Raw genomic sequence first — 48014 nt, forward strand, 5'->3', positions numbered from 1 at the left:
GTCCTACTCTCACAGGGACTTTCGTCCCAACTACCATCGGCGCTGAGAAGCTTAACTTCCGTGTTCGGTATGGGAACGGGTGTGACCTTCTCGCCATTATTACCAGACTAATATTTATTTGATGTTCATATCAATGTCAATATTATGTTACATTTTGTTTCCCGTCTGAAGGGAACTTTTATATAATAACACCACTCACACTTCTAGTTCAATAGAAATATTATCCAAATAAAAGAGCTGTTGCCTTAGCAACAACCCCAGATATTTATATTATTGTCCTTGCCCGCCATTTGGTGTTACTCTGCGTGTGTGATCATCTTCAAAATTGTTTTTTCGAGCATTTTCTACTTTATCATTAAGTAATTGCTTTTGATCCACATCTGATGAAGGGGTATACTTTTTCTTAGACATTTGAAAATCCTCCTCTACAACTAATATCTACCCCTTTTATTTTGTATTCTTTTATAAAAATTAATCATCCATATATTTTTAATTTACGTATATTTTAAATATTATTTATTGTAGATTTTCGTGTAAGGCCGAGAATTCATAAACGGATAATTTCCGGCTATTGTATAAAGATGAGCTTAAGAAGCAGAAATAAGCGGAGATATTCCGGTTAACTGCTTTAAATAAGACAAATTCCATGGATTTCGATACAATAAGCGGAAAAACTCCGTTAATTTTTAAGGAAATATGGGTAATTACCAATTTAAACGGAAATTCTCCGCTTACTTTCCAAACACAGTTAAATCAACATTCAGTTTTAAAAGAGCCTAAATAATAAAACCTATAGCAGCCATTACAACACTTACGATTACTGAACACATCACATATAGCCATGCTAAAAATTTTTTATTGGATTGTAATAAGGTAATCGTTTCATAACCAAACGTCGAGAAAGTGGTATAGGCTCCACAAAAACCAATACCAACAAAAAACCACATTACATCACTTATTTCATTCGTCAAATGAAGCTTATAGACAATCCCTAATAGAAAGGATCCTGTAATATTTATTACCCAAGTTCCCACTGGAAAATGCCCAGGCTTCCTTTTTTTATTAATAAAGTTGGCCAACAAATACCTGCTTGCCGCTCCAAAGGATCCCCCTATACCGATTAACCAAATCAAAGCGATTCCCCTTTCTTCCTATTAAACATCGCGACTTTTAAGCCAACGTACGAAAGTAGTATCCCGAAAATAATACTGCTTAAAATATAAAGGACAGCATAAAAAGTCTGTCCAGCATGAAATAAAAGAATGGTTTCCAGAGAGAAAGTTGAAAATGTGGTAAATGAACCGATAAAACCAGTTCCAATTAATAATGTTATTTCCGATTTTATATATTTCCTAATCGTGATGAATGTAAGAAACCATCCAAGGGAAAAACATCCTGCCAGGTTTATTAAAAAGGTTCCTAGGGGAAATCCAGTATCTGTTTGAAGCCATTCACCTATCCCATATCTACTTACCGCTCCGAAAAAACCTCCGAGCATAACACAAATTAATTTCAATACGTTCACCCTTCTTTCACTTGAGAACAATGCTTTTTCGCCAGACATTTAAAACTAGATAATACCCAAAATTATACCATATTTTTCATTTTCCCCTTTTTTTGTAAACTTTTGGACAATAAGTTTAGGAATATCAGTTGCCACATGCATATCCTGTTAATGGAAAACTATTAAGGGAGCGATTAGTGGTGAGTGATTCAAATCAAAACCCATTACTGACAGGAAAAATTATTGATTTACTTGTTAGTGATATTTTTAAAAAAAATGGGATTAATTTAGATAAAGGGAAGGCAAATTTATCTCCAGAACAAAAACAATTAATAAAGGATTTAGTGAATGACCTATCCCAGCAGGTCGATGCTTTCGTTAAGAAAGAGAATCCTACAAAGAAAGCCGAAGAAACGGAGTAAATAATCTAAAGGACGCTAGATTAGGCGTTCTTTTCATTTTTTATAAAACAACCAAAATCAGCTCATACACACAAACACATTATTGGACAACTCCATATATTATATTGAAAACAAACTACAACAAAGGAGTGTAAAAAACAATGCCATCCAACAATAAAAAGGAAAAAAAGGATAAAAAATATCAGAAGGATGAATCTTCAGATATGTTTTATGAGGACAAGCCAGTTGCAGAAAAAACTTACGAGGAAGCACCGCAATTTGCTTACGTTTATCATGATCCAGCCGTTTTTCAAGATGCACCAGAGCATCATACTACTCATGATTCTCATGATGCAGATGTATTCCAAGATGCAGATCAAGTTTCATTAATGGAACAAGACTCAGAGGAATTAATCTTCATTAAAGATTCTTGCAATATCTGTGTTCATACTACTAATACGCAAGCAGCTGTTTCCCTGCAAATTGCTTTACAGCTTGCTATCGCATTAGTCCTACGTGTGACTATTCTAGATTCTGATCAAGGTAATAGTGTAGCAGAAGATCTTCTTCAATATTTTGATTCCGAACAAAATAACTTCCAAAAAATCAGCATCGAAAATTCCAAAGATATTAACATCACAACAACTGATACAGACGTTGCTGCAAACATCCAAGCTTTATTACAAGTCCTTCTCACATTAGTTGCAAAAGTAGATATTGCTTAAAAAAATATAACAAATAAGAGGTGAAATTAAAATGACAGAAAAGAAATGGAAAGCATTAGACTCTTGTGAAACGAAAGATAACGGCGCAGATGTAATGCAAGAAGCTGATCAATTTGTTTCTAACAAACAGCAATCTTTTGAGTGGATCATCATTAAGGATTCTGAAGGAATTGATGTACAAACTACTGATACTCAAATCGCCCTATCTTTACAAGCAGCAATCCAAGTAGCCATCGCAATTGTGATTAGCATTACAATTGGTGATACAGAAAAAGGTAAAGCTGTTGTTCAGGACCTTAAACAATTGTTTAAAAACAAACAAAGGAACTCTCAAAAAACAGTCATTCACGGTTCTAAACATATTAAAGTTACTACAACTGACACACAAGTTTCTGTAAATATCCAAGCGCTTCTACAAATCCTTGTCACAATTGTTGCTAAATTAGACGTTCTATAATAACAAACACTATATTTCGTGAAAAAGGACAACCTGAGGGCTGTCCTTTTTAGGTTTAAAAAAATAGCAGTTGTAGTTGGAATAGTATGATGATCACTTGGAGTCTATTGTTTTTAGAAAGTTTCCAACTACATGTAAAAACTCTTCTTTCTCTTCAAAATAAGCCATATGAGCGCTATTTTCGTAAACGTGAAATTTCCCATTAGGAACGAGACTGCTAAAATATTCAGTGGATTCAGGTGTTGCTTCATCATACCGTCCACATGTAAATAAGGTTGGACAACTGATTTCGTTCAAACGAGATGTACAATCAAAATATTTTAAATTCCCTTTTACACTGAATTCAGATGGCCCCCACATAATGTTATAAATTTCGGGATTTCGATAGCCGGATCCCTTTTTAACCCACTCTGGATCTGGTGCTTCCTGTACTCTGCAAACGAATACTTTGTTAAATTCCTGAATGGCAGCCTTGAATTCCTCGGAATCCGTCGTTCCCTCTTCTTCACACCGTGTTATTGTTTCCTGAATTTCAACCGGCAGCTTTTTAAGGTTCTCTATCTGGTCCTGTTCCCAACGTGGCGCACTTAGACATGGACTTGAAAAGATAACACTCTTAATTCCATCTGGTTTTGTTAAACAATAGGCCGCACCAAGTGTTGTACCCCATGAATGACCTAATATATGTACTTCCTTCAAGTTTAAAGCTTCTCTTATCTGTGCTAATTCTTCGACAAATCGATCCAGCTGCCAAAGTGAAGTGTCACTAGGACGGTCTGACCTGCCGCAGCCTAATTGGTCGTACAAAATTACCGGTCTATCTTTTTCCAGCGCTCGCAATCCCTCTAGTGAATAACTTGAAGACCCTGGACCGCCGTGTAAAATGATGACGGGAGTAGCTTTGGAATTTTTATTGAAAATTTGATACCAAACTTTCCCGCCTGTTACCTCTATGTATCTCTCTTCATGCATAACGCTTCCCCCTTAATAACACAACAAATAAAATACTCTTTAATAGTAACTTATTTTAAAGTAATTGAAAATTTTAATTTGGCTGTGTTAAAGGAAACTGTTGATTTTAGAACCTGTTGATTGGAGCGGAAGGCGCTCGACTCCTGCGGGATGAACGAGCTGAGTGAGACCCCGCAGGTCGGAACGACCAAGGAGGCTCATGGGCGAGCCCGCGGAAAGCGTAGCTCCTGGAGCGGAAATCAACAGCCCTGTTTAACACAGCCTTTAATTTAATCAAAAAAAGACCAAAAGGATGGTCTCAAAGAATTTATTTTGTTATTGGTTTTGCTTTTAAAAAATGTATTAGGAAAGTTCCTAAGAAGATTCCAATTAATAAACTAAAGAAGATCACTTCGTGCATTTGTAAGCCAAACGCTGCACCTATCATTCTAAATCCAATCATGCCAATTAAAACGAATGCAGTAGTTTCAAATTCAGGTATTCTTTCAATGAGTGCTAAGAATAATTGGGCCACACCGCGCATCATCAAAATTCCAAGGATTCCACCTAAGAACAAGACCCAGACCTGATTCGATACACCAAACGCGGCGATAACACTATCGATACTAAACGCAATATCCATCAGTTCTACAGTTAAGACGGTGCTCCAAAATCCCACTCGTTTGGTTTGAATCTCTTCCTCTCCCTCTTTTTTGTTCACAAAGTGCTGGAGGACCAGCCACAGCAGATAGTGACCGCCAACGATCTTGATCCAGCCAATATTAATTAACGTAACACCTATTCCAATCGCAATTACCCGAAATAGATAAGCGCCTATAATTCCATAGAAAAGTGCTTTCTTTCGTTGTTCTTCGGGCAGGTGTTTGACCAAAACAGCAAGTACTAATGCATTATCAGCAGATAGTAATCCTTCTAAAATGACCAAGGTGCCAATGATACCCCAACTAGCAGGATCTGTTAATACCTCTCCCAAGGCTTCTAATGATAAAAATGAACCATAATTTGTAATGATTTCTTGTAAGAACTCCATCCCCTTGCACTTATCTCCTTTGCATGGATTTTTCTTAACGCAACCGCTTGTCTACTTATTGTATATGTATGTTAGGCAAATAATTATATGAACGTTAAATAGAAAGAGACCATGACTAGGAAATCAAAAGAAGATCAATTGGTTTGTTAAATGTATTTAATGAAAGAATCAAGTGATGGGACTTTTCTTACTAATTGTATTAAAATGAGCTGAAGGAGGAATGTACTATGCGTAAAGTAGTTATCTATACACAAGAAAGCTGTGGACCATGTACAGCTGAAAAGCTATGGTTAAAAGACAACGGAATTGAGTTTGAAGAAAGAAACATTAGAGAAAATCCTAAATATCTTGATGAAATTGTTGAACTGGGTGCGTCTGCCACACCAGCTACAGTAGTCGAGGATGAAAATGGTTCAGAGGTTGTTCTTGGCTTTAACCAAGAGAGGTTAGCTGAACTTTTAGGAATATAAGTCGTATCGGTCACTTCAAATCAGAAGTGGCCTTTTTTTCTTTTCATTTGGGCCACTCCTGTTAAATGTTCTTACATACTTAAATAATAAATAAATCATAATTGAATTTTATCTTTCATACATAAAAGAGTGTGATTTATCTTAAATATTCAGGAGGGGTTCCTCAAATGGTACTAAAGACCATTCAACTTAAAAGAAAAGCTGGTTTAGACAGTCGGGCAATCAACCAATTGGTTCAGGTGACATCTCAATTCGAGTCAGATATCTACTTAACGTATAATGGGCATAAAGTTAATTGTAAATCGATTATGGGTGTTTTATCATTAGCCATTCCAAACAATGCAGAAATTTGTTTAGAAGCCTCAGGTTCGGATGATCAGGAAGCACTTAAGCAATTAATACAAACCATAGAAACATTAGCTTAAACCAGGTATCACACGAAGAAGTGAGAGTGTGCAAATGGTCACTCTTCCTTCTTTTTTTTTCTGATAGACTAAGCACCTGTCGAATCATCATCAGGTGTTTTTATAATCTTACTTCCATATTCTTCATGTTTCTTCCAGTTTACAATGGGTTATATATGATAATATAAGTACAAAGATTATCTTCCAGGAGGGATTTTTATGTTTTTATCCTGTCCGATATTAGCCGCTTTTTTGGGCATGTTTATTGCACAGTTCGTCAAAATACCGATTCATTTTTTAGCTTCAAAGGAATTGAATTGGAAATTGATGTTTAGCACGGGCGGTATGCCTAGTTCGCATACTGCGATGATTGTTTCGTTAACTACAGCAATTGGATTAATGACCGGGTTACAATCAAATGCGTTTGCTATTTGCGTTGTAGTATCTGTGATCGTTATGCATGATGCGATGGGTGTTCGAAGGCATGCAGGGTACCACGCGGTAATACTAAATACGCTTTTAGCCGATTTTAACATTCTGATAGAAACTCTAAAAGACCCCAATTTAAAGAAACGGGAGTCTAGAGAAAAATTAAAAGAATTATTAGGTCATCAGCCAACAGAAGTATTTTTTGGAGCGGTAACAGGAATTATTGTTGGCGGTCTCACATTTTATTTTTATCCATTTTAACAGTTCATGAAACATTAGTTTTAAGTTTTCGATTTGGGTCATTTGAATGCCAATAAGCCATACCGGTGGCTGCTAGAAGTAAGATACCTGTCACAACAAACACCGTTTGTACAGGGAAAATACCGCCAAGAATTCCTCCAATAATAGGCCCAATCATTCCGCCAATTTGATTAGAAGTTTGGTGTAATCCAAATGCTCTCCCTCGGAAATCGCTTTCGGTGGACCTTACGACTAGTCCATTTAGTGCTGGGAATACGGCGCAGAAAAAAATACCGAATATAAATCGAGTTATCGAGAATCCCCAAATATTACTAAAAACAATTTGGGCGATGGTTCCGATTCCTCCACCCATTAGTCCGATAAATAAAACCCTTTGAAAACCAACTTTGTCCGCCCATTTCCCCCACATCGGGGCAAAAATCACACTTGCGATACCAGGAAGAGAAAAGACGATACCAGCAAGTAACGACGCATGCTGGGAAGAACCGCCAAGTTCCACTATATATAATGGAAGTACCGGCTCAATCGTCATAATAGAAGCAGATGTAAGACTAGTTAATCCAAGGACCATCATCAATGAACGATTTGAGAGTGCCAATTTAAAATCATTCCTAATCGACCCTTTTTCTTTACTCGGGATGAAATTTTCCTCTATAACAAAAAATATGACGAGTAATGTTGAAATCAACGAGAAGATCCCAGCACTTCCAAATGCCACACGATTACCGACTAACGATGCAATCCCCCCTCCTAAAAGCGGTCCAACAATACCACCAGACGCCGAAGCAGAGGATATCATCGATAGAGCGTATCCGACTTTATTACTTGGTGTATTGGTGCCGACTAAGGCGATTGCGCCAGGAATGAAGCCACTTAACAATCCCTGCATAATGCGTAAGCCTAATAACTGATAAGGATTTGTAACAAAAGCTGTTAATGTATAGACAGCAAAAAGTGCAAAGCCTGCTCGGATTAACAACGGCTTTCTTCCATATTTATCTGCAACCCTCCCCCAAAATGGTGAAGCAATCGCACCTGCAAAAAATGCAGCACTAAATAATAAACCAGCCCACACTTCCGTGTGATCATGTACACCTATTTGAAGTAGAAAAATAGGCAAAAATGGGATCACCATGGAAAAACTAGCTGATACGAAGAAAACTCCTATCCATAGTACCCATAAATTACGTTTCCAAATAAGCACGTAAATCCATCTCCAATAATATTGATAACTTTAATGCTGTTATAGTAGCATAATTGGCATTTATTTTCATTTCCGAAATATTAGATTATAGAAATATTTTTAACTTACTACCTTTTTCATGCAAAATATTCCTCTATACCGTAAAAATGGTTTGATTATGACAGAATCATGGGCATAATGTCATATTTACATCGTTGCTGTAATGTTGTTCATCAAACCATAAAGAAATGTAACGTTATCGTTCTGTATAACGTGTGTATATCCATGTTAGTGTTATATATATCATACAAGACATCAGGAGGTAGCACACATGAAAAACACTTATTTTAAAAAAGTTGCGGTAGCTTGTGTAGCTACATTTGCATTTATCGGTTTACACAATTCAACAGTTGAAGCGATTACGCAATATCAATTTGTAAATGTAGACAGCATGGCTGAAATTGGACAAGCTTATGGTCCTATTATGTATGAAATGAAACAAGAAAATAAACAATCTAATGACGAAAAGGAATTCGTTCTTAATAAACCAGATTTAATGGAAGATCAAAATGCCAAAACGGAGGCTGCAGCACCAGTTATTTCTGAGTCTCAAGCAGCTGAACCCGAAACGGTCAATCCAGCACCAGCGGTAGAAGAACCTGCTGCAGCACCAGCGGCCCCTTCTGTTTCGATTTCAGCTGAAGAAAAAGACTTATTTGCGAGATTAGTAGAAGCAGAAGCAAAAGGCGAATCATACGAAGGAAAAGTAGCAGTTGCAACGGTTGTATTAAACCGCGTCGATTCACCTGAATTTCCCAATACGGTGACAGAAGTTATTAATGAGGTTGTCGGTGACGCATATGCCTTTTCACCGGTACAAAATGGCGAGATCAATAAACCTGCCTCAGATGAAGCTATCCAAGCAGTGGAAGAGGCTTTAAAACGACAAGATCGTTTAAATGATTGTATATATTTTTATAATCCAGACATTGCAACCGACTCTTGGATTAGAACTCGTGAAACAGTAAAGACAATAGGAAATCATGTATTTGCAAAATAAAGTGAAGAGCCGGTTAAATCGGCTCTTTTTTCTTTTTTATTCGTCTTTTTCGTAAGCAATCACTACAACTTCTTTATTGGCTTGTTCGCTTAATTTCGCTTCTAGTGATTTGATTTCACTAACCAAGTTTGATGACAGGTCAGCAGCAACATAATCCTTTTCATTTTCCATACGTATCTCTCCTTTTATTTTTAGTATTCAACATTAAGGAGAAAGTATTACATACCTTTTTTCCATCTGTAATGAATAAAACTAACTTTTTAATCTTTAGACTTTAATTCTTCTAAACGCTTTCAACTTAAATAAAGCTTTTGCCTCTTTCTGTCAACAAGTTATTTTTCCTTCTCGCTAGTCAGTATCGTACTCTCCCAACCAACTATCCTTTCTCCGTTCAAGTAATTTTTAATTAAGTTTCTAATCGGATAAGGCTCCAAATTACTTTCATCAAATTCGCTTTCACTGCACCAGAAAAATTCAAGGTGAGATTCAGCTGAAACTAGATTTGCATGAGGGTTCAAATCTAAACTCGTCACTTCAAAAACTTGATTAATTTCAAAATGTAAATTTCCTTGATGCTCCCAACTGTGTTCAATCAATCCTAAAAAGGAACCTACCTGTGAATCAATACCTAATTCTTCCTCAATTTCTCTGATTAATGCCTCTTTGGCACTTTCACCGATTTCAACGTGACCACCTGGCAGAAAGGTATTTGGGTAACCTTTGGCTTTTGCAAGAAGTACTTTATTGTTCTGGATAAAAATTCCTCTTGCTAAATGATGAAACTTTTTTTGCATAATCTTCCACTCCCAAAGCTAACATAAATTTTGTTTACACTACTCTGATTTGTAATACGGTAATGTTCTTCCGGTTTCCAGGAGAATATTCCTATTTGTTGTCTATTACGGGCAAACCCTACTCAGGACTTTTCTGGCTAATTTACTAGTACTTCATATTTAATTCTTTACTCTTTCCACTAATCCTTCATTATTTTACCTAATCGGTTCATATACTAATATGGATAAACAGCAAAAATACCTGAAACGAGTGGTGGATATGAGAGATTTAACCTTTAAAGCTTTTGCGATAACCAATGAAATTGACCTGAACAAAATCGCCGTTCATTGTGGAATACCAAAGAAATTTACCTGGGAGGAGCCATTAATTCTCAAAGGTGAAATATTAAAATCAATCCTCTATAAAAATGTGGATGAATCACAAATGGTTCTAGTATTTTCCTTCGGCAGCATTGTCTTCATTAATCACTCAACTCCGAACGAGGTTACCGCTTTATTGAACTACCTCCACTCCTTTGAGCCAGACATTGATGTGAAAACTGCAGACCGATACAGTGATGATTACAGCCTGCATATAAAAGAAAAAGAAAGTATTGAGTTAACCGACGAATATGTGGTCGTTCCTGAATATGAAAGCTACTATCCTGAGTTAATTTCTACCGTTTTGGCAAAGTCCGTTGCATTAGAAAAGACTGAGGAACAGCTGGGGAAAATTAATGATAAATTAGAAACGATGATTGACCGACTAGAAAAAGGCAAATTACGGATCGGAAATAAAGAACTGGCTAGAACAACAGCAAAAATCGTTCGTCACGAGTACAATACTCTCGCTTATATCATGATTTTAGATAAGCCTGATATTACGTGGACAAGCAGTACAGCTGGCGAATTTTACGATAGAATGCTTGAGTTTTTCGAATTAAATGATCGCTATAAAATCTTGAAAAGTAAAACAGAAATACTCTATAACATCATGAATGGCTTTTCGACCATCAGTCACTCGATTCGTGGACTATTTGTTGAATGGATCATTGTGATCCTGATCCTTTTCGAAATAGTTTTATCCTTATTAGGAATAGCAGGATTGCTTCCATAACAAAATAAAAACAGAGTCCCTTATTCACAATCAATTTGATTGACAATTAGGGACTCGCTAGTATTACTTTGCTGGATACTTTTCTCTCAAAAAAGAGACGGATTCATTAATTAATGCTTTCAAAACCTCTACATCAATATCTGCTACTTTATTTATGTACACACAAGCTTTCCCTGTAGTGTGCTTTCCAAATTTATTTAATAATTCTTCTCTTTTTGTTTCACCTGGTGCAAAATACAAGCTGATTTTTGCTTTTCTCGGAGAAAAGCCAACGAGTGGTGCGTCCCCTTCGTGACCAGATTCATATTTGTAATGGTAAGATCCAAAACCAATAATACTCGGCCCCCACATCTTTGCTTCAAAACCTGTGGTCTCTATGAAGATATTTAATAATCGGTATGCATCTTCACGCTTTTTGGGGCTGTCGACCTGTTCGATAAATTCAATCACGCTATTGTCTGTTTCCTTCGTTTTTAATTCATACATCCATATCCCTCCCTTAACTTTTTCATTTATACTATAGCAATTTCTTATTCATGTTATACCACATGACTCCACCATGTTCTGATTTCGAAACCCCTCTATTTTGGTACCCTAAGTTTTCGTAAAATGGTATTAAGTCTTCTTTACAGGTAAGTGTTATAGTCTCCCGATTTTTTAATCGTGCTTCTTTTTCAAGATGTGATAGTAACGCTGTTGCGACACCTCGGGTTTGAAAATGCGGCGTGACCGCTACTCCTAAAACCGTTTGATGCCCCCCTGATGGTGGATTTGGCTTAATCTTCTCGAATAAATCATCAGTAATAAATTCCTTTTCAATCACCGGACCATTGACTAGACCAATAATGACACCGCACTCTTCCGCCACAAAAAAACTATCTGGTATTAATTGAATACGCTGTTTAAAAGCCTCTTCCGTAGCTGCTTCTTCAATTGGAAAGCAAATGTGTTCAATGATTACAAGGTCACGTAAATCATTCATCGTCACGTTACGTATGGTTAACAATACAAACACTCCATTTTTTCTATATTCTTATTATATAAAATTATACAAAACTATTGAATGGGATATAAGGGGAAATAACTACTTCTTCAAAATAACGATAAGAAAAAGCTAGGCTATTGACCTAGCTTTTCAAATAGTATTAGTAGTCTGATTATTTCATAGGCACTATTTCTGCGAAAGAGTGAAGAGCAAAAAGCCATTCGCCGCTGTTCTTATCACATAACCATTACAAGTGGAAGAAGGTTCATAGTATATTTAATAAAAAGCTTTGGTTTAGGCCATTCTTTCTACCGTATCTAATTGGATCCCTCTTCGATCAATTTCTTCTTCTAACAATTTAATAAAGTCTTCGTCTAACTCTAGCTTTACTGCATTAAAATATGTGTCTACTAAAACTTTGTTGCTCAAGCTTGAAAACATATCCTACTCCTCAAAGCGAATGGCTTTCTGTCCCTTCACCTACTTTCATTATATTTTTATTCTGAGTAACAAACCATGCTAATTATTTCCAATGAAAAGGGGTATGATAGGGTTAAAGACCTATTCAGGAAAAGGAGTTCGTGAAAATGGAGTCACCAATTTATAAACAAACGGCTGAGTTAAGCAGCTATATTAGTAAGATACTACGTGATTCTTTTGGTAAAGGTCCGGAATCCGTACATGTTTCCTTAGGTAAAACCTTTATGATCGTTTATATTCGAAATTTCCTTACGCCAACTGAAAAGGTACTTTTAAATCAAAAACAAGACGAAAATGTCCAACAAGTCAGAGATTTAGTAATGCATACGCTAATACCCGAAATAAAAGCCTATATAAAGATTGTGACTGGAATGGAAATAAGAGAATTCTATTATGACTGGGGTCTTCATAATAAATCCGCGATGTTCACTGGAATATGCAGTGATTCAACCGGTATCGATGTTCCGATTAATGAAGAATTTACAGGGAAAGCGGAACTTATCGATGAGATTAATAAGTTAAGCTCAGAATCAGAAAAGAAGCCGGAAGAGATTTATGCATGCCAAATAAATCACCGGTCCATCATGGTCATTCGAAATGGAATTTTGGTGAGAATAGAAAAACAATTGATTAGACAAGGCATGCAGGAACAACTAAAGTTAGCCAAGCGAACACTAGAAAAAGGACTGCTTCATAACAATAACCATTTTGAAGGGATATTGAAAACTCAAATTATTGATATTTTTGTCGACTGGGATTTTGATTTAGATAAGAGTGTCATCGTTTTGGTCACCAATCCAACAAAATAATTAAAAGGAAATAAAAAAATCAGAGGCAATGTGCACTCTGATTCCTAGCATTATATTTTCACGGTATTTTTGAACTTTTCCTTGAGTTGGCTTTCATGAAGAGTTCGGTCAAACTTCGTATTATCAATTTTATGTTTGATCATATTAAGTGAGTTGATAATAACGGTTTCTAATTGATATCTTGCTTCTAAGACTGCAATGGTTCCATCGATTCCTTGAGCGTCATTCATTTTGCCGTATCCTTGGTTATTATAGTAATCCATAAAGCCAGCAGACCATTCTTTTGGTCGTACTTGAACAGCCTTTTTAAAAGAACGTGACAAATCTTTTTGCTCTACATAAAGTAAAACGGGGTTTAAAGGCTCGATAATATCAGCTAATTGCTTTACATAATTTTTGACCACTTCCTGAGAGGCACCATATTTGATCATTCCGATGGTTACAGGATTTTGGATGAAGCAGCATTCAAAAATATACGTGTGATTTTCTGCTAACGCATGCACAACAAACCTTTTCCATTTATCCGTTATCAATTCAATGTTCTTCTCTAACGGGAGTTCATAAATGTCGTGATTCCATATGTCGCCCCAAAAGGAATCAGGAACCGGCGTTTCATCCAAGTCTTGTTTCAGCTTATATTGCGGCAATACAAATCCATCACACCGTTTGAAAGCATGTTTTAATAAAATGGGTTTTACTTCACTATACTGTTCTATAAGCTGGGAAAATTCAGTTTCTGAGAAATAAGAGCCTCCCTCATAATCTGCTGGATGTTCAACATTGCCCTCAAGAAACAACTTTGTATCGACATTCCATTCTTTTAAAATATCATTTGTCATATCAGCTGTTGTCGACTTCCCCGAACCAGGCAAACCCTCTACTAAAATTAATTTTGTGTTAACCATGTTATCATCTCCTCGGGTTATATTCTCAAATAAAAAATCGCAGATTTCTCTGCGACTTGTGAATTTAGATTTATATGCATGTTAAACAGAACGAAACAAACTACTCTATGTTTGGACTATGAAAAAAAGTCCACTAACAAGAAGTCAGCCTAATTCGGATATCTGTAAAAATGACATAGTAATCCCTTTCACTCATCAGCAGTGAGCGTAAATGGTTCGTATTCAAAACGGCCATTCATGGGATTAGTTCAACATGTCTACAGATAACCTCCTTATCATAACTATCAATAGTATAAAGTCCACTGGAATTTCATGTCAATGTTTTTTTTTAGAAAAATCTGGCTATTGAAAGCGCCAATAACCATTCAAGATTTCAAAAAAACCGCTTTGGTTCGTTTGTGTAAGGTTTACGAGAAAAGGTGTTTCTCCTCTTTCATGTAAGACCTTTTCTGCTGGTCCATCTCCAATTGGTGTGCAGAACAATAGGTTGGTTCCGGGTAATTCTAATCGTTGGCAGCGTGCATGTAAGACGTCATCTCTGAACTCTTCACTCGGGGATATATCTAAAAACCTTCCCCAAGTTTTTATCGTTTCTTCTAAATCCCTTACAACAAAACCGACAGATTCAAAATTGGAATTTTCGCCGCTATGCCTGCCTAACATTCCTTGTTCCTGAAACGCAGATAATCTTTCCTTATCACTTTTTTTCCATTGGATGAAAAAAGGAAGTGATAGCTGATTAGGTTGATCCTCGATAAATAGAAGTGACCAACTGATCACGTCACCATCAGCTGTAACACGTTGACCCGGAAGCGGACCAAATACAGTAAATCCGTCTTGCTTTAGCCTGATCGCTAAGTCGTTTATCCGGTCAGTTCGAATGGCGATTTTAGCAGGACCTTCTCGATTCTCTTTTTCGAGCTGTTGAACAATTTGGGTAATTAATTTATTTTCTTCATGTTGTTCAGCAATTTCTAATCGCTCAATTCCCAAAAATTCTATATAGCTTAAACCAAAATAACTGAGTGTATTGTAGGTTCCCCAAGATTCATGACGTCCTCCCTGAACAACATGGATACCTTGTTCTGAAAGAGGTTGAATCGCATTTTCAGGTTTGTGTTGAAACCACACTAAATGATCAAACGAAAACTTCATATTTACTCCCCTTTCCAAAATACATAAAAAAATGGCTTGATATGGTTCCAAGCCATTTTCTATCATGAGATTCCTTATGTTGATTGCTTTGTTTTCTTACCCGATAGGAACCATCCGCCTATAGCGATAAGAAGCATAACAGACCAAAAGATGGTATTCCAAATAGGTCCTTCTACAAAATCATGTGAAATAATGTGTAATGCTGGGTGTGCAAGAGTATGCATTAATAGCTTAACCCCGACCCAGCCAACCAGTAACATCGCTGCTGTTTCAAGAGCAGGACGTTGTGTCAGGACTTTAACAAAGAATCCTGCTGCAAAACGAATGACGATTAATCCAGCAATTGCACCGATTAAGATAACGATAAATTGTGCCCCATCCATTCCACCGATTTCACCCATCGGTGTACCTGGTAATGCAATAACAAGAGCAACTGCGGCTAAAATCGAATCTACAGCAAAAGCGATATCAGCTAAGGCGATTTGAGCTACAGTAGCCCGGTAGCTTTTTCCTGCTTTGTCCTTACCGCCATGGTCCTTTTTAAGTAAGTGTTTTAAGGCGATGAAAATTAAATACGCTGCCCCGATTGCTTGAATCCACCAAACATGAAACAAAAACGAAATAATAAAGATAGCACCAATCCGAAAGATGAAAGCTAGCATCAAGCCAATATTTATTGCCTTTTTTTGCTGTTCTGCAGGCAAATGCTTCGCCATGATCGCTAACACCAAAGCATTATCTGCGGATAATAAGCCCTCTAACAAAATCAAAATAAGTAAAACCCAGCCATACTCTAATAACAAAGATAGTTCCATTTTATCCCCCTAGGCGTGATTACATCATAAGAATAGTATAATTATGTTTATACCCGTTTAACACTATTTTACACTAGTTGATTAATAATTATTTCCAGTTTTAATTTAAAGTTACTATTGGAAAAGAGTTTTAACAATTTGTAAACAAGTAAAAGTTACTAAAAAAAGAGTTGCTGCTGCAACTCTTTAGTGAATGAATTATTAAGTACAATTATATTATCATTTATTTATGGAAACAATAACCATAAAACAGCAAAGAGGATAAATCATGTACTTGTTTATAGTCATCGGTGTTTATATTATTGTCGCAAAGAAATTTGTAGACTGGAAAAGGTGGAAGGAATTTTATCCGACCATTCAATTCTATATCATTTGTAATTTACTTTATAATTTTGTCTTTTATCAACACACTCTATGGAAATATAAAGCCGTCACAGTATCTTGGCTAAATCATACACTAATCGATTTAGCATTTTCTTTCTTTATTATTCCGGTTGTATTAATGGTTTATCTACAGTATTTTCCCCAGGGGAATAAGAAGTTTATTTATTTAGGTGTTTGGGTTGGATATTTCACATTCATTGAGTTCCTTTTTGAAAAAAAGGGATTATTTATCTATGAAAATGATTGGGATTTATGGTGGTCCACATTATTTAATTTCATTACATTTTTTATTATTCGAGTGCATTATAAGAATCACTTGGCTGCCTTATTAATTTCTCTTCCTATAATCTTGATACTCCTGTTGTTCTTCCATCCAACCTTACAGGAATTAAAATAGCGGGTGATACCATGGATTCTTTATCTACTCCAATATTCTTCACGCTTCTATTTGGTACCTATATCTCAATGGCTCTTTATTTAATTAGTTTGAGTAAAAAGAAAAAGTAATACATCTATTTAGGATTAATTGATCGCAAAACGGTAATGAAACCATCCAATATATCATGACTCACAGAAAACCCTTTTCGCTGATAGAATTCTAATGCATTATCATTTCCATTCGAGACAAAGATGAAATGATCTTCTACATCATCAAATTGCTTCAGCCAATCCATTGACATATTAAAAAGTTTAGATCCAATACCACACTGTCTATATTCATATTTTATATAGAATTGCGATAGACAACCTACATTCTTTTTCCGAACAGACGTTAAGTCAAAGAAGGTCGTGAAACTATTGGAATAGACTTCTTTAGGAGAGACATTGGAATAGACGTAGGCGATAATTTTCTCACCATCTTTTACAATTACGATGTAATTGTGTATGGCATTCTTTACAGAAGGAACCATCCGAGTGTCAAAATTCATATGATCAAATAACTCTGGGGTTATATGAGCTTTAGATTTTTGAAAAGCCATAAGTTCATTGCATAAATCTCTACAGTTTTCAATTTCTTCATCGGTAATGATTTCATAGTTTAACTCCATATTCCCCACTCCTTCAAATCAGCAAATTATCAGGCACCTATCCTATCTTTTACACTTACTATTTGTTTCAATTCTTCAAGCTTGTGGATTTGAAAATTTGGACTACTATCAGAATCGTTCTGTTTCATTTTGGGGTTAAACCAGCAAGTGTCCATTCCTGCCAGCTGTCCGCCCTTAATATCAGCACTCAACGAATCACCGATAATTAATGCGTCGTTCACATTAAATTGAGGAATTCTTTCAAAAACATAATCGAAAAATTCCTTCATTGGCTTTTGGAACCCTGTATCCTCGGAAACGAAGATATCTTTAAAAAATGGAAATAAACCTGAAGACCGTAATCGTTTATCCTGTGTCCTCGATACTCCGTTTGTAACAATATATAAGTCATACTGGGAATGAAGTTCTCTAATAAGATCAAATGCACCATCCACTAATTGATGTCCTTCCTCTAAGAAAGATCGATACTTTTTTTCGAGTAATTTCCCATCAACTTCTTTTCCGTATACATGTAATAAGCTTGAAAAACGAGTGTTGACAACCTCATCCCGGCTCATTTCTCCTTCTTCAAACCTCCTCCATAGACCTTGATTTATTCTTTTATACTCTTCCTCTATTTCTGGAGTATGCAGAATATTCTGTTCCTCAAAAAGGAGTTGTAACGCTAATTTTTCTGCTGCACCAAAGTCTAATAACGTATCATCTACATCAAAAAATAAAGTTTTATATTTTTTCAACGGTATCACTCCATCATCTGTTTACTTTTCTGCGTGTAAACTTTTTATACTATTTGGCATTTTTTTAATCGACTTAGGCTTTCCGTTCATTTTAAAAATAAGAATGCCAGCCACTATTATAAGTACACCTGAACCTTGTTGAAGGGTAAAAGGTACCTTTTCCAATCCCATCCAGCCAAATGAATCCCACATTAATGCAAATCCAAGCTGTGAAGTGAGCATAATTGACATCGCATAGGTAGGGCCAAGTAACTTTATGCCTTGGACGACACAGGTTACGATTCCAATTCCTATTAAACCACTGAACCAGTACCATGTCTTCATATTTTGTAATTGAAATAGTTGCTTCCCTTCAAACAGGAATCCTATAGTAAATGAGGCGACAAATCCTAAACCTAGCACTAATGTAGTTGTCGTCCATGAACCGGCGTGTTCACCGACTTTACTATTGAATATATTTTGCAGACTGACTAAAAATCCAGCCAGTATGGCAAATAATAGTCCTAGAATCATATCTTAAACACTCCAATGTGTAATATTTTAATAGAGTCCATGAATGGTGGCAAGGTGTCACTGTATGGACAGAAACGTTCCGATTGCTTGTTCTCGGGACCACTATCGATTTTACTCGTAAATATTTCCTCCAGATAAAGTTGTTAAGGCTTCTCTGTCCTTAATAAGAATGAATCCTTTCTTACGCTCAACTAGTCCGTCGGAACAAAACTGCCGAATCACCCGATTTAGGTGGCGATAGCTGGTCCCGATAAGATTTGCCGTATCCGCCAAACTAGACGTACTTAGCTGCCCAGACAATATGGATTCATTTTCATCATGGATCACCGACAATAAATAACTGGCCAAACGAACTTCAACTGGATGCATTAAATTGAAGCTCATCGAATTATTTTTCAAATAAAACTTTTCGGTAATAATAGTTAACATAAATTGCAAAAATGGAGAATAATCATTTGTTAATTTTTTCAGCAGTGTGTGTTGTACTCCGATCATATAGACCGATGAAACGGCCTCTACCGTATTGATGGTATCAATCTCCTGCACATATTCAATATCTCCTATCACTTCAATTGGTGTTTTAAAAGATAATATAAGTGTTTTCCCTTGTGCTGAAGTGGTGTAGATTTTTATTTTACCTTGTACCAAGACATATAAATACTTGGATGGCTCACCTTGTGATAAGATCAGTTCCCCTTGTTCGAAATGGTATAAAGACAAATATGGCATGATATCATCATTAAAAATGGATTCTAGTTGGTGAGCCTGCAAATAGGACTGCACTAACTGACGATTTTTTATTTCTTTCACGTTTCCACCTCCTGGATGGCAAATTCTTTACATCAAAAACGTAATATGACAACACCCATTATCATCAGCGCAATTCCGATGAACTGAGGTAACCTCATCTTTTGCTTCGGAATACCAAACCAGCCTTTGCCATCAATTATAAAGGTCAACCCTAATTGGGCAATCAATAGGACGGAAATGGAAAGGGTAACCCCTACGTATTCAATGGATGCTACATTACTAAAAATAATAATTGCTGCAAAAGCACCACTAGTCAAGTATAGGGGTTTTACATTCTTTAACTGTTTCCATTTCTTATCTCTTACAAACATTATGACCAGCAAACTTACGAGAAGTCCCGTGAATTGTGTAATGGTTGCCGTCTGCCACGTGCCAATATCTTGACTAATCCGGGTATTTGCAACACCCTGAAGTGTAATAAAAGCCCCACCTAAAAAAGCAAATAAACTCCCTTTCATTCTCTTCTCTCCAATTTATCTATATTTATAATCTAATTAAATGATAAATCAAGAGTTCTTCGATAGGACATATGTCCTCGATTCTAAAAATGAAGCTTTTTTTACAAAAAAATATCCCTTTTATAAATTTAAAGGGAAAACATATCTACATTTCATTTTAAAAAACCTGTATATTTAGCCGCTAATTATTCTTCGTCTTTTTAACATGTTATGTTACCTATTCCAACCACTTAAGACATACATTATGAATGACTGCATTTTTAAGGGAGGAAATGATGGTACCAAAACATCCTGATGTAAAACCTTATTTAATAACACGTAAATTGGACCCTGAGAATCAGGAAACACCTATACACTTTATTGAGCAAGAATTAATCCAAACTCCTTTATTTTATCGGCGTAACCACTTCTCTTATCCAAAGCTAACCTATTCAAATTATTTTCTTTCAATAAACGGGTTGGTATCTACTCCCTTATTGCTTTCCATGCAAACTATCCAACAGTTGCCCTCGAAAACGGTGGAAATGGTTCTTGAATGTTCCGGAAATAAACGCAGTTTATTTGAACCTAAAGTATTTGGAGAACAATGGGAAAAGGGTGCGATTAGCCAAGGTGTTTGGACGGGGGTTTCATTAAGTACTCTCCTCGGATTATCAGGTATTTCGCAAGATGCAAAAGAAGTCGTTGTGGAAGGATATGACCAAGGAAAAAGAACAGACTCCGATGAGAGTTTCTATTATTCTAGGAGTTTACCAGTAGAAAAGGCCCTACATCCTGATACGATTATCGCGTATGAATATAATAAAAAACCATTATCATTTAAACATGGATTTCCTTTCAGATTAATCGTTCCACAATGGTATGGTATGGCGTCTGTTAAATGGATTAAGCAAATAAGTGTCATCGGTTCTTATTTTACCGGTCCTTTTCAAAGGATAGACTATTTGTATTATCCAAATCAAGAAAATGACGATGGTGCTCAGCCGGTCACCACCATGAATGTAAATTCAACAATCCATAAACCGTTAGATATGGCTATATTAAACACAGGTAAACATGAAATAAAGGGGATCGCTTGGACTGGTAATGGCTCCATAACCAAGGTAGAAATCAGTATGGATAATGGAGATACTTGGACCAATGCGAATATAATAAATCAGAAATCGAGCTACAAATGGGTTTCTTGGTCTCATGAATGGAAGGCAACAGAAAATGGTATCTATACCATCAAGTCAAAAGCAACAGATTCTCATGGTCAAACACAGCCCAGCAAACCTTATTGGAATAGAAAGGGTTATGGATATAATGCTATTGATCAAATTAGGGTAAGGGTTGAATAATAGTAAAGAGCAGGATATGAAATTCCTGCTCTTCCTTTCAGTCATCACTTTCTGGATAATTGTGGTAAAATAATGGTAAATAAAATAAAAATAATGCCATAACTTAGGTGAACCGATGAAAAAAGCAAATAAAAAAATGGCTCTTTTTTTTACTACATACTTTTTGCTAATGGTCTCTATGATTCTAGCTGTTACATTAGTTGATTTTAAGCCTAGTAAATCATCTGTTGAAATGCCTGAGACGACATTCAAACAAGAGTTAGAGAAACACGAGAAAAAGATAGCGGCTAAGCAGGAGGAGAAAAAGAAAAATCGTTGGACTATATCGAGAGAGACCGTGATGATTGCAGTATCAATTGGGGCTATACTCGATATTATTATTGCTTATATCTGGGTTAGAAGAGAAAATAGAAAATATGACGGTAAAGAAATGCTGAACAAAAAACGATGGCGTAATTCGAAGATATTCTGGAATATTGTCGCGATGGGCGTGATTCAACCGAAGGGAAAAAAATTTGTAATTAATTGGTTTAATATGATCGGAGTTAGTATTCTATTACATTTGTTTTTCTATTTTTTTCTTATAAAAAAATTGAGAAGAGTTTGGAAGTATTCCAAACTCTTCTATCTATCTCTCAATAAATCATCAACAGTCATTTTCATTGAATATATCACTGTTTTTTTATAGTGCGCAGCTAAAAGAAGGACTCTTATTTGTTGCGATCGGGATAATTGTTTAAAACGAGGCTCTTGTTTTAAAAAGGAACGTACAATGGACCAGCTAGATGGCAATAAAGGAAAATCATCCAGCAGTTGTTTTCTGCGAAACCGTTGAAACAAGGATAACATTCCGGAAGGTGTACTTTTATCAACGATACATGGTGCATAAATAGTTTTCGTATGTTTTCGGAGGGATTCATAACGATCTTGACCGCTAATGATTGTATAGCTGTTATCCTTCCGATTTTTCCTGACAACCAAAACAAACATACAATCCCACATCAATCGCTGGAGTCTTTTAATATGTTCTGTTACCTTCAATGATACGTCAGGTTTAATTTTATTCAGGGGTATATATTGAATGGTAAATTTCACAAACATCCCCTCCCTGTTCGTATTATTCTTACCTTAGCTCTGTAATCACAACAGGCTTGGATAAATATTAAATTTTTCATAACTAATTCACTTTAGCATTATATGTATGAACTAGGCACAAGTGACCTACAAACAACTCTCCATTTCTTTTTAAAACTAACTCTCTCCCTCTGTTGTATAACATATTTCCCTCTGTTATATATCACAATTACAATTCACCTTAATGATAAAACCAACTCCATACGGGTTCCTACATCTGATTTCAAAAATCTGTTGTATTTGTTTTGTTGTCCTGTTACAATAAAATTAATTTAATTTATAGAATATTTATAATATTCTATATCAAACTTCGTTACATAGATGGGAGGAATACTTTTGTCAAAATTGCCAAAAACAAATGAATTAGGTTTTTTTGAAATTCGCCTTGAGTCAATCGGCGGATTAGGGGCTAACCTGGCTGGTAAAATGCTTTCCGAGGATGGAGTTGTTGGAAACGGACTGAATGGAGTCGGTTTTTCATCATACGGTTCAGAGAAAAAAGGTTCCCCTGTAAAAGCCCATATTCGCTTTTGTGAGCCAGAAACAAATATTCGAGACACCACACCTATAGAACGTCCTCATGTTGTCGGCATTTTCCATGATGCCCTGTTTAAAACTATCGACTGCACAAGCGGGATCTACCCTGACAGCACAATCCTAGTAAACTCACAAAAATCCCCTGACGAACTGAAAAATCTCATGAAAATTGCTGGCGGTACCATTGCCATCATTGACGCCACTGGTATCGCGTTAGAAGAACAAACAAAAGCCAACACCGCAATGCTCGGTGCTCTTTACCGTATCTTGGACTTTTTAGATCCTGAATCGATGAAAGAAACGATACGACGTACCTTTGAAAAAAAATATCCACACCTTGTTGATCCCAATATTCGGACCTTCGATCGTGGATTTAATGAAGTCGAATTTAAAACTTATCTTCCAGAGGATGGTGTCGAACCTAAACCTTTTTCACGACCAGAACCCGTTCTTGGTTATGAAACCCAGGCGCTAGGCGGAATGATTACCAATCCAGGTAACAGTATATTAAAGGATTTAAGTATTTCACGTGCCGGTATGCTCCCTCATTTTCATGAGGAAAAGTGTATCAATTGCGCGGCCTGTGATACAGCTTGCCCAGACTTTTGCTTTGTATGGGAGGAAAAACCAGACAAAAAAGGTCGTCCTCAAATGTTTCTCAGTGGTATTGACTATCAATATTGCAAAGGCTGCTTGAAGTGTGTAACGGCATGTCCTGTGGAAGCGCTATCAGGTGAACGAGAATACAATGATGGCTATGCGGATAAAAACCGTGTACCCCATTTATTTGATTTAGTGACTCAAAACTAAGGAAAGGACGGGATGTTATGTCCATTGAAATAAACCAAGAAAATCTTAAAACTGAAATGGGAACGGTTGAGCAAAGTTTTGTATTTGAATCTGGAAACGAAATGGCGGCGTATGCAGCCCACCAAATTAATTATCATGTCATGGGGTACTTCCCTATTTCCCCTTCAACAGAAGTTGCCCAGTTCCTTGATGGAATGAAATCTAGAGGTGAACATGATATTGTTTTAATTCCAGCAGATGGCGAACACGGTTCGGCAGGTATATGCTATGGGGCTTCTACAGGCGGCGGCCGTGTTTTTAACGCTACCAGTGCCAATGGATTCCTTTATATGTTAGAGCAGCTGCCAGTTCAATCTGGAACACGGTTTCCGATGGTATTAAATTTAGTGAATCGCTCTGTTTCAGGTCCATTAAATATTCATGGAGATCATTCTGATTTATATTTCGGGCTGAATACGGGATGGCCCATCTTAATGGCCCGCGATCCGCAAATCGTATATGATATGAACATTATTGCGATTAAATTAGCAGAAGATCCTGAGGTACGACTTCCTGTCATTGTTTCATTCGACGGGTATTTCACCTCTCACCAAAAACGCCGTGTACAGGTGATTAAAAATAGAAGTGACGTCCAAAAATTCATTGGGGAACCTCCGAGGAACTTCCCTCATGCCTTAGATCGTGAAAATCCTGTTACCATCGGCCCATATATGAATGAACCTGATTATATTAATAACTGCTATCAACAATCAGAAGCGATGTACAATGCCGAAGCTGTGTTTGAAAGAATTTCTAAGGAATACGCAGAATTAACCGGACGTGAATATCCGATCCTTGACTTATATCGTATGGACGATGCGGAAGTGGCCGTGTTTATGTTGAATTCCGCTGCAGAGGTTTGTAAGGACGTTGTTGATCGACTCCGTTCACAAGGAATCAAGGCGGGTGTGATATCTCCAAATATGATACGTCCCTTCCCTCAAAAACAAATAGCGGAAGCTTTGAAAAATGTTAAAGCGGTAACCGTTGGCGATCGTGCCGATTCATACGGAGCACATGGTGGGAACATGGCCCTTGAACTAAGAGCCGCTCTGCAAACGGTTGGTAATGCTCATACAAAGGTAATCAACCGAATTTACGGATTAGGCGGCAAAGATTTTTATGCAGATGACGCCGAACACTTTTTCCAGTTAGCTATTGAAGCCGCTGATAAAGGTTTTGCAGAGAAGCCGTTTGACTACTTTGGGCATAATCCAGGGAAACCAGAGTTTGCTCCGAAACGTGTGTTAAATCCGATGAAAAAAGAAGACTTAAATACGGGTCTAATTACGGTTACGCCTGATGAAAAAACGGGTGAATTGAAAGTGAAAATTCCGCCTTTACGGAGTTTAACGAAAAAGCCAAAGAGACTGGCTTCCGGTCACGGAGCTTGCCCAGGCTGCGGTATTTTCTCAGGGCTGGAATTGTTTTTTAAAGGAATTGAAGGTGACATCGTTGCACTATTCCACACTGGATGTGCGATGGTTGTAACCACTGGTTTCCCTTATAGCTCTCATAAAGCAACGTATATTCATAACCTATTCCAAAATGGCTCTGCTACCCTTTCCGGTCTTGTGGAAATGTTCCATGAAAGAAAGAGACGCGGTGAATTGGCGGAACTGGGCCTGAGTGATGACTTTACTTTCGTTATGGTTACAGGTGACGGTGGTATGGACATCGGCATGGGTCCTGCAATTGGAACGGCATTACGGAACCATAAAATGATCATCCTTGAGTATGATAATGAAGGTTACATGAATACAGGCAGTCAGCTCTCCTACTCTACTCCAATGGGGCATATGACGAGTACATCCAATATTGGCGGCTTCCAAAATGGAAAACCATTCCATCACAAGGATACGGCTCAAATTATGGCAGCTACTCATATCCCTTATGTATTTACCGGGACGGAAGCTTTTGATCGTGACCTGTTAAAGAAAGCAGCCAAAGCTCAGTGGTATGCCAATAATGAAGGCTTGGTTTATGGCAAAATCTTAATTACCTGCCCATTGAACTGGAAGTCAAAGGATGAATTGGGTCAGACGATTGTTGAAGCTGCTGTGAACTCCTGCTTCTTCCCTCTTTATGAGGTTGAGCATGGGGTTACAACAGTCACCTATAATCCAGAGGAGAAAAATAAACGATTAGCTGTATCCGAATGGCTGAAGTTGATGGGTAAAACGAAACATTTGCTGAACGAAAACAGTAAAGACATGTTGGAGATGTTTGATAAGGAAGTTGACCGTCGTTGGAATATGTTAAAAGCGAAGCATGAAAGTCCATATCTATAAAATAAGATCCCAAGTGATTTCATTTCACTTGGGATTTTTAATTCCGTGGCTAATTGTTACCTAAACTGCACCTGTATCTTATTATGGGCACAATAGTGAGTTTATTGTTACCCAAAATCGATTTATAATTGGAAACGGGCACAATTAGCCTATTATTATGCCCGTAAATCCCATTTGCTTAGAGTTAAGGGCACAATAGTCTATTATTCTAGCCAATGAGACTATTTGTCTGGGATTAGCCAAGTGGAGTCCCATCTCAATATAATCTTTTCGAATAACCTTCTTTAAGCCTTTCCTCTATGGATTCGGTACTGCTACCGGGAAGTCCAGCGTGATCAAATATGATTTTTGCTGCGGAGGGCAATGTTTCTTTGTCAGCCCAAGAACTAGGTTCCCATAAACTAGAGCGTTTAAAGGCTTTCGCACAATGGATATAACATTCCTCTATCTCTACACCAATACCTAATAGAGGGGCTCGGCCTCTTACGGACATCTGTTCAAGAAGGTCAACGTCTTTTACCAAATACGCCTTTCCATTCACTCTCAATGTTTCCCCTAAACCAGGAATCATAAATAACAGACCTACGTTAGGGTTTGCCAGGATATTTCGCATGGTATCGATTCTTTTGTTACCCGGTCGCTCTGGAATAACCAAATAGTTTTCATTTATGACTTTAACAAATCCAGGCATATCCCCTCTTGGTGAAACATCACCTTTACCCGATGAATCAGAACTAGTAATCACTAAAAATGGAGATTTGGAAATGTATTCTTCACAATGGTGATCTAAATATGTAATCGTCTTGCTCTCAACTAATTCACTTGGGAAACCAATTAATGTACGCAATTCCTCTTCTGTTTGGCTGAAATCCTTAAATGGTTTATTCATCATATTTTTCCTCTCTTCTCACAGAAAAGAGGCAACCCAAACGGTCACCTCATTTACATGACTTCATTCCGCTTCTTCAAATAGCGATATAAAATAATACTGAAAATAGAACATAACAGTCCGCAGACACCAATAAATATAAATCCTGCCTGAAATCCTCTCATTAACCCCATTTCCGCTCCAAGAAAGCCAGTGAACCATCTTTTAAAGAATTCAATCAGTGCTCCTAAGAATAAATTGCTGATAACAACCACAATCCCCATAATCGTTACGGTAACGGTAATCGCAGCGTCAATTCCATTCGGATATCTTTTTGCGATTAATGCCATTACGGTTGGATAAACGGGTGCAATTCCAAACCCAGCTGCCGCATATAACCAAACACCTGTAGGCCCCAATAAAGTAGCCAAAATGGTCGTAATTCCAGCAAGGCCGGAAAAAACAATGATAGAAATCATAAATCCGATTTTATCAGTAATAAATCCTAGAAGTAACCTTCCGACCATAAAACAGAGGAAAAAGATTGATAACATACCGGAAGCCGCCGCCCCACTCCATTGAAACGATCTCACTAGAAAGTTAACAAGCCAGCCTGCAATCGAAAGCTCGACGATTACTCCAAACGATAGAATGATAATGATGAACCATGCTACCCGATCTTGTAAGAACGTCTTCATCGGCAGTCGTTCGTGTTTAGTTGTTTGATCAACTGGAAGTGTACTAAAAAATGCTGGGATCATAGGAATGATGCATAAGGAGAGCATGAAAAAATACATTCCCTTCCAGCCTAGCTCTTGACCTCCGATAAACGTCATACCCATCAAGCCTGCTGCCATTAAGGGTGCCGCCGTTGAACTAAGTCCATAAAAGAAATGAGATAAGTTCATCATAAAGCCAGTATTTTTTGTGAAAATTCTTGCAGCCAAAATGGCCAACGCGATTTCTAACATTCCGTTCCCTAAGTACATAATGAAATAGGAGACGGAAAAGATAGCAAAATTACTAGAAAAATAAATAAAAACACCTGATACTGCCATTACACCAAAAGCAATCAGACTCGTAAGCTTAATCCCTACTTTAGATGAAAAAGCACCAGTAAAACTGCACGCGATTAAAAACCCAATGGAATTAATCGCTAATAGAAAACCAACCTGCAGTTCATCAATCTTATAATCAATTTGCATCTGAGGAATGGCTGGTCCCTTGATATTTTCCGATAGCCCAAATACTAAGTATCCAAGAAAAATAACAAAAAACGAAAGTGGTATGTATTTCTTTACTTGTTGTGTTTGTGGCAATGTTTGCATCTTATATACCCCTTCACGCTAAATTTTTAATACCACTTACCTTCTGATACGACAATGACTTGCCCGCCGACTTGGATGAGATAGTGATCATCTGTCTTGTTGGCATGTATTTTTAGTAGCGATGGTCTACCTATAAAAGCACCTTGTTCGACACGATAGTTTATTTCATTGGTATTAAAAAAGTTATGTTCCAATAAATATCCTGCTAAATTTCCATTAGCACTTCCTGTTGCTGGGTCTTCTAGATACCCTGGTATAGGCATAAATAATCTTACATTTATATCGTTTTCTGGGCTTGCGGTTTCAGTTGTAAAGACAAGTAAATTAACATCTCCCAGATCCTTCAATAGGTCTGCATAGGCTCGATGGCCAATTTTACAAAGGCTTACAGCATCCAATGATTTCAAATGGACAATAACACTTGGTAATCCTGTTGATACCACTTGAATCGGAAAATCAGTATTGATATCATCTCGATTGATTTGTAATGCAGCTGAAATTCTATCAATCTCAACATTAGCACCAAATTCAGGTTGATTTTGAGTCATCCATGCGTATTTATCTTCAAATATAACGGGTATTTGCCCAACAGGCAGGTTTAGTTTAACTTCACTTCCTTCTGAACAATCATATAGATAGTTGATAACATAAGCAGTGCCTAGGGTCGGATGTCCAGCAAAAGGTAATTCAGAATCAGGGGAGAAAATCTTAACATCATAGCCCCCATTATCCTGCAAGCCAGACATAATGAAAGTCGTTTCCGAAAAGTTCATTTCTCGAGCTATTTTTTGCATCTCCGTTGTATGCATTTTCCTTTCTGGTATAAAGACAGCTAATTGATTTCCCTCATATTTGTTCTCAGCAAATACATCTACAATAAAAAACTTCATTTTCATTTCCTCCAAATCTTACTTAATTAACAACAAAAATCATAGGGATGAAGCGGAGGATTTGCAGGAAGCAGCCATTTTGGCTCGTGGGATGAATCCTTCCAATGCCATGCCCCCAGTGCTGCAGCACAGGCATCAATCATATGACTTTCTTCATCAATGAATGCGGGGAGCTGTGTTACGTGCTGCTCCCCTAACCAATTTTTTATAAAACTTCTTGAAGACATATCTTGTTTATACGTCAATACATATGCTAAATCTTTTGATAGAATTCTTGATCCGATTACGGCTCCAGGGTGCACTTCGACAATGGATATCGGGTGAATGCTCGTGAGATTTTCTATTTCTCTCGTAAGTTTAATTCCTCTCAATGTTAAGTAGACCATTCGGTTAAATGTCGGTGGCATGATGGAACCCGACTTCATCCCAAGAGAAACAATAAACTGTCTCAATTGTTTATCACCTAGTCTATCCCCACCGCCGTCCTGGTAGGACAATGGAGCGTCCATCCCAATGACCACTTCATCAATTTGACTTTGCTCCTGTATTTCTTCCAAAATTTCAAGATCTCCTATACTTCTCCTTAGTTTGAGAAATGTTAATTCTCCATCTTGCAGTTCAAAGACAGCCAAGACCGTATGTTGAGGGTTGCTTGGACCGGATAAATCAATGCCTATTATTCTCATAAAAACTCACCTTCTAATCTTCATCTGAGAATCTAAAGAAACCAATATAGGAAGCCGCTAGAACTCTTTCCGTAATACAATGATTGACATTCAATCACATAGTTCATTTAAGAATCCTTTTTAAGTTGTTTATAATAAATCACGGTAGTATCTAGTTCTCCCTTATCCGAAAGGGCAAAGTGTGGGATTTTTCCAGCCTGGATATACCCAAGAGATTGATAGAGGAAATTGGAATGATCCCCTTCCCTTGTATCAAGGATAAGTAAAGTCCTTTTTTCATCAAACGCTCGTTCTTCCGCTGCTTTCATTAAGGAACGCGCTACTCCTTTACGTCTAGCATTTGGTCCAGTCATTAATTTTGCAATTTCAGCTCGGTGAAGACCATTCTGCTTGCTACATAAGTGCAGTTGGATGGTTCCGACGATCTCATTATCTACTTTCGCAATAAATAAATTCACATCTGGGTTCATTACAGTTTGCCAATAGTCTCTCGCATCTGATAAATTCATAGGAGGTAAAAATCCAATAGACGCACCGTCATCCACCACCTGAACCAAAAGTTCAGAGAGTTGGTCTAAATTGGTCTCAATTGATTTAATTTCTTCTATTACTAACATACTAAATACCTACTTTCTCAATAAGTGTGTATATCAACTTAATTTGGCCCATTATCGACAAAACCGCTATCATTTCATGCTTGTATATGTAAAAAAATTGTTAATATAATGAAGATTATACTGTGGAAAAAAGGTGTTGCCAATGATTTCTAAAAATCATTCTCATATTTACCTAAGGGGAACATATTTTATGGCTGTCGTCATTACGATTTTACTAGGCCTTGCCTCTAGAAAATTCAGCCATCTGTTATTCCCCTTTTTAGCAGAGAATGCTGGCGATGTTCTATGGGCAATGATGGTCTATTACGGATTCCGGTTTTTATTAGTAAAGAAACGGATGTTAACAGCCATCATTCTCAGCTTTTTGTTCAGCTTCGGTATCGAATTCAGTCAGTTGTATCAAGCAGATTGGATCAATCATATTCGCGGAACTCTGCTGGGAGCGTTGATATTAGGTAAAGGCTTCCTAACAGAGGATTTAATTCGGTATACAACAGGAATTATCATTGGTGCTAGTTTTGATCGTGTATTGATCATAAAAAAACAGAAGAACACATAATTCAATGTTCTTCTGCTCTGGATTTAAATACTTTCATAATGTTTTTCACACGTGATTTCGATTGGATTTTACCTTCTTCTACCAGTAATTTATGAATCTGTTTTAACTCGGATTTCTTACTTTCTATTTTTTGTAAAAATAATTTATATTCTTCATCTGATTCCATTTGATTTCCATAACGAACCCTTTCATAGACAGATTGGATCACCTCGTCCTCGTTTACTCCTACTCTGGTAAACCATTCCCCTATCGCTTCAGATGAACTTCTACCAAGTTGGAGTTTTTCTGCCATTTTTTCAAGGCGATACATTTCTTTTCGTACTCGATGGGAAGGCTGTTCTCCAGACCTTTTATTTTTTGAAGAACTCGTTCCCTTTCCTCCATCATCAAACGAGATGGTATAGTATTGATTTTCAGTAGTATCTAAAACTTCTGTAGTACCCTGGAATTTTTTATATAGGTAAATAAATAACAAAATACATAGAATGATCAAAACGGCAAAGTACCAGTAGGTAAAATGAATATCCATTTTTGACACAACAGAGGATTGATCATGAATTAAATTCGTGCTCTCAGTGTCCACTTGGGACTCTGCATTTTGAATCTGTTCAAATGGATTCAATTCTCCCGTTAACTCATAATTCTCCACCCAATGAAAGATTGGAGAAAAAACAAAGGACGCTGCAAATACCCCTAATTTAAGGATGGAAACTACCAACCACTTCAAGACATCCCTCAAGGCAACTAGAAGCAGGCTTAATACCATTAAAATACCCATTATGGAAAGAAAATTTCTCAGCAAACGTCTTTTTACTTGTTTGTTCTCAACCACTGATAACCAGTTAATTAAAAAACCGCCCATCACGATAAAAGCAAGGTTTAGGACGATGATTATAACCAATGGATTTTGAGGATAGCCCTGAATGTTTGCTATAATGAGTAGAATAAATCCCAAGAACACAGTCAAAAACAACCAAACACCGGTTTGAACACTGCCATCCTCATTATTCATGACACTTGTTCTCCAATAAATCAACAACGCCAATAATAAAATAAACAGTATCGGAAAGTTTAACAATAATCCACCAGCCACAACTAAAGGGAAGACGATCATAAAAAATAACAATCTGCTTTTCTCCTGGTAGGTGTGAATCAGGAAAATAAATAGATAGGTAGTAGCCAGTGCGAGCACTAGATAAGGCAAGATGGGTATCTCTTGTCCACGATATAAGTAGTAAAAAGCGATAACAAGACTTCCAAACAATATTTCAATCGTTTTGTAATAAACCAAATACCAAGCATTGCTTTTCATGAAAACATCCCCCTTTTTTGGGAGAATGATTTTTTCACAATCGAAGCACTTTGTTCATGGATGATGAGTTCGTAAATACTTGTTCCTTTTTCGGCCATCCTATTTAGAATATTTCCTCTGTCGGGTATGTATTGTCCGGCAAGCAGGAAAAACGGCTGCTGTTCTAAATGGCTATCATAATAGGCAAGCATCTTTTCAAAAGGATAAACAGAACTCTGGACATCAATATGAGCGATCGCTTCTAATACTTTTTGTAAATGCTCTCTGCCAGTCCCCGGCATTATATAATAAAAAGGTGTTATTCCCACATAACGCATATTAATACAAACGGAGAATGGGATATTCTGTTTGACAAAGAAATAGGCCAGATCTGCACACCCGCTCAAAATTTCTTCGAGATTATCGGTAACAAATCGGTCATTACCAATATTGATCACGATATTCCAACATTTCTCAGTCACTTTATCAAAGAGCTTCGTTTGCAGGGTTTGTTTACGAGCAGTTGCCTTCCAATGAATCCGATTAAAACTGTCTGAATAATTGTATTCTCGTGTTCCAGCGGGAGAGAGTGTGTCCTCAAAAAGTGAATAAGAAACAGGAGATTCGCCATGCTTGCTGGTAAGGACCACATGTTTATTGTGTACAGCCAATGTTTTAGGATAAACAAGCGCTTCTTGTATCGAATGAAATTCCTTTTCCAATATGGTTTCACCGAAACCAAAGAAATGGGGAATCATTAACTCGATTTTTCTTATTCTAGAAACACCTCTTTTTTCAGCTGTAAAGGGAATGGTCACGCTCGTCTTTTGACGATAGCTGATTGAAAACGGAACGGTAACTTCATAGATCGATGATTGTTTCCGGGCATGTGGGTCATGTGGTGCAACAGAATCATGAAAGCTCACACTCAGCTTCGCCTTCATGATGGGTATGCTAACATTTTGGAATTCAAGTACCCATTCACCCTTTTCATCAGGGAAATACTTCGCTCTTACCTTTTTGTTATTAAAAAATAAACCCTCTCCCACTTTCTTCAGATAGAGATGATTGAAATAAATAAGAAGGATAATAAAGACGCCAGCAAAAAAGGCAAGCCATGATTGGAAGAAAAAAGAAGCAATACATAAAAAGAGTGCAAATGCACCTGTTATAGGCAAATATTTGTTCTCAATACTATATTTACTCCATTCCATCATCAATAAGCGCCCAATTCTACTGGTACTGGGACCGTTTCTAATACTTCCTTAAGTATGCTTTCAGGAGATTTTGTAAAAGATGCTTCTGTCGATAAAATGATTCTATGACCTAATACATAAGGCACCATCTTTTTAATATCCTCTGGAATCACATATTCACGATTTTCTAGGAAGGCTTGGCCTTGTGCAGCCTTCATCAATGCGAGTGCCCCGCGTGGACTTACACCTAAATCTATTTCAGGATGCTGTCTTGTTTTTCTTACGATTTGAAGCAAATAAGATTCAACGGTATCATTGATTTTTATTTGTTGAACGAGCTCCTGCAACTTTTTAATTTCTTCGTGACTTAAAACAGCCTTTGTTTCTTTGGTGCTGCCAATCCCGCGTGCTAGCTTTAAGATTTCTTTTTCACTATTAAGGCTTGGATAGTCCATACTCAATTTCATAAAGAAACGGTCCATTTGTGCAACTGGAAGTGAGAATGTTCCTTGCTGTGCTTCAACAGGATTTTGGGTGGCAATAACCATAAAAGGATCATCTACCTTGACCGTTATCCCATCAATCGTAACTTGTCTCTCCTCCATGACTTCCAGTAAACTGGATTGAGTTCTGGGTGTAGCACGGTTAATTTCATCCGCAAGTACAACATTGGCAACAATCGGACCAGTTCGAAGTTCAAACTCCTGGGTTTTTGGATTAAAGAATTGGATCCCGGTCACATCACTAGGGAGTACGTCTGGAGTAAATTGAATTCTAGAGAAGAATCCATTAATACTGCTGGCAAATGATTTAGCAAGCATCGTTTTACCAGTACCAGGCACACTTTCTAGCAATATATGTCCATTAAATAGTAGAGAAACAGTAAGAAGTTCAACCTCCCTATCCATTCCCACCATAACCTTTGAAATTTCTGACTTTACTCGATTTACGTATTCCATATGTATCCACCTACTACTTTCATGATGTTTGAATGAGCATTCATTTTTTAAGTAAAAAAATTACAGTTATCTTTTACTATAAGCTATTCCGTTAATCTTGGAAATATAAAAAAAGGCGACCAATGAAATAAGTCCGCCTTTCTCCTGCTTTTTTACTGGCAAACGCCTAATGGGTTTCCATCTGGATCAAAAAAAGTAAAAAACCTAGTATGGCCTTCTCCACCGATGGGGCCCACTTTTACGTCCTCTTTCACTAACATTCTATAAGTCTCATCAAAGTTTTGTGGAATAAAATTATAGTATTTTCCTACACCAAAATTATTCTCTGGGAATTTCATGGGTTGATGATTACTACATTCAACTAAACATACCACCGTTTGTGACACATCTGAGATTTTCATAACGGCAGCTTCCTCTTCTATGTACAGTAGTTTAAATCCCAGTTTGTCTTCATACCATTTTGATGAAAAACCAGGGTCTTTTACCGGAATAAAGACACCTTCCATCCCCTTTAAAAGTGGTTTTGTCATTGCAATTCCTCCTTTTATTAATATAACTTCTTACTTCGATAAAGTTAGGAAATTTCCTTTTTATTTTAGATAAGACCTTCATCCGAGCTCTTAAGGACAAATCTCATCAATCTCCAGAAAGATTAGTCCTTCATGCAGGCTCTTAAGGACAAATCTCTCGGGTCACTTGAAGGATTTGTCCTTCATCTAGGTTCTTAAGGACAAATCGTACGCTATCACAGAAAGATTAGTCCTTCATCCAACCTGCATTGTTACGTTAAAAGAAAAAAGCTGTCGAGATTTTCTCGACAGCCTGGTGTTGTGTCAGCAACCAAAACTTTAAGATGTTAACCTAAGCGTATTTTATACCAGCAATCTTAATATTATTAATATCACTTGATCCACAAGGTGTTACTGCATAGGTCATTTCACATTTTGGACAATTCATAACAACTGTTTCTAACGTGAACGTTTCTCCACACTCGCAGTGAATTTCATGCGCAACGGTTGGAGCAAGTTGATCTTTTCCTTTACTTTTCACATGATCAACGATATCTTTTCCATCTCTTATATGACTTGAACAACCACAGCTCATTCTTAACCCTCCAAATAAATAAAATCTTAGTAGATTAAGAATAGCATAGAAAAACACTCTCCAAATCTTCAAAAATCAAACAGATTATGAACTTATCAAATAGTTTATTCATTGAGCATCCCATTGAAAAAATAACTCGTCATGTTCCCTTTGAATAAATAACTGTTTTGGATAAGGTAATGCCAGTTCAGGCATATCCTTTGGATTGAAATAACGAAGGTCAACTGTCTCGTTATCAATTGGACTTAGGCTACCGCTTTGAACAGCGCACTCAAATAAAAAGATGTTATATTCCACTTGGTGACCATTTGGATATTGATAGCGGAAATCGTTGCTGCCGAAAACTCCTAGTAACTTTGATGGGACTACTACTAATCCTGTTTCCTCCCATACTTCACGAACGAGAGCTTCTGCTGGTGCTTCGCCTGGTTCAATAGCACCTGCAGGAAGACTCCATTTCTCATTCTCACCATTTTCTTTATTTTGAAATAATAACTCTCCTATATCATTCCGAATAATGGCTGCAACACTTGGCATGAAAATTAATCCACTGCCTACTTTATCTCGTAGCTCTTTATAATATGGAGACATTCCCATTTTCTAACCTGACTTAAATTAATATGAAGATACAATTCTCCAACGTCGTTGCCAACTCCTTTTTATATCCTTAAAGAAATGATTCATATAAAAAAGAAGACTCTACGTAACGAGTCTTCTTAGGTATCTAGAACTATTTAATGTACACGAATTATTTCATATATATCTTCATCATGATGTACCCTAGTATGCTTGGACTCAATTCTTTCAAATTCTTCCATCTCTTCATTGTACATGGACTCAGCAAACCACCAGTTTTTGAATTCAAGAAAAAGCTCTGTCAGCATCTTGATTCCTCCAGTTAGGGTTAGTAGATTTCTATACTCATATTATACATGTGAATCACTTCACATAAAAGCGCTTACAAAATAGGCGGAATAGGAAAATAATAGAGAATAATTAGAAAATAGTAGCACTGCACCAATAGAAAAAGGACCCAAAAATCGAGTCCTCTATCATTATTTTGTATGGTTATCTACGGCAGCAACTGCTTCAATTTCCACCAATTGATTTTTATATCCTAACACGGTTACTCCTGATAATGTACTAGGCACATCATGATCACCGAATTCCTTTCTAATCGTTGTCCATGTTGTTACCAAGTCCTCCTGATTTTGAGTAGCAACGAGAATCCTTGTATAGACAACGTCTTCTAATGTAGCACCACATTCTTTTAATGCTTCTTTCAAATTCTCTAAGCAAAGGTTAGCTTGTGTCTCAACATCACTAGAATCAGGGACAATCCCCTCTTTCGTAAGTGGGCAGGCTCCGGCTAAAAATAATAAATCCATTCCCGCTGGAACTTTACTAGCGTAGGCATAGTCAACTTGTGCCAGTCGATTAGAATGAATGAGAGATATCTTTTTATTCATATTTCGATTACCTCCTATTTTCCAATGTATCAGAATTATCATAAAACACAGTTCGTAATAGTGCCAATACTTTTTCCCTTCATTTAAAAAATCATTTACTACTTTTTTTACAATTTGTATTGAATCCTCTCTAATTGGAATATCTATTTATTTAGGAGTTTCGTACTTTTTGTGGTTATGACTTTCGATGGAGGGTAAAAATGAAAGCAATTGTTTATAAAAAATATGGTCCACCTGATGTTCTTAAAGTAACAGAAGTTGAAAAACCGATACCAAAGGAAAACCAAGTATTAGTAAAAATTCATGCTTCATCCGTAAATTTTGGAAATCTTGTTCTTTTAAAAGGAGAACCGTTCTTAGCACGATTTGCATTCGGATTGTTTAAACCAAAGTATTCAATACCTGGTGGAGATATCTCAGGTACGGTAGAAGCAGTTGGCAAAGATGTAACCCAGTTTCAGCCAGGTGATGAAGTGTTTGGAGATTTATCTGGATGTGGTTGGGGGGGATTTGCGGAATATGCCGCTGTTCCTGAAAAGTCATTAGCCTTAAAACCTGCCAATCTAACATTCGAGGAAGCAGCCGCCGTTCCAATGGCAGGTGTAACCGCTTTACAGAGTATGCGGGATAAAGGAAAGATACAACCGGGACAGAAGGTATTGATTAATGGTGCCTCTGGGGGTGTCGGTACTTTCGCCGTACAGATAGCCAAATCATTTGGCGCTGAGGTAACCGGAGTGTGCAGTACGAGAAATGTCGACATTTTGCAAGCGCTTGGAGCCGACCATATCATTGATTATTCAAAGGAAAAGTTTACTGCAAACAATCAGCAGTATGATTTAATCCTTGGTGTTAACGGACACCAGCCCCTTTCAGATTATAAACGCGCATTAAAAGATAATGGTATTTTTGTTCATGTTGGAGGTTCCGAGGCTCAAATGTATCAGGCAATGACGATGGGCCTATGGATTTCAAAGACCTCGAAGAAAAAAATGGGCAGCTTTCTACAAAGACCCAATCAACATGATCTTATATACTTAAAAGAACTCCTGGAAACCGGCAAAATAAAACCTGTTATTGATAGACAATATAGGCTAGAAGACTTGCCAGAAGCGTTTAGATACTTCGAACAAGGTCACGCACAAGGAAAAGTTGTTATCACTATTTGATTTAAATAAAGTAGACACCCTTGAATTGTGATAAAATAGTTATTTTCTTACTATACTTATCCTGTTATAATTAACGCCATATTCATCATTTAGGGGTGTCAATCCATGATAAGAACTGCACAAGAAAAGGATTTACAAGACATTTTAGATATATATAATGACGCCGTCCTTCATACTACGGCAGTATATACCTATGAAGCTCAAACGCTTGAAAGCAGAGAAATTTGGTTTAAGCAAAAAATGGACGAAGGTTATCCGGTCATGGTTTACGAGTTAGATAATAAGGTAGTTGGTTTTGCCACTTTTGGTCCCTTTAGACCGTGGCCTGCTTACAAATATTCCATCGAACACTCTATCTATGTAAACAACCGTTATCGCAGACAAGGGATTGCCACTTCTTTATTAAAAGAAATTATCGCAATCGCTAATGAACGAGAGTATAGAACATTAATTGCAGGAATCGACGCGGCAAATGAAAAAAGCATAGCCATGCATGAAAAGTTTGGTTTCGTCCATTCAGGAACCATTCGAAATGCAGGCTATAAATTCAATACATGGCTGGATTTAGCTTTTTATCAATTAGACCTAAACGGACCTAAAACTCCTGTGGAAAACTAAAGAGTACAACACCCCCTTAGCGACTGCTTAGGGGGTGTTGTTTTTCGATAGTAGTAGTCCAACAAACAATTTCAGTTCTTACCTCCGCTGGTTCATCCCATTGGATCATGTGCCCGGTTTCCTCAACTTGAATGATGGTAACCTCTTTTAAATCCTTCTTTAGTAGAGCGATTCCCTTTTCCCTTGCACCATTTAATTCTACTGGCTCTGTAGCATGTAGTAGTAATAATGGTGACTGGATAAATGGATAGGCCGACGTAAAAGGTTCATTAAAAAAAGCTTTTATAATAGATAAAACAGTGAACTTTGACGCAGTTAATTCATACTTGTTGTTATTCTTTTTAAATATGGATTTTACTGACTGTTCTATGGTTTCATTCCAATGTTTTGTATATGTACGATACTCGTAAACGATTTCTTCCCATGTGTTATACCTAGCATTATCGATGTAAGAGTCCCATCCATTGTATGCTGTTGAAAAAGTCATGTCCTCTTGAAATTGCGGGAAAGTAAAAGCACCATCAAGCAGGATTACTCCCTTAATGTTTTCAGGGTAATATCTTGCATAATGCAGTGCAACATCTGCACCCCAAGAATGACCTAAAAGGTAAAATGGCCTGTCTGCTATTGAGTCAAATACTTTTTCATACCATGAGGCTAGATTGGAAAACAAATAGTCCTCTTCTCTATTAAATGCTGTGCTTTTTCCATGACCTGGTTGATCTATTAATAGTAGGTGAAAGTCATTCGACAATTTTTCACTAAGGGCTGAGAAACTATAGGCTGCGCTGCCCGCAAGTCCATGCAAGCAGACAATCAGTGGTTTTTCTGGGTCACCTTCTATATAGTAACTGACCTTTTTCCCTTCCAATTCAATAATGTAATTCTTCATTATGAAACTCCCCCTTTTGAATTCTTTATTTCTCGATTAGAGAATTCAACAAAGAGGACATAAATCCTTCTTGGATGATACGCTAGCTTGGGTTTATTTTTTAAATGAAAAGCCTTCTTCGGATAATGCTGACCTAAGTTTAGGCAAAGAAGCAGGTCCCATTCCGTGAAATTTTAAGATCTCTTTTTCACTATAAGTGGATAGTTCCTGTAAAGATGTTATACCATTATTCTCCAATGCTCGTCTTGCTGGTGCGGAGAGCTGTGAAAGAAAACCGCTTTTTGGTTTCTCGTCAGCCTCACAAATTGGACAGGTTGGACACTCACTGCTTTTAAAATACTGGTGACCTTTAGGGCAAGTTCTTAGATTTTTTTCTGATGTATTCATTTCTATTCACCTCTACTATTGTATTGAAGTGTGTTTTCGAACAACATGAATCATAAGACTTAAAATGATAAAAAAAGTATCAAACACTGGGCGAATGTCATAGGATGTATTCTTCCAAGAATAAGGAGGTATTTTAAAATGAGTAATGAATGTGAAGTAGGATATGGGTTTCATTTAATTGTTATTGTATTTATCCTGTTAATTATAATCTGTTCCGTATGCTGACTAATGTATTAGTCGTATAAACATGAAAAACTCGCCCAATAAAGAGAACTGTCCTCATTTAGTGTAATCAGAGTGAAGTTTACTATTGGCGAGTTTTTCTTCAAATAATCAATCAAAAACCCATACTTCAAATCATTAAATCATGATTAACTCTTCTTCTTTTTAGTAAAGAATAAAAGTACAATTCCTAGAATAATAATTAAGATAATAATAAAAGGTACAAACATGATGGATGATAAATTATTATTTTCATCTTTAGTATTTTCCGCTATATCAGCTGCTGTGTTTTGTTGCTGGCTTTTATCGTCTTGTTGGTCGGTTTGACTATTATCTCCTTTATTTACATCACTTTCCTCAGGGGTACTAGGATTAGGCTCTGCTTCATTTTGTTCCATTTGAACGGCGAAATGGATTTCCCCTTCAATTGGATGACCATCTTCCCCAATAATTTTCCATTGGATTATGTATGAACCGTTTTCTAATGGTTTTGCTACTGATCCCATTAATTGTTTATTCTCAACCTTGACATCTAATGGAATGACATTTCCATCCTTTATTAATTCCATTGTGCTTAATTCTTCGATTGAAGTTTCAAACGTTAGGGTAATTTGGTCGAGATCTTCTGATATAACTTGTCCTTCGGATGGATTGGAGGTGGATAAACCTGTGTGTGCACGAACCAATGATGGTACCATCATAAGCGTACACATTAAAATGAATATGATTTTTTTCAAGATAAGTCTCCTTTCATTCTAATTAATCTTCATAAATACTATTCATATTGCTACTTTATACATATTAACATGATGGCTGTATGTTTATAAGCCTATAAATTAAAACTTACTATTCAATGTTGTTATTATCTTGGACCTCTCCTGGTATTTGGAAATCTAATAATGAGAAAATGCGTTTCCACGAAAGTAGAAACGCATTCATCAGATCCATTATTTACTTTTTATCATTGAAATATATTCTTTAACGACTTCATAAACATAATCTTGGTTTGCGGCTGCTGTACCCGCATTATAAGTACCGCCATTTGTTATATTATTTGATAAGATTCGAACACCGAGGAAAGCCACATCGTATGCGTCTGCAATTTGCGCTACGGATGCCCCTTCCATTTCTTCTACATCTGTACCGTATTTTTCATGAATCCATTGAATTCGATCCACTTCGCTATTCCAAAAATCTGCTGAACCAATGGTACCTTCGACAACCTTACCCTTTGTGTAGGTGTCTTTTACTGCATTAGCAGCGGCAAGTAAATCCTTGTCTCCTTCATAGTGTCGGACCTGATTAGCACTATCATCTGACCCGCTTCCTTCTGAAGCCATTAGATCCATCGGAATCCATGAAGTTGGATCAATTCCTTGTCCAGCTTCCAAGTGGGTTGTTTTTAATGAACCAATATTTGTCGTTGTTTTCCCTAACACAATGTCAAATACATTTAGCTCTGGATTATGTCCACCTGATGTACCTTGGTTGATGATCGCAATTGGTTTATATTTTTCAATGGCTACTGCTGTGGCAGCTGCTGCATTTTCCATACCTTTCCCTGTTTTTGCAACGATGACAGGGTAATTATTTAATTTTCCTTTGTAAAAAACAAAGTTTCCTGATCTTTCCACTTTCACTTTATCTAATTTTTTCGCAAAGTTTTCCGCTTCTATCGGCATAGGACCTTGAACGATGATAGGCCTCTGTGCCCCTTCAACTTCTGTTTCATTTAGTAAAGATGAATTACACCCTGCAAGCATCGCGAACATGCCTGAAATAACAGCCACTGAAGCAAATTTCTTTAACGTATTCTTTTTCATCATTAACCCTCTCCTCTTTCTCTAGTTGTTTGTTATACTCGCTAGTTGTTTCCAAAGAAAAAAGTCTAGAAAGTGCAGGTGAACCTGCCTTCTAGACCTACGAAAGTCAAAGTATGAACAATTTAGCAAAAGAAATTGCTGAATCATATAACGACAGCTGCATAAATACCGAACAGCCGAATACTTTAACCCGTAGTCTAGTTCTTAATGGGAACCAGGTAGAAACACTCAGACCATATTACCGAGTATATACGAGTAATGTTTTTTATGATTATTACTTTCTTAATATAACAAACTAATAAGAGTTATTCAACTAAAAGGTGAACATTAATAAGAATTTACTACTAAAATATTCGTGTTTTAGGTTGAAAGTAACATACTATTGGCTGTTTTTCCCTTTTTTTTCAAAAAGAAAAGCGATTCTTCGTGTAGAAGGATCGCTGTTAATTCCTAAATCTTTATAGAATGATTTTAGCTTCAGTTAAAATGGTATGGAATAGCATTTTAACACTTTGATGTTTCGCTAATCTTGGACTTTGTCCAGACCATAGTGAGAGATAATCTGTGTTATGTTGAGAAGTGGAAGCTTTTCTTAAAGGTTGAGTAAGTGCATTTTGAACTGGGAAATCTGGTAATAAATCTTCGTGTTGCTCCATTTCCTCGATGAATTTATTTTTAATTCCTCTTGCCCACTTGCCTGAAAAGGCTCGAGTTAAGACTGTCTGGTCTTCTCTTGCATGGATAATAGCTTCTTTATATACCTGATGTGCACCGCTTTCGATACAGGTTAAGAAAGCAGTACCCATTTGGACACCCATTGCCCCTAAGCATAAGGAAGCCATTAAACCCCTTCCGTCCATAATTCCACCAGCTGCAATAACAGGAATGCTAACCTGATCGACTACTTGTGGAATCAATGACATTAAACCGATTAAACTTTCATCACTTTCTCGAATAAAGTTCCCTCTATGTCCTCCGGCTTCACTACCTTGTACCACAACCATATCCATACCTGAATTTTCAACTTCAATGGCTTCTTCTACTGTAGTAGCTGTACCGATCACCAAAATATTATTTTGTTTTAGTTCGGCAATCACTTTCTGAGAAGGAATACCAAATGTAAAGGAACAAATGGGTACTCTCTCTTCGATGATCACGTTGATTTGTTCATCAAATGTATCAAATAGTTTGTCACATGTTGGGATGTCTATGTGTTGATCTTGGCGTAATTGTAGTTGTTGCTGAAAGGGCTGTAGAAGCTGAGTGGCTGACTTTACTTCACTATCTGTATAAGCAAATTCGTTAGGAACAAATAAATTAATACCAAATGGACTTTTTGTTAACTGTTTTATTTCCTTGATTTGCTCGCGGATTTGAGTAGGAGTCATATAGCCAGCTCCAATCATGCCAAGACCTCCAGCATTTGAAACCTCCCCTACTAGTTTCGAAGTCGTTATTCCGCCCGCCATAGGAGCTTGGATAATTGGGTACTCGATTTTTAAAAGTTTTGTCATTTTATTTTTAAACATAGAATTTACCTCGTTGGTTATATTTTCATCGACCTAGTTTTAGTTGGATTATGAATCAGAAGCCATTTTTCTGATTCCTGTATCATCCAATCACCAAATTCATGTAAAAAAGTTAGAATCTCCTGCGCGTTTGTGGTTGGTTCGATTGCATAAAGGAGAGCTTGTTTCATTTCAGCTAATTTTTCAGGATAATGCTTGGAAAATATTTTATAAGCAGGGTACAAATCTCTTGTATAAAGGTGTTCTTCTTCAATAACGAGTGCCAGTCCAGCTCGTACGATAATTTTCATAATCCAGCTGCAACAATCTACTATATCATCCATATCATCATTATCTACTAGGTCTTCCTTTGCTTGAACAATTTGTTCTTCAAGTTTAATCAAGTGATCATTTCCAAGCGTTTTGTCAGCCTTAAAAGCGGGTAAGTCTTGTATTAGGTCTTCTCCATATACACAGATACTATGTGTCTTAAGCATGAAAGGAATGATTGAAAAAGTACTAGTTTCTAAAATTTCGTCTAAATGATAGAAACTTAATTCGACTCCATTAATACTACTAAATTTAGCATTTATACTCTCTTCAACTTCACTTGTCCAATGCAAATGTAATTCATTTGGTTTTTTGTATGTAATTGCGATTGTGTCTAGGTCGGAAACTCCAAAAATCCCTAATCCTCGCGGGATCGAACCTCTAATATAAATACTATGCAGGTTAGTGCCTAAATGGGAATGATATTCTTTTAATACTTCATTGATTACTTGTAGAAATTCAGGTTGTATTTTATTTTTATTTGAATCATTTATTAGGTAGCTTTGGTTTGTAAGACAATAACGCCCAATATTCTTAATTTTTGCCAATCATTTCACTTCCTATTTATTTAGTGTAACACAGTCTTCACATACAAATTTGCCTTCATTTCTTAAGTAGGCAATAATTTCCGTAAAACCTTTACGCTTAGGATATTTCATTTTTACAAAAACCATTTCCTCTCCTTTAATTTCCTTCTCGCAAACCATACATTTGGGTTTTTCCCACAACATGACGAAAACATCTCCTATTCGATCAACGAATGTTTTGAATAAAAAGTATGTATATATCCATTTTATAAGTTAATGTGGGCGAGGACAATCTATACCCATCAAAACATAATCCTATCCAGCAAAAAAGGAACTTTCCTATTTAAGAAGTTCCTCTTTTTCAAGTGTTATTTTATAGTCAATCAGAGTACCTTACTTCATCTTTATAGGTGTAACCACGGCATATAAATTCTCCGTTGGATCGGTTACGTTAATTTCAATAACCTTAAATCCATCAACATTGCTCTCGTTTTTAGTAGTCAGCTTAATAACATTGTTATTCATTTATACTTACTTCCTTCCCAAAAAAATTCTCACAGAAGTTACTATATGATGGAGTTTCAAAAATGTGCATGATTTTTATAATGATTGAGTAAAAAAAGTTTAAAGTCGGCGCAATCATTCTCTACTAAACCTATTATAGTTCGTCCTGTCCGAATAAGCTTTCTCTTCCAATGTAAAAAAGTTGACAAAATAATCCTACACAGTTTCTCAAAAACACTGATTGGTGTTTCTTTTTTCCTATTTTTCGTTATAATATAGATAGGCGTGAACATAAAATAAAAAGACCGAACATGGTGCAACATGTCGGCCTGCAATAGACGGTCGCTCAAAAGGATCGGCTAGTATGAGTATAAATAATCCACCTGAGCCTGCTAACTCAACGGTGGGTTATTTTTTTTGATTAAATGTCAGAATGGCAATGACTAAACTAGCAAAACCAAACATAATCATTAGGGTTTCAAAAACTGTCAAACAGCATCACCCCCTTTCCATTGGGAGCATGCCGAAACCTCTAGAGACAACCTTTTCTATTGCCATTTTAGTATACCATAAACAATATAATATAAGAACATACATTCGATTTTATTGGAGAAATTATCTATTAATAGTGCGTTAACAAATCCACTAAAGCCGACCGGAGTGTTGGAAACGTGAATGTAAAACCTGATTCTTGCAACACTTTCGGTATTACATGCTGCCCTTCCAAAACGAGTGCACTTTTTTTCCCTAACACTAGTTTCATCGCAAATGCAGGCACAGGAATCCAATGAGGTCGATGTAAAACCGAACCGATCGTCTTTCCGAAATCGTTCATTTGAAGTGGTGAGGGTGAAGTAACATTGACGGGTCCACGTAATTCCTCAGTGTTAAGGGCAAATACAATGGCACGAACAACATCCAAAACATGCACCCAGGATACCCACTGTTCGCCGGAACCTACTTTTCCGCCAACAAATAGACGGTATGGCAGTGCCATAAGCGGTAGTGCACCGCCCTCTTTACCAAGCACAACACCAAATCTCATGAAGACCGCGCGAACAGCATATTCTTCTACTTGTTTCGCTTTGTTTTCCCAGTCGTGTACCGTCTTTCCTAAAAAGTCATCTGCTCGGTCCGAAGATTCTTCTGTATAGGCAGTTTTTACAGAAGCGGGATAAATACCGATTGCACTGGCATTGATAAGGACAGCAGGCTTTTCAGGCAGTACAGAAATAATCCTTAGTATCTCATCGGTTGCGGTCATCCGACTATCATATATTTGTTTTTGGTGCGTCTTGCTCCATCTACCATCATTGATGGAAACACCGGCTAAGTTAATAAAGGCATCTGCAGTTCTTATTTCCTTTTCTGGTGAGGTACCTTTATCGAGCCATCTTACATATTCGACCTTCCCGTCCTGCTCAAGATTTTTTCTTGTTAAAATGACAATACTATGTCCTTCTGCTAGAAGCATGTCTGTTAACTTTTTACCGATAAATCCTGAACCACCTGCAATAACAATCTTCATTTTACCTCCCCCATTGGCCAATCTTCTTGATATATTCTTTTAAAATTATACCATTTCATACCAGAAAAAAATCTATAAAAAAAATAAGCCTCAATATACCAGCACGTATATTGGGCTTATTATTTTTATGCTTATCTATGGTTTTCGGCAGCCATTGCCTCTGCCTTCGTTCTATGAACAGTTCCAAACGGATGCTGTGGTGGGGCATAAATGGAATAAAGTTTAAGTGGTTTATTCCCTGTGTTGGTTACATTGTGCCACGTACCAGCAGGTATCATGATGGCAAAATCATCGGAAACCCTCTTTTGAAAGGATAGGTTATCCTTTGAATGACCCATTTGAACAACTCCATTTCCTTCTTCGACACGTAGGAATTGATCGATATGAGGGTGTATTTCTAGACCAATATCCTCCCCAACGTTGATACTCATTAGTGTCACTTGGAGATGATTACCCGTCCAGATAGCGGTACGGTATGTCTTGTTTTGTTTAGAAGCCTCATTGATATCGACAACAAATGGTTTTTTTCCATGATCTTTTATTTTGCCGGCTCTTACCTCATTGACAGGATGCCAGTGTCGATAAGGATATGCATAGTCATATTCATCACTATACCCCCTATACATCGTCTGACCTTCGTAGTTATACATTGGATTGTTGTAATGATAAGGATTTTGATGATTATAAGAGTGCATATAAGGATCATAGTACATATTACTCATTCCCTTCAAAGAATACTCCCGTTATCATATTCTTTTTGTTTAGGGAATGTACCTACATTGTTAAACAATCAAGATTCATTATATATAGTACTTCTTCAGCCTACATAGTAGAATGAACAAGGAATTTCATAATACATTCGCTTTTTTCTGATTGTATTTTAACATTCCACCTAATTACATTCCTTGAAAACTAGAATAAGAAAAGGTGCAGGACACAAACTATGTTAAAAAGGAGAGTGTATATTATGGATGAAAAGGATTTAAGACAGGACGCTAGTAATACATTACGTACGGATAAACAGAAAACTTCAGATATCGTAGCAAGCATTGATGAATTGAAAAAAGAGCATGAACCTGAGTATGTATTTTTATATTGGGATGAAGAGTGAAATGGAAATGAATAGTAGATAAAGTAAAAAAACCAAAGCTATAGGGGGATAGGGTAAATTTCACGGTATTGCATGATTGTAACCACAGTTAGCTAGAATAAAATGTATTTATATAAAGGTAATTAGGAGAATTTGTGATTATGTGATACACTTTGTTTACCATTTGATTTACTGTTTACATGTGCCCTGCTCATTCGTGAGCAGGGTTCCTTGTTTTTAAAAATATTTTAAAATAAATAAAAAACAGACTCTATATAAAGAGCCTGCTCGAGTTTGGTTTTATTATTAAGCTTTACGTACGTTAGCTGCTTGAGCTCCACGTTGACCTTGCTCAACATCAAAAGTAACTGCTTGACCTTCGTCTAAAGATTTGAAACCTTCGCCTTGGATT

The 48014-nt window shown here is 36.9% G+C and carries 63 protein-coding genes, 1 rRNA gene and 1 riboswitch; of the genes, 19 read left to right on the top strand and 45 right to left on the bottom strand.

What is annotated here, in order from left to right; all coding sequences use genetic code 11:
• The 4 genes from rrf to crcB (BANA01_RS23840) all read right to left on the bottom strand — a co-directional run.
• Positions 1-107 (bottom strand): 5S ribosomal RNA (rrf, locus tag BANA01_RS23830); the annotation flags it as partial.
• Between the two features lie 163 nt (positions 108-270).
• Positions 271-411, bottom strand: a complete 141-nt coding sequence (locus BANA01_RS30055) for a hypothetical protein (protein WP_169803741.1) — start codon at positions 409-411, stop codon at positions 271-273.
• Between the two features lie 365 nt (positions 412-776).
• Positions 777-1133 carry a fluoride efflux transporter CrcB gene (gene crcB / locus BANA01_RS23835; protein WP_063254974.1) on the bottom strand — a complete coding sequence of 119 codons (357 nt, stop codon included), beginning with the start codon at positions 1131-1133 and terminating at the stop codon, positions 777-779.
• A complete protein-coding gene (crcB, locus tag BANA01_RS23840; RefSeq protein ID WP_082799656.1) occupies positions 1130-1564 on the bottom strand; it encodes a fluoride efflux transporter CrcB in 435 nt (144 codons plus the stop codon). Before crcB (BANA01_RS23840) ends, crcB (BANA01_RS23835) begins: the two co-directional genes overlap by 4 nt.
• Positions 1565-1704: 140 nt before the next feature.
• Here crcB (BANA01_RS23840) and BANA01_RS23845 point away from each other — a divergent pair, with 140 nt between their 5' ends.
• The 3 genes from BANA01_RS23845 (at position 1705) to BANA01_RS23855 (ending at position 3087) form a co-directional block, all read left to right on the top strand.
• A complete protein-coding gene (locus BANA01_RS23845) occupies positions 1705-1926 on the top strand; it encodes a hypothetical protein (protein ID WP_034674718.1) in 222 nt (73 codons plus the stop codon).
• Positions 1927-2066: 140 nt separating this feature from the next.
• The gene (locus BANA01_RS23850; RefSeq protein WP_235847217.1) at positions 2067-2630 is read left to right on the top strand and encodes a spore coat protein; all 564 of its coding nucleotides are present in this window, start codon (positions 2067-2069) and stop codon (positions 2628-2630) included.
• A gap of 31 nt (positions 2631-2661) precedes the next feature.
• Complete coding sequence (locus BANA01_RS23855; RefSeq protein ID WP_034674635.1) at positions 2662-3087, top strand: spore coat protein; 426 nt, start codon at positions 2662-2664, stop codon at positions 3085-3087.
• A gap of 93 nt (positions 3088-3180) precedes the next feature.
• Here the strand turns inward: BANA01_RS23855 and BANA01_RS23860 are convergent, their stop codons facing one another.
• Entirely contained in the window at positions 3181-4059 is an 879-nt protein-coding gene (locus BANA01_RS23860) for a proline iminopeptidase-family hydrolase (protein WP_034674633.1), read from the bottom strand.
• 307 nt (positions 4060-4366) lie between these two features.
• A complete protein-coding gene (locus BANA01_RS23865) occupies positions 4367-5089 on the bottom strand; it encodes a TerC family protein (protein WP_034674631.1) in 723 nt (240 codons plus the stop codon).
• 227 nt (positions 5090-5316) lie between these two features.
• Between BANA01_RS23865 and BANA01_RS23870 the strand changes: the two genes are divergently transcribed.
• The 3 genes from BANA01_RS23870 (at position 5317) to BANA01_RS23880 (ending at position 6653) form a co-directional block, all read left to right on the top strand.
• Positions 5317-5559 carry a glutaredoxin family protein gene (locus BANA01_RS23870; protein ID WP_034674630.1) on the top strand — a complete coding sequence of 81 codons (243 nt, stop codon included), beginning with the start codon at positions 5317-5319 and terminating at the stop codon, positions 5557-5559.
• A gap of 167 nt (positions 5560-5726) precedes the next feature.
• Positions 5727-5984 (top strand): HPr family phosphocarrier protein, encoded by a 258-nt coding sequence (locus BANA01_RS23875; RefSeq protein WP_034674628.1) that lies wholly within the window; start codon positions 5727-5729, stop codon positions 5982-5984.
• Between the two features lie 198 nt (positions 5985-6182).
• Complete coding sequence (locus BANA01_RS23880) at positions 6183-6653, top strand: divergent PAP2 family protein (protein WP_034674626.1); 471 nt, start codon at positions 6183-6185, stop codon at positions 6651-6653.
• Between the two features lie 4 nt (positions 6654-6657).
• On the opposite strand, the gene BANA01_RS23885 is transcribed toward BANA01_RS23880, so the two are convergent.
• On the bottom strand, positions 6658-7857 hold the full coding sequence (locus BANA01_RS23885) for an MFS transporter (protein WP_063254976.1): 1200 nt from the start codon (positions 7855-7857) through the stop codon (positions 6658-6660).
• Between the two features lie 310 nt (positions 7858-8167).
• Here BANA01_RS23885 and BANA01_RS23890 point away from each other — a divergent pair, with 310 nt between their 5' ends.
• Positions 8168-8896 (top strand): cell wall hydrolase, encoded by a 729-nt coding sequence (locus BANA01_RS23890; protein ID WP_063254977.1) that lies wholly within the window; start codon positions 8168-8170, stop codon positions 8894-8896.
• A 36-nt stretch (positions 8897-8932) separates the two neighbouring features.
• Here the strand turns inward: BANA01_RS23890 and BANA01_RS30695 are convergent, their stop codons facing one another.
• Both BANA01_RS30695 and BANA01_RS23895 read right to left on the bottom strand, forming a co-directional pair.
• Complete coding sequence (locus BANA01_RS30695) at positions 8933-9067, bottom strand: hypothetical protein (RefSeq protein ID WP_268875112.1); 135 nt, start codon at positions 9065-9067, stop codon at positions 8933-8935.
• A 161-nt stretch (positions 9068-9228) separates the two neighbouring features.
• Entirely contained in the window at positions 9229-9690 is a 462-nt protein-coding gene (locus BANA01_RS23895) for an NUDIX domain-containing protein (protein WP_063254978.1), read from the bottom strand.
• A gap of 220 nt (positions 9691-9910) precedes the next feature.
• Between BANA01_RS23895 and BANA01_RS23900 the strand changes: the two genes are divergently transcribed.
• Positions 9911-10786, top strand: a complete 876-nt coding sequence (locus tag BANA01_RS23900; protein ID WP_235847218.1) for an RMD1 family protein — start codon at positions 9911-9913, stop codon at positions 10784-10786.
• 63 nt (positions 10787-10849) lie between these two features.
• Here the strand turns inward: BANA01_RS23900 and BANA01_RS23905 are convergent, their stop codons facing one another.
• The 3 genes from BANA01_RS23905 to sda all read right to left on the bottom strand — a co-directional run bounded on the left by BANA01_RS23905 (position 10850) and on the right by sda (position 12212).
• Positions 10850-11272, bottom strand: coding sequence for a DUF1801 domain-containing protein (locus tag BANA01_RS23905; RefSeq protein WP_063254979.1), 423 nt, complete (start codon positions 11270-11272; stop codon positions 10850-10852).
• A 31-nt stretch (positions 11273-11303) separates the two neighbouring features.
• Positions 11304-11792, bottom strand: coding sequence for a GNAT family N-acetyltransferase (locus BANA01_RS23910; protein ID WP_034674641.1), 489 nt, complete (start codon positions 11790-11792; stop codon positions 11304-11306).
• A 273-nt stretch (positions 11793-12065) separates the two neighbouring features.
• Positions 12066-12212 (bottom strand): sporulation histidine kinase inhibitor Sda, encoded by a 147-nt coding sequence (gene sda, locus BANA01_RS29275; RefSeq protein WP_082799657.1) that lies wholly within the window; start codon positions 12210-12212, stop codon positions 12066-12068.
• Positions 12213-12358: 146 nt separating this feature from the next.
• On the opposite strand from sda, the gene BANA01_RS23915 reads away from it, so the two are divergent.
• Positions 12359-13060, top strand: coding sequence for a Na-translocating system protein MpsC family protein (locus BANA01_RS23915; RefSeq protein ID WP_063254980.1), 702 nt, complete (start codon positions 12359-12361; stop codon positions 13058-13060).
• Positions 13061-13110: 50 nt separating this feature from the next.
• Here the strand turns inward: BANA01_RS23915 and BANA01_RS23920 are convergent, their stop codons facing one another.
• The 3 genes from BANA01_RS23920 to BANA01_RS23930 form a co-directional block, all read right to left on the bottom strand.
• Entirely contained in the window at positions 13111-13965 is an 855-nt protein-coding gene (locus tag BANA01_RS23920) for a P-loop NTPase family protein (protein WP_063254981.1), read from the bottom strand.
• Between the two features lie 342 nt (positions 13966-14307).
• Entirely contained in the window at positions 14308-15120 is an 813-nt protein-coding gene (locus tag BANA01_RS23925) for a VOC family protein (protein WP_063254982.1), read from the bottom strand.
• A 74-nt stretch (positions 15121-15194) separates the two neighbouring features.
• Positions 15195-15935: a TerC family protein gene (locus BANA01_RS23930; RefSeq protein WP_034674643.1), complete on the bottom strand. Its 741-nt coding sequence runs from the start codon at positions 15933-15935 to the stop codon at positions 15195-15197.
• A 268-nt stretch (positions 15936-16203) separates the two neighbouring features.
• Here BANA01_RS23930 and BANA01_RS23935 point away from each other — a divergent pair, with 268 nt between their 5' ends.
• Complete coding sequence (locus BANA01_RS23935) at positions 16204-16716, top strand: CBO0543 family protein (RefSeq protein WP_063254983.1); 513 nt, start codon at positions 16204-16206, stop codon at positions 16714-16716.
• A gap of 115 nt (positions 16717-16831) precedes the next feature.
• Here BANA01_RS23935 and BANA01_RS23940 read toward each other — a convergent pair whose 3' ends face one another.
• The 5 genes from BANA01_RS23940 to BANA01_RS23960 all read right to left on the bottom strand — a co-directional run bounded on the left by BANA01_RS23940 (position 16832) and on the right by BANA01_RS23960 (position 19886).
• Positions 16832-17368 carry a GNAT family N-acetyltransferase gene (locus tag BANA01_RS23940; RefSeq protein WP_034674653.1) on the bottom strand — a complete coding sequence of 179 codons (537 nt, stop codon included), beginning with the start codon at positions 17366-17368 and terminating at the stop codon, positions 16832-16834.
• 29 nt (positions 17369-17397) lie between these two features.
• Complete coding sequence (locus tag BANA01_RS23945; protein WP_034674651.1) at positions 17398-18105, bottom strand: YjjG family noncanonical pyrimidine nucleotidase; 708 nt, start codon at positions 18103-18105, stop codon at positions 17398-17400.
• A 21-nt stretch (positions 18106-18126) separates the two neighbouring features.
• Positions 18127-18618, bottom strand: a complete 492-nt coding sequence (locus BANA01_RS23950) for a DMT family transporter (RefSeq protein ID WP_034674649.1) — start codon at positions 18616-18618, stop codon at positions 18127-18129.
• Between the two features lie 111 nt (positions 18619-18729).
• The gene (locus BANA01_RS23955; RefSeq protein WP_034674647.1) at positions 18730-19428 is read right to left on the bottom strand and encodes a Crp/Fnr family transcriptional regulator; all 699 of its coding nucleotides are present in this window, start codon (positions 19426-19428) and stop codon (positions 18730-18732) included.
• A gap of 32 nt (positions 19429-19460) precedes the next feature.
• Positions 19461-19886, bottom strand: a complete 426-nt coding sequence (locus BANA01_RS23960) for a DMT family transporter (protein WP_034674645.1) — start codon at positions 19884-19886, stop codon at positions 19461-19463.
• 275 nt (positions 19887-20161) lie between these two features.
• On the opposite strand from BANA01_RS23960, the gene BANA01_RS23965 reads away from it, so the two are divergent.
• A complete protein-coding gene (locus BANA01_RS23965) occupies positions 20162-21226 on the top strand; it encodes a sulfite oxidase (RefSeq protein WP_157411879.1) in 1065 nt (354 codons plus the stop codon).
• Between the two features lie 115 nt (positions 21227-21341).
• On the top strand, positions 21342-21914 hold the full coding sequence (locus tag BANA01_RS23970) for a hypothetical protein (RefSeq protein ID WP_063254984.1): 573 nt from the start codon (positions 21342-21344) through the stop codon (positions 21912-21914).
• Here the strand turns inward: BANA01_RS23970 and BANA01_RS29695 are convergent.
• Positions 21851-22321, bottom strand: a complete 471-nt coding sequence (locus tag BANA01_RS29695; protein ID WP_157411874.1) for a hypothetical protein — start codon at positions 22319-22321, stop codon at positions 21851-21853. The two genes, BANA01_RS23970 and BANA01_RS29695, sit on opposite strands and share 64 nt — an antisense overlap.
• A 375-nt stretch (positions 22322-22696) precedes the next feature.
• Here BANA01_RS29695 and BANA01_RS23975 point away from each other — a divergent pair, with 375 nt between their 5' ends.
• Both BANA01_RS23975 and BANA01_RS23980 read left to right on the top strand, forming a co-directional pair.
• Positions 22697-23707, top strand: a complete 1011-nt coding sequence (locus BANA01_RS23975; RefSeq protein ID WP_157411875.1) for a 2-oxoacid:acceptor oxidoreductase family protein — start codon at positions 22697-22699, stop codon at positions 23705-23707.
• Positions 23708-23724: 17 nt separating this feature from the next.
• Complete coding sequence (locus BANA01_RS23980; RefSeq protein WP_034674663.1) at positions 23725-26037, top strand: thiamine pyrophosphate-dependent enzyme; 2313 nt, start codon at positions 23725-23727, stop codon at positions 26035-26037.
• Between the two features lie 256 nt (positions 26038-26293).
• Here BANA01_RS23980 and BANA01_RS23985 read toward each other — a convergent pair whose 3' ends face one another.
• The 5 genes from BANA01_RS23985 to BANA01_RS24005 form a co-directional block, all read right to left on the bottom strand.
• Positions 26294-26929: a pyridoxamine 5'-phosphate oxidase family protein gene (locus BANA01_RS23985; protein WP_157411876.1), complete on the bottom strand. Its 636-nt coding sequence runs from the start codon at positions 26927-26929 to the stop codon at positions 26294-26296.
• 50 nt (positions 26930-26979) lie between these two features.
• A complete protein-coding gene (locus BANA01_RS23990; protein ID WP_034674661.1) occupies positions 26980-28233 on the bottom strand; it encodes an MFS transporter in 1254 nt (417 codons plus the stop codon).
• 26 nt (positions 28234-28259) lie between these two features.
• On the bottom strand, positions 28260-29123 hold the full coding sequence (locus BANA01_RS23995) for a PhzF family phenazine biosynthesis protein (RefSeq protein WP_034674659.1): 864 nt from the start codon (positions 29121-29123) through the stop codon (positions 28260-28262).
• Positions 29124-29149: 26 nt separating this feature from the next.
• A complete protein-coding gene (locus BANA01_RS24000) occupies positions 29150-29809 on the bottom strand; it encodes a DUF429 domain-containing protein (RefSeq protein ID WP_063254985.1) in 660 nt (219 codons plus the stop codon).
• A 107-nt stretch (positions 29810-29916) separates the two neighbouring features.
• Entirely contained in the window at positions 29917-30426 is a 510-nt protein-coding gene (locus BANA01_RS24005) for a GNAT family N-acetyltransferase (protein ID WP_034674671.1), read from the bottom strand.
• A 190-nt stretch (positions 30427-30616) separates the two neighbouring features.
• Between BANA01_RS24005 and BANA01_RS24010 the strand changes: the two genes are divergently transcribed.
• Positions 30617-30985, top strand: coding sequence for a ribosomal maturation YjgA family protein (locus tag BANA01_RS24010; protein ID WP_326161076.1), 369 nt, complete (start codon positions 30617-30619; stop codon positions 30983-30985).
• 1 nt (position 30986) lies between these two features.
• Here the strand turns inward: BANA01_RS24010 and BANA01_RS24015 are convergent, their stop codons facing one another.
• The 8 genes from BANA01_RS24015 to BANA01_RS24045 all read right to left on the bottom strand — a co-directional run bounded on the left by BANA01_RS24015 (position 30987) and on the right by BANA01_RS24045 (position 37004).
• On the bottom strand, positions 30987-32297 hold the full coding sequence (locus BANA01_RS24015) for an MFS transporter (protein WP_063254986.1): 1311 nt from the start codon (positions 32295-32297) through the stop codon (positions 30987-30989).
• Positions 32294-33493 (bottom strand): DUF58 domain-containing protein, encoded by a 1200-nt coding sequence (locus BANA01_RS24020; protein WP_052106350.1) that lies wholly within the window; start codon positions 33491-33493, stop codon positions 32294-32296. The genes BANA01_RS24015 and BANA01_RS24020 overlap by 4 nt, the downstream gene beginning before the upstream one ends.
• The gene (locus tag BANA01_RS24025; protein ID WP_034674691.1) at positions 33493-34431 is read right to left on the bottom strand and encodes an AAA family ATPase; all 939 of its coding nucleotides are present in this window, start codon (positions 34429-34431) and stop codon (positions 33493-33495) included. Before BANA01_RS24025 ends, BANA01_RS24020 begins: the two co-directional genes overlap by 1 nt.
• A 152-nt stretch (positions 34432-34583) precedes the next feature.
• Positions 34584-34961 carry a VOC family protein gene (locus BANA01_RS24030; protein WP_034674688.1) on the bottom strand — a complete coding sequence of 126 codons (378 nt, stop codon included), beginning with the start codon at positions 34959-34961 and terminating at the stop codon, positions 34584-34586.
• A 331-nt stretch (positions 34962-35292) separates the two neighbouring features.
• The gene (locus BANA01_RS24035; protein ID WP_034674685.1) at positions 35293-35535 is read right to left on the bottom strand and encodes a hypothetical protein; all 243 of its coding nucleotides are present in this window, start codon (positions 35533-35535) and stop codon (positions 35293-35295) included.
• Between the two features lie 108 nt (positions 35536-35643).
• Positions 35644-36132: an NUDIX hydrolase gene (locus BANA01_RS24040; RefSeq protein WP_052106349.1), complete on the bottom strand. Its 489-nt coding sequence runs from the start codon at positions 36130-36132 to the stop codon at positions 35644-35646.
• 137 nt (positions 36133-36269) lie between these two features.
• Complete coding sequence (locus tag BANA01_RS29700) at positions 36270-36419, bottom strand: hypothetical protein (protein ID WP_157411877.1); 150 nt, start codon at positions 36417-36419, stop codon at positions 36270-36272.
• Between the two features lie 171 nt (positions 36420-36590).
• Complete coding sequence (locus BANA01_RS24045; protein WP_034674682.1) at positions 36591-37004, bottom strand: RidA family protein; 414 nt, start codon at positions 37002-37004, stop codon at positions 36591-36593.
• A gap of 200 nt (positions 37005-37204) precedes the next feature.
• Here BANA01_RS24045 and BANA01_RS24050 point away from each other — a divergent pair, with 200 nt between their 5' ends.
• Together BANA01_RS24050 and BANA01_RS24055 are read left to right on the top strand one after the other, a co-directional pair.
• Positions 37205-38173, top strand: coding sequence for an NAD(P)-dependent alcohol dehydrogenase (locus BANA01_RS24050; RefSeq protein WP_034674680.1), 969 nt, complete (start codon positions 37205-37207; stop codon positions 38171-38173).
• A gap of 105 nt (positions 38174-38278) precedes the next feature.
• Positions 38279-38791 (top strand): GNAT family N-acetyltransferase, encoded by a 513-nt coding sequence (locus BANA01_RS24055; RefSeq protein WP_034674676.1) that lies wholly within the window; start codon positions 38279-38281, stop codon positions 38789-38791.
• Positions 38792-38807: 16 nt separating this feature from the next.
• Here BANA01_RS24055 and BANA01_RS24060 read toward each other — a convergent pair whose 3' ends face one another.
• Both BANA01_RS24060 and BANA01_RS24065 read right to left on the bottom strand, forming a co-directional pair.
• Complete coding sequence (locus BANA01_RS24060; protein ID WP_082799659.1) at positions 38808-39683, bottom strand: alpha/beta fold hydrolase; 876 nt, start codon at positions 39681-39683, stop codon at positions 38808-38810.
• Between the two features lie 93 nt (positions 39684-39776).
• Positions 39777-40070 (bottom strand): RNA polymerase alpha subunit C-terminal domain-containing protein, encoded by a 294-nt coding sequence (locus tag BANA01_RS24065; protein ID WP_034674673.1) that lies wholly within the window; start codon positions 40068-40070, stop codon positions 39777-39779.
• A gap of 138 nt (positions 40071-40208) precedes the next feature.
• On the opposite strand from BANA01_RS24065, the gene BANA01_RS30800 reads away from it, so the two are divergent.
• Positions 40209-40295: a YjcZ family sporulation protein gene (locus BANA01_RS30800; protein WP_157411880.1), complete on the top strand. Its 87-nt coding sequence runs from the start codon at positions 40209-40211 to the stop codon at positions 40293-40295.
• A gap of 146 nt (positions 40296-40441) precedes the next feature.
• On the opposite strand, the gene BANA01_RS24070 is transcribed toward BANA01_RS30800, so the two are convergent.
• From BANA01_RS24070 to BANA01_RS24100, 8 genes are all read right to left on the bottom strand, one after another.
• On the bottom strand, positions 40442-41029 hold the full coding sequence (locus BANA01_RS24070; protein WP_063254987.1) for a copper resistance CopC family protein: 588 nt from the start codon (positions 41027-41029) through the stop codon (positions 40442-40444).
• A 210-nt stretch (positions 41030-41239) separates the two neighbouring features.
• Positions 41240-42115: a 5'-methylthioadenosine/S-adenosylhomocysteine nucleosidase gene (locus BANA01_RS24075; RefSeq protein WP_063254988.1), complete on the bottom strand. Its 876-nt coding sequence runs from the start codon at positions 42113-42115 to the stop codon at positions 41240-41242.
• A 173-nt stretch (positions 42116-42288) separates the two neighbouring features.
• A riboswitch (purine riboswitch) is annotated at positions 42289-42390 on the bottom strand.
• 183 nt (positions 42391-42573) lie between these two features.
• Positions 42574-43644 (bottom strand): NAD(P)H-dependent flavin oxidoreductase, encoded by a 1071-nt coding sequence (locus BANA01_RS24080; protein ID WP_034674703.1) that lies wholly within the window; start codon positions 43642-43644, stop codon positions 42574-42576.
• Positions 43645-43661: 17 nt separating this feature from the next.
• A complete protein-coding gene (locus BANA01_RS24085) occupies positions 43662-44501 on the bottom strand; it encodes a hypothetical protein (protein WP_034674701.1) in 840 nt (279 codons plus the stop codon).
• 372 nt (positions 44502-44873) lie between these two features.
• The gene (locus BANA01_RS30700) at positions 44874-45005 is read right to left on the bottom strand and encodes a hypothetical protein (RefSeq protein ID WP_268875113.1); all 132 of its coding nucleotides are present in this window, start codon (positions 45003-45005) and stop codon (positions 44874-44876) included.
• A 387-nt stretch (positions 45006-45392) separates the two neighbouring features.
• On the bottom strand, positions 45393-45476 hold the full coding sequence (locus BANA01_RS30805; RefSeq protein ID WP_369689651.1) for a putative holin-like toxin: 84 nt from the start codon (positions 45474-45476) through the stop codon (positions 45393-45395).
• 130 nt (positions 45477-45606) lie between these two features.
• Positions 45607-46512 (bottom strand): TIGR01777 family oxidoreductase, encoded by a 906-nt coding sequence (locus tag BANA01_RS24095; RefSeq protein ID WP_034674696.1) that lies wholly within the window; start codon positions 46510-46512, stop codon positions 45607-45609.
• A 131-nt stretch (positions 46513-46643) separates the two neighbouring features.
• Positions 46644-47225, bottom strand: coding sequence for a cupin domain-containing protein (locus BANA01_RS24100; RefSeq protein WP_034674747.1), 582 nt, complete (start codon positions 47223-47225; stop codon positions 46644-46646).
• A 254-nt stretch (positions 47226-47479) separates the two neighbouring features.
• Between BANA01_RS24100 and BANA01_RS29710 the strand changes: the two genes are divergently transcribed.
• Positions 47480-47623: a hypothetical protein gene (locus tag BANA01_RS29710; RefSeq protein ID WP_157411878.1), complete on the top strand. Its 144-nt coding sequence runs from the start codon at positions 47480-47482 to the stop codon at positions 47621-47623.
• 285 nt (positions 47624-47908) lie between these two features.
• On the opposite strand, the gene BANA01_RS24105 is transcribed toward BANA01_RS29710, so the two are convergent.
• On the bottom strand, positions 47909-48014 hold a 106-nt coding region (locus BANA01_RS24105; RefSeq protein ID WP_169803742.1), incomplete at its 5' end, for a cold-shock protein.

Source organism: Neobacillus niacini NBRC 15566 (assembly GCF_001591505.1).
In the GTDB taxonomy this organism is placed as follows: domain Bacteria; phylum Bacillota; class Bacilli; order Bacillales; family Cytobacillaceae; genus Neobacillus; species Neobacillus niacini.

Bases quoted from the DNA above. Each gene is read 5' to 3' on its own strand.
- BANA01_RS30055 (WP_169803741.1), bottom strand. From the start codon at position 411: ATGTCTAAGAAAAAGTATACCCCTTCATCAGATGTGGATCAAAAGCAA.
- crcB (WP_082799656.1), bottom strand. From the start codon at position 1,564: ATGTCTGGCGAAAAAGCATTGTTCTCAAGTGAAAGAAGGGTGAACGTA.
- BANA01_RS23850 (WP_235847217.1), top strand. From the start codon at position 2,067: ATGCCATCCAACAATAAAAAGGAAAAAAAGGATAAAAAATATCAGAAG.
- BANA01_RS23855 (WP_034674635.1), top strand. From the start codon at position 2,662: ATGACAGAAAAGAAATGGAAAGCATTAGACTCTTGTGAAACGAAAGAT.
- BANA01_RS23860 (WP_034674633.1), bottom strand. From the start codon at position 4,059: ATGCATGAAGAGAGATACATAGAGGTAACAGGCGGGAAAGTTTGGTAT.
- BANA01_RS23865 (WP_034674631.1), bottom strand. From the start codon at position 5,089: ATGGAGTTCTTACAAGAAATCATTACAAATTATGGTTCATTTTTATCA.
- BANA01_RS23870 (WP_034674630.1), top strand. From the start codon at position 5,317: ATGCGTAAAGTAGTTATCTATACACAAGAAAGCTGTGGACCATGTACA.
- BANA01_RS23875 (WP_034674628.1), top strand. From the start codon at position 5,727: ATGGTACTAAAGACCATTCAACTTAAAAGAAAAGCTGGTTTAGACAGT.
- BANA01_RS23880 (WP_034674626.1), top strand. From the start codon at position 6,183: ATGTTTTTATCCTGTCCGATATTAGCCGCTTTTTTGGGCATGTTTATT.
- BANA01_RS23890 (WP_063254977.1), top strand. From the start codon at position 8,168: ATGAAAAACACTTATTTTAAAAAAGTTGCGGTAGCTTGTGTAGCTACA.
- BANA01_RS30695 (WP_268875112.1), bottom strand. From the start codon at position 9,067: ATGGAAAATGAAAAGGATTATGTTGCTGCTGACCTGTCATCAAACTTG.
- BANA01_RS23895 (WP_063254978.1), bottom strand. From the start codon at position 9,690: ATGCAAAAAAAGTTTCATCATTTAGCAAGAGGAATTTTTATCCAGAAC.
- BANA01_RS23900 (WP_235847218.1), top strand. From the start codon at position 9,911: ATGGATAAACAGCAAAAATACCTGAAACGAGTGGTGGATATGAGAGAT.
- BANA01_RS23905 (WP_063254979.1), bottom strand. From the start codon at position 11,272: ATGTATGAATTAAAAACGAAGGAAACAGACAATAGCGTGATTGAATTT.
- sda (WP_082799657.1), bottom strand. From the start codon at position 12,212: ATGTTTTCAAGCTTGAGCAACAAAGTTTTAGTAGACACATATTTTAAT.
- BANA01_RS23915 (WP_063254980.1), top strand. From the start codon at position 12,359: ATGGAGTCACCAATTTATAAACAAACGGCTGAGTTAAGCAGCTATATT.
- BANA01_RS23920 (WP_063254981.1), bottom strand. From the start codon at position 13,965: ATGGTTAACACAAAATTAATTTTAGTAGAGGGTTTGCCTGGTTCGGGG.
- BANA01_RS23925 (WP_063254982.1), bottom strand. From the start codon at position 15,120: ATGAAGTTTTCGTTTGATCATTTAGTGTGGTTTCAACACAAACCTGAA.
- BANA01_RS23930 (WP_034674643.1), bottom strand. From the start codon at position 15,935: ATGGAACTATCTTTGTTATTAGAGTATGGCTGGGTTTTACTTATTTTG.
- BANA01_RS23935 (WP_063254983.1), top strand. From the start codon at position 16,204: ATGTACTTGTTTATAGTCATCGGTGTTTATATTATTGTCGCAAAGAAA.
- BANA01_RS23940 (WP_034674653.1), bottom strand. From the start codon at position 17,368: ATGGAGTTAAACTATGAAATCATTACCGATGAAGAAATTGAAAACTGT.
- BANA01_RS23950 (WP_034674649.1), bottom strand. From the start codon at position 18,618: ATGATTCTAGGACTATTATTTGCCATACTGGCTGGATTTTTAGTCAGT.
- BANA01_RS23960 (WP_034674645.1), bottom strand. From the start codon at position 19,886: ATGAAAGGGAGTTTATTTGCTTTTTTAGGTGGGGCTTTTATTACACTT.
- BANA01_RS23965 (WP_157411879.1), top strand. From the start codon at position 20,162: ATGGTACCAAAACATCCTGATGTAAAACCTTATTTAATAACACGTAAA.
- BANA01_RS23970 (WP_063254984.1), top strand. From the start codon at position 21,342: ATGAAAAAAGCAAATAAAAAAATGGCTCTTTTTTTTACTACATACTTT.
- BANA01_RS23980 (WP_034674663.1), top strand. From the start codon at position 23,725: ATGTCCATTGAAATAAACCAAGAAAATCTTAAAACTGAAATGGGAACG.
- BANA01_RS23985 (WP_157411876.1), bottom strand. From the start codon at position 26,929: ATGATGAATAAACCATTTAAGGATTTCAGCCAAACAGAAGAGGAATTG.
- BANA01_RS23990 (WP_034674661.1), bottom strand. From the start codon at position 28,233: ATGCAAACATTGCCACAAACACAACAAGTAAAGAAATACATACCACTT.
- BANA01_RS23995 (WP_034674659.1), bottom strand. From the start codon at position 29,123: ATGAAGTTTTTTATTGTAGATGTATTTGCTGAGAACAAATATGAGGGA.
- BANA01_RS24000 (WP_063254985.1), bottom strand. From the start codon at position 29,809: ATGAGAATAATAGGCATTGATTTATCCGGTCCAAGCAACCCTCAACAT.
- BANA01_RS24005 (WP_034674671.1), bottom strand. From the start codon at position 30,426: ATGTTAGTAATAGAAGAAATTAAATCAATTGAGACCAATTTAGACCAA.
- BANA01_RS24010 (WP_326161076.1), top strand. From the start codon at position 30,617: ATGGCTGTCGTCATTACGATTTTACTAGGCCTTGCCTCTAGAAAATTC.
- BANA01_RS24015 (WP_063254986.1), bottom strand. From the start codon at position 32,297: ATGAAAAGCAATGCTTGGTATTTGGTTTATTACAAAACGATTGAAATA.
- BANA01_RS24020 (WP_052106350.1), bottom strand. From the start codon at position 33,493: ATGATGGAATGGAGTAAATATAGTATTGAGAACAAATATTTGCCTATA.
- BANA01_RS24025 (WP_034674691.1), bottom strand. From the start codon at position 34,431: ATGGAATACGTAAATCGAGTAAAGTCAGAAATTTCAAAGGTTATGGTG.
- BANA01_RS24030 (WP_034674688.1), bottom strand. From the start codon at position 34,961: ATGACAAAACCACTTTTAAAGGGGATGGAAGGTGTCTTTATTCCGGTA.
- BANA01_RS24035 (WP_034674685.1), bottom strand. From the start codon at position 35,535: ATGAGCTGTGGTTGTTCAAGTCATATAAGAGATGGAAAAGATATCGTT.
- BANA01_RS24040 (WP_052106349.1), bottom strand. From the start codon at position 36,132: ATGGGAATGTCTCCATATTATAAAGAGCTACGAGATAAAGTAGGCAGT.
- BANA01_RS29700 (WP_157411877.1), bottom strand. From the start codon at position 36,419: ATGCTGACAGAGCTTTTTCTTGAATTCAAAAACTGGTGGTTTGCTGAG.
- BANA01_RS24045 (WP_034674682.1), bottom strand. From the start codon at position 37,004: ATGAATAAAAAGATATCTCTCATTCATTCTAATCGACTGGCACAAGTT.
- BANA01_RS24050 (WP_034674680.1), top strand. From the start codon at position 37,205: ATGAAAGCAATTGTTTATAAAAAATATGGTCCACCTGATGTTCTTAAA.
- BANA01_RS24055 (WP_034674676.1), top strand. From the start codon at position 38,279: ATGATAAGAACTGCACAAGAAAAGGATTTACAAGACATTTTAGATATA.
- BANA01_RS24060 (WP_082799659.1), bottom strand. From the start codon at position 39,683: ATGAAGAATTACATTATTGAATTGGAAGGGAAAAAGGTCAGTTACTAT.
- BANA01_RS24065 (WP_034674673.1), bottom strand. From the start codon at position 40,070: ATGAATACATCAGAAAAAAATCTAAGAACTTGCCCTAAAGGTCACCAG.
- BANA01_RS30800 (WP_157411880.1), top strand. From the start codon at position 40,209: ATGAGTAATGAATGTGAAGTAGGATATGGGTTTCATTTAATTGTTATT.
- BANA01_RS24075 (WP_063254988.1), bottom strand. From the start codon at position 42,115: ATGAAAAAGAATACGTTAAAGAAATTTGCTTCAGTGGCTGTTATTTCA.
- BANA01_RS24080 (WP_034674703.1), bottom strand. From the start codon at position 43,644: ATGTTTAAAAATAAAATGACAAAACTTTTAAAAATCGAGTACCCAATT.
- BANA01_RS30700 (WP_268875113.1), bottom strand. From the start codon at position 45,005: ATGAATAACAATGTTATTAAGCTGACTACTAAAAACGAGAGCAATGTT.
- BANA01_RS24095 (WP_034674696.1), bottom strand. From the start codon at position 46,512: ATGAAGATTGTTATTGCAGGTGGTTCAGGATTTATCGGTAAAAAGTTA.
- BANA01_RS24100 (WP_034674747.1), bottom strand. From the start codon at position 47,225: ATGTACTATGATCCTTATATGCACTCTTATAATCATCAAAATCCTTAT.
- BANA01_RS29710 (WP_157411878.1), top strand. From the start codon at position 47,480: ATGGATGAAAAGGATTTAAGACAGGACGCTAGTAATACATTACGTACG.